This is a genomic window from Nitrosomonas europaea (genome assembly GCF_900167395.1).
In the GTDB taxonomy this organism is placed as follows: Bacteria; Pseudomonadota; Gammaproteobacteria; order Burkholderiales; family Nitrosomonadaceae; genus Nitrosomonas; species Nitrosomonas europaea.
In genome coordinates, this window is record NZ_FUWK01000022.1 from 1 (window position 1) to 46105 (window position 46105).

General features: G+C 51.0%; 46 protein-coding genes, 1 tRNA gene and 1 other RNA gene. 25 read left to right on the forward strand and 23 right to left on the reverse strand.

Translation table 11 applies throughout. The annotated features are described in order from the left end of the window. Both B5D58_RS07800 and B5D58_RS07805 read right to left on the reverse strand, forming a co-directional pair. The coding region (locus B5D58_RS07800) for a helix-turn-helix domain-containing protein (RefSeq protein WP_143779558.1) at nt 1-205 on the reverse strand (205 nt) is incomplete at its 3' end. 244 nt (nt 206-449) lie between these two features. Beyond that, nucleotides 450-1127, reverse strand: a complete 678-nt coding sequence (locus B5D58_RS07805; RefSeq protein WP_041356809.1) for an epoxyqueuosine reductase QueH — start codon at nt 1125-1127, stop codon at nt 450-452. A 158-nt stretch (nt 1128-1285) separates the two neighbouring features. Between B5D58_RS07805 and B5D58_RS07810 the strand changes: the two genes are divergently transcribed. Genes B5D58_RS07810 through B5D58_RS07825 form a run of 4 tightly spaced genes read left to right on the forward strand, consistent with a single transcriptional unit; the run spans nt 1286 to nt 4236 of the window. Then, the gene (locus B5D58_RS07810) at nt 1286-2575 is read left to right on the forward strand and encodes an AAA family ATPase (RefSeq protein ID WP_011112419.1); all 1290 of its coding nucleotides are present in this window, start codon (nt 1286-1288) and stop codon (nt 2573-2575) included. After that, nucleotides 2572-3114 carry a hypothetical protein gene (locus tag B5D58_RS07815; RefSeq protein ID WP_011112420.1) on the forward strand — a complete coding sequence of 181 codons (543 nt, stop codon included), beginning with the start codon at nt 2572-2574 and terminating at the stop codon, nt 3112-3114. The genes B5D58_RS07810 and B5D58_RS07815 overlap by 4 nt, the downstream gene beginning before the upstream one ends. After that, the gene (locus B5D58_RS07820; RefSeq protein ID WP_011112421.1) at nt 3107-3805 is read left to right on the forward strand and encodes an RNA ligase family protein; all 699 of its coding nucleotides are present in this window, start codon (nt 3107-3109) and stop codon (nt 3803-3805) included. Before B5D58_RS07815 ends, B5D58_RS07820 begins: the two co-directional genes overlap by 8 nt. A gap of 56 nt (nt 3806-3861) precedes the next feature. Beyond that, complete coding sequence (locus B5D58_RS07825) at nt 3862-4236, forward strand: YidH family protein (protein WP_011112422.1); 375 nt, start codon at nt 3862-3864, stop codon at nt 4234-4236. Nucleotides 4237-4560: 324 nt separating this feature from the next. Here B5D58_RS07825 and B5D58_RS07830 read toward each other — a convergent pair whose 3' ends face one another. From B5D58_RS07830 to nadB, 8 genes are all read right to left on the reverse strand, one after another. After that, nucleotides 4561-6018 (reverse strand): catalase, encoded by a 1458-nt coding sequence (locus B5D58_RS07830; RefSeq protein WP_011112423.1) that lies wholly within the window; start codon nt 6016-6018, stop codon nt 4561-4563. Between the two features lie 63 nt (nt 6019-6081). Beyond that, nucleotides 6082-7416 carry a DUF3422 domain-containing protein gene (locus B5D58_RS07835; protein ID WP_011112424.1) on the reverse strand — a complete coding sequence of 445 codons (1335 nt, stop codon included), beginning with the start codon at nt 7414-7416 and terminating at the stop codon, nt 6082-6084. Between the two features lie 37 nt (nt 7417-7453). Continuing rightward, on the reverse strand, nt 7454-8254 hold the full coding sequence (locus tag B5D58_RS07840; protein WP_011112425.1) for a sulfite exporter TauE/SafE family protein: 801 nt from the start codon (nt 8252-8254) through the stop codon (nt 7454-7456). A gap of 79 nt (nt 8255-8333) precedes the next feature. Next, nucleotides 8334-8795: an EVE domain-containing protein gene (locus tag B5D58_RS07845; RefSeq protein ID WP_011112426.1), complete on the reverse strand. Its 462-nt coding sequence runs from the start codon at nt 8793-8795 to the stop codon at nt 8334-8336. A gap of 50 nt (nt 8796-8845) precedes the next feature. Then, a non-coding RNA gene (ssrS, locus tag B5D58_RS07850) (6S RNA) lies at nt 8846-9024 on the reverse strand. Between the two features lie 60 nt (nt 9025-9084). Next, nucleotides 9085-9399, reverse strand: coding sequence for a cell division protein ZapA (locus tag B5D58_RS07855; RefSeq protein ID WP_011112427.1), 315 nt, complete (start codon nt 9397-9399; stop codon nt 9085-9087). Nucleotide 9400: 1 nt separating this feature from the next. Beyond that, the gene (locus tag B5D58_RS07860) at nt 9401-9595 is read right to left on the reverse strand and encodes a hypothetical protein (RefSeq protein WP_011112428.1); all 195 of its coding nucleotides are present in this window, start codon (nt 9593-9595) and stop codon (nt 9401-9403) included. 112 nt (nt 9596-9707) lie between these two features. Further along, nucleotides 9708-11291, reverse strand: a complete 1584-nt coding sequence (gene nadB / locus B5D58_RS07865) for an L-aspartate oxidase (protein WP_011112429.1) — start codon at nt 11289-11291, stop codon at nt 9708-9710. Between the two features lie 218 nt (nt 11292-11509). Here nadB and B5D58_RS07870 point away from each other — a divergent pair, with 218 nt between their 5' ends. From B5D58_RS07870 to mnhG, 14 genes are all read left to right on the forward strand, one after another. Further along, nucleotides 11510-12433, forward strand: a complete 924-nt coding sequence (locus B5D58_RS07870; protein ID WP_011112430.1) for a branched-chain amino acid transaminase — start codon at nt 11510-11512, stop codon at nt 12431-12433. Nucleotides 12434-12471: 38 nt separating this feature from the next. Then, nucleotides 12472-12684: a zinc-finger domain-containing protein gene (locus B5D58_RS07875; RefSeq protein ID WP_041356810.1), complete on the forward strand. Its 213-nt coding sequence runs from the start codon at nt 12472-12474 to the stop codon at nt 12682-12684. A 64-nt stretch (nt 12685-12748) separates the two neighbouring features. Beyond that, nucleotides 12749-14125, forward strand: a complete 1377-nt coding sequence (locus B5D58_RS07880; RefSeq protein ID WP_011112432.1) for a phosphomannomutase/phosphoglucomutase — start codon at nt 12749-12751, stop codon at nt 14123-14125. Between the two features lie 48 nt (nt 14126-14173). Continuing rightward, on the forward strand, nt 14174-15781 hold the full coding sequence (locus B5D58_RS07885; protein WP_011112433.1) for an NAD+ synthase: 1608 nt from the start codon (nt 14174-14176) through the stop codon (nt 15779-15781). A gap of 64 nt (nt 15782-15845) precedes the next feature. Then, nucleotides 15846-17399 (forward strand): M48 family metalloprotease, encoded by a 1554-nt coding sequence (locus B5D58_RS07890; protein WP_011112434.1) that lies wholly within the window; start codon nt 15846-15848, stop codon nt 17397-17399. A gap of 74 nt (nt 17400-17473) precedes the next feature. Then, nucleotides 17474-18619, forward strand: coding sequence for an efflux RND transporter periplasmic adaptor subunit (locus B5D58_RS07895; RefSeq protein ID WP_011112435.1), 1146 nt, complete (start codon nt 17474-17476; stop codon nt 18617-18619). Further along, entirely contained in the window at nt 18619-19371 is a 753-nt protein-coding gene (locus tag B5D58_RS07900) for an ABC transporter ATP-binding protein (protein ID WP_011112436.1), read from the forward strand. The genes B5D58_RS07895 and B5D58_RS07900 overlap by 1 nt, the downstream gene beginning before the upstream one ends. Further along, entirely contained in the window at nt 19368-20591 is a 1224-nt protein-coding gene (locus B5D58_RS07905) for an ABC transporter permease (protein ID WP_011112437.1), read from the forward strand. The genes B5D58_RS07900 and B5D58_RS07905 overlap by 4 nt, the downstream gene beginning before the upstream one ends. Before the next feature lie 395 nt (nt 20592-20986). Then, nucleotides 20987-23905, forward strand: a complete 2919-nt coding sequence (locus B5D58_RS07915) for a monovalent cation/H+ antiporter subunit A (protein WP_011112438.1) — start codon at nt 20987-20989, stop codon at nt 23903-23905. Then, entirely contained in the window at nt 23905-24249 is a 345-nt protein-coding gene (locus tag B5D58_RS07920; protein ID WP_011112439.1) for a Na+/H+ antiporter subunit C, read from the forward strand. Before B5D58_RS07915 ends, B5D58_RS07920 begins: the two co-directional genes overlap by 1 nt. Next, nucleotides 24246-25895 carry a monovalent cation/H+ antiporter subunit D gene (locus B5D58_RS07925; RefSeq protein ID WP_011112440.1) on the forward strand — a complete coding sequence of 550 codons (1650 nt, stop codon included), beginning with the start codon at nt 24246-24248 and terminating at the stop codon, nt 25893-25895. The genes B5D58_RS07920 and B5D58_RS07925 overlap by 4 nt, the downstream gene beginning before the upstream one ends. Continuing rightward, nucleotides 25892-26377, forward strand: coding sequence for a Na+/H+ antiporter subunit E (locus B5D58_RS07930; RefSeq protein WP_011112441.1), 486 nt, complete (start codon nt 25892-25894; stop codon nt 26375-26377). The genes B5D58_RS07925 and B5D58_RS07930 overlap by 4 nt, the downstream gene beginning before the upstream one ends. Next, nucleotides 26374-26655, forward strand: a complete 282-nt coding sequence (locus B5D58_RS07935) for a K+/H+ antiporter subunit F (RefSeq protein ID WP_011112442.1) — start codon at nt 26374-26376, stop codon at nt 26653-26655. The genes B5D58_RS07930 and B5D58_RS07935 overlap by 4 nt, the downstream gene beginning before the upstream one ends. Further along, nucleotides 26652-27077, forward strand: a complete 426-nt coding sequence (gene mnhG, locus B5D58_RS07940; RefSeq protein ID WP_011112443.1) for a monovalent cation/H(+) antiporter subunit G — start codon at nt 26652-26654, stop codon at nt 27075-27077. The genes B5D58_RS07935 and mnhG overlap by 4 nt, the downstream gene beginning before the upstream one ends. Nucleotides 27078-27320: 243 nt before the next feature. Here mnhG and B5D58_RS07945 read toward each other — a convergent pair whose 3' ends face one another. The 3 genes from B5D58_RS07945 to B5D58_RS07955 form a co-directional block, all read right to left on the reverse strand. Next, nucleotides 27321-27605: an Lpp/OprI family alanine-zipper lipoprotein gene (locus B5D58_RS07945; protein WP_011112444.1), complete on the reverse strand. Its 285-nt coding sequence runs from the start codon at nt 27603-27605 to the stop codon at nt 27321-27323. A 247-nt stretch (nt 27606-27852) separates the two neighbouring features. After that, entirely contained in the window at nt 27853-28497 is a 645-nt protein-coding gene (locus tag B5D58_RS07950; RefSeq protein WP_011112445.1) for a glutathione S-transferase family protein, read from the reverse strand. Nucleotides 28498-28760: 263 nt separating this feature from the next. Further along, nucleotides 28761-30611 (reverse strand): bifunctional diguanylate cyclase/phosphodiesterase, encoded by a 1851-nt coding sequence (locus tag B5D58_RS07955; RefSeq protein ID WP_011112446.1) that lies wholly within the window; start codon nt 30609-30611, stop codon nt 28761-28763. A gap of 380 nt (nt 30612-30991) precedes the next feature. Between B5D58_RS07955 and B5D58_RS07960 the strand changes: the two genes are divergently transcribed. Beyond that, nucleotides 30992-31411, forward strand: coding sequence for a YqaA family protein (locus B5D58_RS07960; protein ID WP_041356812.1), 420 nt, complete (start codon nt 30992-30994; stop codon nt 31409-31411). A 33-nt stretch (nt 31412-31444) separates the two neighbouring features. Here B5D58_RS07960 and grxD read toward each other — a convergent pair whose 3' ends face one another. From grxD to hemA, 4 genes are all read right to left on the reverse strand, one after another. After that, entirely contained in the window at nt 31445-31753 is a 309-nt protein-coding gene (grxD, locus tag B5D58_RS07965; RefSeq protein WP_011112448.1) for a Grx4 family monothiol glutaredoxin, read from the reverse strand. A gap of 163 nt (nt 31754-31916) precedes the next feature. Further along, a complete protein-coding gene (prmC, locus tag B5D58_RS07970; protein ID WP_011112449.1) occupies nt 31917-32786 on the reverse strand; it encodes a peptide chain release factor N(5)-glutamine methyltransferase in 870 nt (289 codons plus the stop codon). Then, nucleotides 32783-33862, reverse strand: a complete 1080-nt coding sequence (gene prfA, locus B5D58_RS07975; protein ID WP_011112450.1) for a peptide chain release factor 1 — start codon at nt 33860-33862, stop codon at nt 32783-32785. The genes prmC and prfA overlap by 4 nt, the downstream gene beginning before the upstream one ends. Beyond that, nucleotides 33862-35112 (reverse strand): glutamyl-tRNA reductase, encoded by a 1251-nt coding sequence (gene hemA, locus B5D58_RS07980; protein WP_011112451.1) that lies wholly within the window; start codon nt 35110-35112, stop codon nt 33862-33864. The genes prfA and hemA overlap by 1 nt, the downstream gene beginning before the upstream one ends. Nucleotides 35113-35298: 186 nt before the next feature. Here hemA and ispB point away from each other — a divergent pair, with 186 nt between their 5' ends. The 3 genes from ispB (at nt 35299) to B5D58_RS08000 (ending at nt 37436) form a co-directional block, all read left to right on the forward strand. Continuing rightward, a complete protein-coding gene (ispB, locus tag B5D58_RS07985) occupies nt 35299-36267 on the forward strand; it encodes an octaprenyl diphosphate synthase (RefSeq protein ID WP_011112452.1) in 969 nt (322 codons plus the stop codon). Between the two features lie 95 nt (nt 36268-36362). After that, nucleotides 36363-36439, forward strand: a tRNA-Pro gene (locus B5D58_RS07990). Nucleotides 36440-37010: 571 nt separating this feature from the next. Next, nucleotides 37011-37436, forward strand: coding sequence for a hypothetical protein (locus tag B5D58_RS08000; RefSeq protein ID WP_011112453.1), 426 nt, complete (start codon nt 37011-37013; stop codon nt 37434-37436). Between the two features lie 273 nt (nt 37437-37709). Here the strand turns inward: B5D58_RS08000 and B5D58_RS08005 are convergent, their stop codons facing one another. The 5 genes from B5D58_RS08005 to B5D58_RS08025 all read right to left on the reverse strand — a co-directional run bounded on the left by B5D58_RS08005 (nt 37710) and on the right by B5D58_RS08025 (nt 43166). Next, nucleotides 37710-38012 carry a hypothetical protein gene (locus B5D58_RS08005; RefSeq protein WP_011112454.1) on the reverse strand — a complete coding sequence of 101 codons (303 nt, stop codon included), beginning with the start codon at nt 38010-38012 and terminating at the stop codon, nt 37710-37712. Nucleotides 38013-38032: 20 nt separating this feature from the next. Next, nucleotides 38033-40360, reverse strand: a complete 2328-nt coding sequence (locus B5D58_RS08010) for a nitric oxide reductase activation protein NorD (protein ID WP_011112455.1) — start codon at nt 40358-40360, stop codon at nt 38033-38035. Between the two features lie 41 nt (nt 40361-40401). Then, nucleotides 40402-41205: a CbbQ/NirQ/NorQ/GpvN family protein gene (locus tag B5D58_RS08015; protein WP_011112456.1), complete on the reverse strand. Its 804-nt coding sequence runs from the start codon at nt 41203-41205 to the stop codon at nt 40402-40404. A 119-nt stretch (nt 41206-41324) separates the two neighbouring features. Then, nucleotides 41325-41681 carry a ribulose bisphosphate carboxylase small subunit gene (locus B5D58_RS08020; protein ID WP_011112457.1) on the reverse strand — a complete coding sequence of 119 codons (357 nt, stop codon included), beginning with the start codon at nt 41679-41681 and terminating at the stop codon, nt 41325-41327. Nucleotides 41682-41744: 63 nt separating this feature from the next. Continuing rightward, nucleotides 41745-43166 carry a form I ribulose bisphosphate carboxylase large subunit gene (locus B5D58_RS08025; protein ID WP_011112458.1) on the reverse strand — a complete coding sequence of 474 codons (1422 nt, stop codon included), beginning with the start codon at nt 43164-43166 and terminating at the stop codon, nt 41745-41747. 194 nt (nt 43167-43360) lie between these two features. On the opposite strand from B5D58_RS08025, the gene B5D58_RS08030 reads away from it, so the two are divergent. From B5D58_RS08030 to B5D58_RS08040, 3 genes are all read left to right on the forward strand, one after another. Then, nucleotides 43361-44290 (forward strand): LysR family transcriptional regulator, encoded by a 930-nt coding sequence (locus B5D58_RS08030; RefSeq protein WP_011112459.1) that lies wholly within the window; start codon nt 43361-43363, stop codon nt 44288-44290. A 445-nt stretch (nt 44291-44735) separates the two neighbouring features. Further along, a complete protein-coding gene (gene cheY / locus B5D58_RS08035) occupies nt 44736-45131 on the forward strand; it encodes a chemotaxis response regulator CheY (protein ID WP_011112460.1) in 396 nt (131 codons plus the stop codon). A gap of 45 nt (nt 45132-45176) precedes the next feature. After that, nucleotides 45177-45797, forward strand: a complete 621-nt coding sequence (locus B5D58_RS08040) for a protein phosphatase CheZ (protein ID WP_011112461.1) — start codon at nt 45177-45179, stop codon at nt 45795-45797. A 56-nt stretch (nt 45798-45853) separates the two neighbouring features. On the opposite strand, the gene B5D58_RS08045 is transcribed toward B5D58_RS08040, so the two are convergent. After that, a partial coding sequence (locus tag B5D58_RS08045) for an integrase core domain-containing protein (protein WP_143779557.1) occupies nt 45854-46105 on the reverse strand: 252 nt, incomplete at its 5' end.

Here is a 46105-nt window from a genome sequence, read left to right on the forward strand (position 1 = left end):
CTACACGGTTCTTGATATTGGGCTTACGTCGGTTTGCATCTATCAGAGCTTCAACACCTCCTGTTTCCACAGCTGCCTGATAGCGATAGAAAGTATCGCGAGAAAAACCCATCACCTTACAGGCACGGGATACATTGCCAAGCTCAGCTGCCAGATTAAGCAAGCCAATCTTGTGTTTAATGATTTTATGATGAACACTGCTCATGGGATTACTCCTTTACGCTTTCGCGTTTGGTTGATAAAGATTCGCACCTCTATCAAACCGGGTAATCCCACCTCTTGGCAAGACCTGCTGTCAGATCAAATCTGAACTACTACACCTGATGGTGTGAATCCATATCATCAGGAGATTTTCTTTTCAAGGCACCAATAAGCAGATCGTGTAACACACATCAAATCTCTTCAGCACTCCACCGTTGTCAGCATCGTAACTTCAGGAATTTCAGGATTTACTCAGTGACATCACCATAATACTTTTCCCCGATCCGTATTTTTTCTCTGCCATGCTCCACTCGCCATTTGTTGGTATCTCGCAACGAATAAGCGCAGCCACAGTATTCCTGCATATAGAATTTCTCCCGTTTGCTGATTTCCAGCATGCGCGCAGAACCTCCTTTTTTGCGCCAGTTATACGTCCAATAAGTGATCCCCGGATATTGCGCTGCTGCTCTGACACCACTGTCGTTGATCTGATCCATGTTTTTCCAGCGGGAAATACCCAGCGAGCTGGAAATGACATCGAATCCGTTTTCATAGGCATATAAAGCCGTACGCTCAAACCGCATGTCGAAACACATGGTGCAACGGATTCCGCGTTCAGGTTCCATTTCCATTCCCTTTGCCCGTTTGAACCAGTCATCCATGTCATAATCAGCATCGATAAACGGGATACCATGCTTCTCGGCAAAACGGATATTTTCATCCTTGCGTAAATCGTATTCCTTGCGCGGATGGATATTCGGGTTGTAAAAAAAGATGGAAAAATCGATTCCGGAAGCAACGATGGCTTCCATGACTTCACCCGAACAGGGTGCGCAGCAGGAGTGCAGCAGTAACTTTTTACCGTTCTCCGGCAGTTCCAGTTTTTCACGTTCCATTTTCAATTTACCCGCAACACAGTTATTCATTGATTTTCAACCTTCTTCCGACTTATCCGGGACAGGCTTTCACTCCGGCATCCGGTTTTTCCAGACAATCCACAACACTATTATAGACCCGGGAGTCTGTAAAACTCCCTGATGATAGAATCGACAGAAAACCATCATAGAACTTCAATCAGAAGATCATGTTCACTTCATTGAGACTGACCCACTTCAAAGCCTGGCAAGACACCGGCATGATTACGCTGAAACCAGTTACCGTTTTGCTGGGCACCAATTCATCAGGTAAATCCTCACTTATCCAGAGCCTGCTGCTGTTGAAACAAACGGTGCAATCTCCGGATCGTTCGATCCACCTCAACCTGGGTGGAGATGAAATCAGTGATTTGTTCGATTTTGGCCATTTCGATGAGGTAATAAAACACGGTACATCTTCTCCGCGCGAGTTCTCGATCACATTTACCTTCCGGACTGCCGGACAATCACGAATAAACAGCGGCGAGTTTTCCTGCGGCTATCGGCAAACGGCAACTGGCGTCACTGCGATTCAGGAACTGGTATTGTCCGCTGCTGAACATCGTTTCCGCGCGATACGGCGAGAAAAGGGAAGCTACGCAATCTTCACTGATGATGAAACCCGACCGCGCGCCAAAGGCGAGCAGCTTGCACCGGAGCGTTCCGTTGCACTCCCCGCCGCCGCCATCGTCGCGCTGGGCAGCGCTGGCGCTCTCGCTGAAGATATTAGTCTTGCCATCCGGCGCGAACTGGAAAATATCTGCTATCTGGGCCCGCTTCGACGCAAACCGGAACGTGATTACGTATGGAACAAAACGACTCCCGGTCAGATCGAGAGTGACGGTCACCGTGCCATGGATATACTGCTCTCCAGTGTACTGATCAAAAATGACAAACAGAATGAAATTCTGGATGAGGTTTCCTTCTGGCTGAACAGAATGAAAGTGGCAGAGAGGCTGGAAATCCGGCAGGTGGGCCGCTCCGCCCGCTACGAAATCGTGGTGCATCAGGGTGGAACCATCACCAATCTGCGTGATGTCGGCATGGGTGTAGCGCTGGTGCTGCCGGTACTGGTGGCAGGCTATTTTGCTCCGGCAGGCAGTACCGTCATCCTGGAAGAACCCGAAGTGCATCTTCACCCGCTGGCACAAGCGGTACTGGCCGAATTTTTCGTGGCACTGAGCCGTTCACGCCGCATCCAGTTCATCGTGGAAACCCATTCGGAACATCTGTTCCGCCGCATGCAAACACTGATTGCGCGCAAAAACACCTCCGTCGAACAAATTGCCCTGCTATTTGTGGAAAGTGCTGCGGGGAATGCGGCATTGCGCAGGCTGGAAGTCGATGAATTCGGCCGGGTGAGCAACTGGCCGCAATACTTCTTTGGCGATGCACTGGGTGAAACACGCGAACAGGCGCGATTGATGCACACTCGCCATCAGGAGCAGCACAGAAAATGAAACCGCGTTATGTGGTGGACACCAATGTGCTGATCACCGCCAGTGTGGCTGATCCGGTTGCCCCAAAGGACATCGACGCGACACCGCAGGATCCTGCACTCAGATTTCGGGTGTGGCAATGGCTGGTCGAATTTGAAAGCAGTCCGGCACGACTGGTGCTCGATTCCGCCGGTAAAATCAAGGAAGAATACGATCGCAAGCTCGGATTCAACGATTACGGTATTCAGGTCGTAATCCACAAATGGAGCATGGCGGCAGTGGATAATGTGGATGTGCAATACGATACGGACGGCCATGCTGTGCTGCCACCGCCGCTGGATTCAGTGGTCCACGATCTGGCCGACCGGAAAATGGTTGCCGCTGCACTGGAAGCGCAAAAATGCCACGGCGAGAGTGCGATCGCCTTCGCCGGTGATACTGACTGGCATGACTGGGAACAAACGCTGATACAAGCGGGGCTTTCTATCGAACCCATTATTGAAGGCTGGTCACGCGCAAAACATGCAGAGAAAGCACACAGAAAACAAAACCATGACTGATTTTTTCCGTTTCCCCAATACTCCTCACCTGCTCTGGCTGGGACAAGGCCAGCCCAGAGATGACAAGATTCTATCCGATGCCGAAATAGCGGCCTTGCTGCAGGATGAAGTGCTGATCGAGGAAAAACTGGATGGCGCCAACCTGGGCATTTCGCTGGATGAACATGGCGAGCTGCGCGCCCAGAATCGCGGCCAGTATCTGCCACAACCTTTTTCCGGCCAGTTTTCCCGCCTGAACAGCTGGCTGGGCCAGCACGGAGAAATCCTCAAACACACTCTGACACCGGAGATGATTCTATTCGGCGAATGGTGTGCCGCCCGGCATTCGCTCGACTATAACAAGCTGCCTGACTGGTTTCTGTTGTTCGACGTTTACGACCGGGAAGCAGGCAAGTTCTGGAGTGTGGAGCGGCGCAACCAGCTCGCTCAGAAATTGAATATCACCACCGTACCGCTGCTCAAACGCACAAAGATAACGTGCAACCAGCTCGTCCAGCTGCTCGATGATGCACAAAGCCGTTACCGCAGTGGCAAGGTCGAAGGTATCGTCATTCGCTGTGATTCGCCTCTCTGGTGTGAAAGCCGGGCGAAACTGGTCAACCGGGAATTTGTTCAGGCTATCGAGGATCACTGGCGCAGCCGGTCAATCGAGTGGAATCTGGTGCACGCCGGATCAGTAAAACGCTCATGACGGCCATCGGCCTTGTGTGATGATAAAAACCGGGGTCAGCTATCGGGGAGAATGATGTGTCGGATTTGAAAGATCCAAGAGTGCTGTTTGCTGCCGAACGGACCTTACTTGCCTGGAACCGGACCAGTTTGTCTCTCATTGCATTTGGATTCGTGGTGGAACGTGCAGGCAAACTGGTACGTGCCATTTCGCCCGGAATCATCGGCCCGGACCAGCTGGCAGCCATGTTCTGGCTGGGTCTGGCATTCATTGTTCTGGGTGCCATTACCTCAGTCTATTCTGCCCGCCAGTACGCGGTTATTCTTAAAACACTGACACCAGATGAATTCCCGCCCGGTTATGCGGCAAAATGGGGGCTGCTGGTCAATCTGGCAGTAGCAATACTCGGGCTGATACTGGCCCTGGCACTCTGGTGGTGGCGTTTACATTAACCATCCATGTCCAGCATTCGCACCGTGATCATCCTGTTTATCCTTGCCGGGTTCGTCCGGATCACAGGAAAGTGGAGCAACCCGTTTGCGCCCCCGGCCAGAACATAGCTGTTTCTTAACCGGCCGGCGCTGACAAGCGGGCGCATCACGGGTATGCTACTTCCGCGCACTGCAAACCGGCGATGCCTCCAGGATGGTGCCGGCGAGCGAGACAAAACACGATTTTCGGCTCTACACCCCCGGTCACACACTTTGTGCTCTTGCCTGCTGCATCGTCGAGTCAAGCTGCCGGCCTTATTCATTTTGAAGCTCATTGCACCAGATTTAATCCACTTCGCTCAACGCAATTCCCAAAGCCCTGGCAACGCCTTCACCATAAGCACGATCCGCCTTCAGACAGTTGGTGATATGCCGAATCTGAATTTCCCGTGGTGCCTCTCCAATGGAACGAGCGGTATTGTCAAATAGCACTTGTTGCTGCGAGGAATTCATGAGCCGGAATAAATTACCCGGCTGAATATAGTAATCCTCGTCTACTCGGTGATTCCAATGTGCAGCCGCGCCTTCCAGCGTTAACGGAGGTTCTGCATATTCAGGCTGCTGCTGCCATTCCTGGTAACTATTGGGCTCGTATCCCAGGGTACTACCCTGATTGCCATCAACCCGCATGGCGCCGTCACGATGATAATGATGGAAAGGGCAGCGGGGGGCGTTAACCGGGATCTGATAATGATTGACACCCAGGCGGTAACGCTGCGCATCCCCATAGGAAAACAAGCGCCCCTGCAACATTTTGTCTGGTGAAAAACTGATTCCCGGCACGACACTGGCTGGATTGAACGCAGCCTGCTCGACCTCAGCAAAGTAATTCTCCGGATTGCGATTCAATTCCATCACACCAACTTCGATCAGCGGATAGTCTTTGTGCGGCCAGACTTTGGTCAGGTCAAACGGATTATAGGGAAGACTGGCTGCATCGCTTTCCGGCATGATCTGCACAAATAATGTCCAGCGCGGGAATTCACCATTTTCAATGCTTTCGTACAGGTCACGCTGATGACTTTCCCGATCCTTGCCGACCAGTGCTTCCGCCTCGGCATCGGTCAGGTTTTTGATACCCTGCTGTGTTCTGAAATGAAATTTCACCCAGTAACGTTCCTGTCGGGCATTGATGAAACTGAAAGTATGGCTGCCGAAACCGTGCATGTGCCGATAGGTTGCAGGCAGACCGCGGTCACTCATGACGATGGTAATCTGATGCAATGCTTCAGGAAGCAGCGTCCAGAAATCCCAGTTGTTGCGCGCACTGCGCAAATTGGTTCGTGGATCGCGTTTGACGGCATGATTGAGATCCGGAAATTTCAGCGGATCACGCAGAAAAAATACCGGCGTATTGTTGCCAACCAGATCCCAGTTACCTTCTTCAGTATAAAACTTGATGGCAAAACCGCGAATGTCACGCTCTGCATCGGCAGCGCCCCGTTCTCCCGCCACCGTGGAAAAGCGAACGAACAGGTCGGTTTTTTTCCCGATCTGAGAAAAAATATTTGCCCGCGTGTAACGAGTGATATCGTGCGTCACTGTAAAGGTACCGTAGGCACCGGATCCCTTAGCGTGCATCCGCCGCTCCGGGATCACTTCACGATCGAAATGAGCAAGTTTCTCGAGAAACCAGATATCCTGTAGCAACATCGGGCCGCGCGGACCGGCAGTCATGACATTCTGATTATCCGCTACGGGTGCACCGGCACTGGTGGTCAGCTTCTTTTTGGCATCATCCATTTTCACTCTCCTTCAAGTAGTAATGTTCATACCCCTCTTTTCACCTTTCTTTCCAGTGTGTATTTACTCCCCCCCTTTGTTCTCACCGAAAGCTGATTTACTTACTATCCGGCGGAACCGTCTGATTGCGAAAAACACGATGGTCACGATGACCGGTATCGCGATACCGGTCATCAGTTCGATATCGATATTCAGCCCTGCCGCCTTGGCGGCTTTCAGCCCGTAACCGGTAATACCGAGCAGGTAGTAACTCAGTACGACCACTGACAGGCCCTCCACTGTCTCTTGCAGACGCAGTTGCAGATACGCCCGGGTATCCATCGACCTGAGCAGATCCCGGATTTGCGATTCCATCGAGATATCCACCCGGGTGCGCAGCATCGAAGTCGCCCGTTCTACACGTAGTGATAGTGTTTCAAGTTTGGACCAGACCAGATCAAAGGTACTCATGGCTGAGGTAACCCGCTGTTTTCTGAATTCGTACAACATCTGCAGTCCCTCGATACGCTCTTCACGCAATTCTGTGATTCGCTGCTGCATGATCGTGTGATATGTCTGCGATGCACTGAAACGATGACTGGACTGAGCAGAGATTCTTTCGATTTCTGTAGCCAATGCAGTCAGTTTTACCAGTAGCAGCTGTTCATCTTCGATAGAGTTGGGCGCGATATTGGTTGATATCAGCTCTGTCAGTTGATCGCCATATCTTTCCAGCTGGGGAATGATTTCGCGCGTCATGGTCATCGGCAGAATCGCCAGCATACGATAAGTCTCGATCTCGAGCAGACGCTGTACCAGCCTGCCAACCTGGCGGCTGCGCAAGTTATCATCATGAATCAGAAAACGGGTAAATCCATCCGGATGAATCTGGTTATCACTCCAGACACTGGCGCTCCCTGCCGAAACCTTGGAGCCGATCACCGTGTTCGAGGAAAACAGGGAGGACAGCTCACTCATGCTGCGGCTGGGGCGCCTGCGGTCTTCCAGTGCAATATGCGTAGCGACCAGCACTTCTCCTGGCAGTTTCTCCAGCCATTCCGGAGGAACATGGGCGATGGCAGGCTGAGCAAAAGGTACCTCGAACGGGCCTTCACTATAGAAAGTATAAGTGGAATATTCCGTATGCCGTTCCCAACGCAATTGAAAACCACCCAGTTCGACACTCAACTGATCGAAGGCGCCATTGAGCATCCGGATACCGAAATGTTCACAAATCTGGACGATCAGCTCACGCTCCCTGTTCACCCACTGTCGGTCTGAAAGCAAGACCAGATGAGAAAGCTGTAACGGGATATTGACCAGTTCATAAACATCTGCATTCAGCTCGGTATGCAGTAACCGTCGCTCGGAATACTCCGGCAGACCCAGCGGCCCGTATTTCAACAAATTGTCGGTCATAATCTGAAAAATTTTTCTAATAATTGAAAATCCGGTACTAATTCCATAAATCCAGCAACAACTTGGTTCCCAGCAAATAGAGCAAACCTGCAAAAATTTTTCTGAGTAACGCTGCCGGCAGAACATGTGCCGCTCTGGCCCCCAGCGGTGCTGTCACCGTACTCGCCAACCCCACCGTGATCAGAGCAGGCAGATAAATATAGCCCAGTGCATAATCCGGCAGCGGCTGTGTCAGCAGCAGACCATTGATGGCATAGCCCGCCGCACTGGCCAGCGCAACCGGAAACCCGACAGCGGCTGCCGTACCGATGGCATGGTGCAACCGGATCTGGCAAGCAGTGAGAAACGGTACCGTCAGTAATCCCCCGCCAATTGCCACCAGGCTGGATAACGCACCGATCACGCTGCCGGCAGCAAACATACCGGCTTTTCCCGGCAGAACATGACCCGTACCCGGCTTGAGATTGAGCCACATTTGCGTGGCTGCGAAATAGATGAACAAAACGAAAATGATACCCAATATCCGGCTCGACAACTGGCCGGCCAGAGTGGAACCAGCCAGCGCACCCGCAATGATTCCAGGCGTAATATAGCGCACGATCCACCAGTTCACGGCACCATGGGCATGGTGAGCACGCAGGCTGGAAATCGCGGTCAGGGTAATGATCGCTGTCGTCGTTCCCAGTGCGATATGCAGAATATGGTCAGCCGGAAAACCCAGAGACATGAAAACGGAAGCCAGTATCGGCACCATCAGCAGACCGCCGCCAATGCCCAGCAATCCCGCAAAGAAACCGACTGCACTCCCTGTCAGCAGGTAAACCGGCCATGCTTCCATACTTGGGATATCTCACTGGTGATTTCAGCTATCCTGATGCACAAGCATGAAAATATCAGGAACAGGCAAGTGCATGGCATCACGACTGCAGCTTTGCTTCGATGAATTTCCATTCCGATGGATCGACGGGAGTAATGGACAGCCGGTTACCTTTCTGCAGGATACGCATACCGGCCAGTTCAGGATAGCTGCGCAGCTCCCTAAGGGAAAGCAACCGGGTTTTACGAAGAAACCGGACTTCGACATTGAACCAGCGCGGATTCTCGCGCGTCGATTTTGGGTCGAAATATTTGCTGGCCGAGTCGAACTGTGTTTCATCCGGATAAGCAAGCCGTGAAACTTCGACGACGCCGGCAATACCTGGTTCGGGGCAGCTCGAATGATAGAAGAAAACCAGATCTCCAGGCTGCATCTGGTTGCGCATGAAATTACGCGCCTGATAGTTGCGCACACCATCCCAAGGTACGGTCTGCCCTGGCCGAGCAGCAAGGTCATCGATACTCACTTCCGACGGCTCTGATTTCATCAGCCAGTAACGCATATTTTTACGAATATGAATAGGGAGAGAACTGAAACTACTAAAAGAAAAGAGGGGTCCCCGCGAATGCCGTCAGGTTGTTATCTTGAACCACAGGTTCAAGAGTGGCCGCCTGTCGGCCGCATCAGGCATGCTCCACGAGAGAGTACGCACAACAGCGACCATTGACTGGCAGCCAGATACAACGAATTGGTTCAAAGAATACAAACCTTGACAAACACCGCAGGGATTAAATCTGTTGTAATTGCTCTGGCACACAATACACGCCGCGCTAAATTATTCGATTTTATTCTTATGAATTCTTATAAATGCCCTGGTCGGTAAGCGCGTCACTCACCCTGCACTCCAGCAACTCGATTCTACGCTTAAATTCATTCATGTCAAAACCACGCTGTGAACGGATACTGAGCAATTCATGGGTCATGCTGATGGCGGCGGCAATGGCAATCTGTTCCGTTCCGGCAATTTTTCCTGCAGATTTTATCTCCTGCATTTTTCTGTTGAGACAGGAAACGGCGAGCAGCAACTCTTCACGTTCTTCCCCGGGACAATGGATACGAAATTCCCGCCCCATTACGGTTACATTCAAAACAGTATCTTTGTTCACTTCAACCCTCGGGCAGATTATTCAGTAAAACCTTGAGGCGTTCGGCTGCGGTTTGCATCCGCTCGGCAAGCTGACGGTTTACCGCCTCCGCATTTTCAAGCAGACGATACAATTTGGCATTTTCCTCACGAGTTTCCTGATACAACCTGATCAGCAAGCCGATCTTGTCTTCCAGCGACTTCAATTCATCATCCATCAGCGATTCCGTTCCCACCGGCACGGAATGAAGCACTTTATCCGCTGATCATATCCGTTGCATGGCAGCACCACCACAAAGAGCACATACAACCCTTGCTGATTTTTTATCATTATCGTGACAAGATCGTGTCAACGGCCTGCGGCAGTATTTCAGGGTAATCCCGGCTGAAGTGCAGTCCGCGACTCTCGTGCCGCAGCATTGCGCTCCGAACGATCAGATCGGAAGTACACACGAGATTGCGCAGTTCGAGCAAATCACTGGTCACCCGGAAATTGGAATAGTACTCACCGATTTCCTCACTCAGCAGCCTGATGCGGTGTTGCGCCCGCTGCAAACGTTTGCTGGTACGCACGATACCTACATAATTCCACATAAAACGGCGCAACTCGTCCCAGTTATGGGAAATCACGACTTCCTCGTCGGCATCGGTCACACGGCTTTCATCCCAGTCCGGTAACAGCAGATCTGGCGCAGGAGAGCGAACCAGAATATCCTCGACCGCCGAAAGACCAGTGACCAGACATTCCAGCAAAGAATTACTGGCCAGGCGATTGGCGCCGTGCAGACCGGTATGCGCCGTTTCACCGATGGCATACAGATTGTCGAGATCAGTCCGTCCGCATTGATCGGTCATGATCCCGCCACAGGTATAGTGAGCTGCCGGGACGACCGGAATAGGCTCACGAGTGATGTCGATGCCCAGTTCCAGACAACGCTTGTAAATAGTTGGAAAATGCTGCACCAGAAAATCGGCTGGCTGGTGGGAAATGTCCAGAAATACACAATCCAGCCCGCGTTTTTTCATTTCGAAGTCGATTGCACGCGCCACGATGTCACGCGGAGCAAGTTCGGCCCGTTCATCATGCCGAAGCATGAAACGCTCACCATCGGGCAGCTTCAGTATACCCCCCTCCCCCCTCACTGCTTCAGTGATCAGAAAGGACTTGGCATGCGGATGATACAAGCAGGTGGGATGAAACTGGACAAATTCCATATTGGCAACACGGCACCCCGCACGCCACCCCATGGCAATACCATCCCCGGTAGATACATCGGGATTAGTGGTATAGAGATAAACTTTACCCGCACCGCCGGTGGCCAGAATCGTATTACGTGCCGCAATCGTGCGCACTTTTCCGGCGCGGATATCGAGCACATAAGCGCCGTAGCAGCGGTTATTTTCCCCGGCATGAGACAATTTCTCGCTGGTGATCAGATCGATTGCAATGTGGTGCTCCAGCACGGTGATATTCGGATGTTGTGCTGCCTGTCTGGTCAGTGTAAGTTGCACCACTTTACCAGTGGCATCACCAGAATGAATGATGCGACGCACACTATGACCACCCTCACGAGTCAGGTGATAACCAGTTTCATTGTGATCATCCCGCGTAAAATCGACCCCTCTGGCAATCAGCCATCTGACAGCCTGTGGACCGTTTTCCACGATATGACGGGTCATGGCTTCGTTACACAAACCTGCACCGGCGATCAGCGTATCGCGGATATGTGCCTCCGGTGAATCTTCGATCGACAGCACGGCGGCAATCCCCCCCTGCGCCCAGGCACTGGAGCTGTCATGCAATGTCCGCTTGGTCACCAGCGCGACCTTTTGGGTTTCTGCGAGATTCAGGGCAAGTGTCAGCCCGGCCAGACCGCTGCCAATGATCAGTGCATCGAAACGAAGTGGTTGCATGAATAACGTTGACTGCTCAGAAATGATGGAAGAGTGAATCTGCTTTCCGAAATTATCACATTTTTTGCCATGGTTTCGAATCCATCGCGTGCTGCCGGCATTGCCGCCGGCAAAAATACGCTAGAATACAGCAAGGTTTTTGGGGAAGCGCCGGATGATCCGGCTGACGGACACTTCCCGTCATTCAGTTTACAAATTTAACACAGGAGAGTTTCAGCATGTCGATGGCGGACCGTGACGGGGTTATCTGGTATGACGGAGAGATGGTTCCGTGGCGCAATGCCACGACCCACGTACTTACCCATACCCTGCATTATGGAATGGGTGTATTCGAAGGGTTGCGCGCCTATCAGACACCCGGGGGGCCGGCCATTTTCCGTCTGCCCGAGCATACGGAACGTCTGTTCTACTCGGCACATGTCTTCAGAATGAAAATCCCTTTTGATCAGCCCACGCTGATACAGGCACAGCTGGATGTCGTCCGGCAGAACAGGTTAACCTCCGGCTATATTCGTCCAATCGTCTTCTACGGGTCGGAAGCCATGGGATTATCCGCCAAGAACCTGTCCGTCCACGTCGCCATCGCTGCCTGGTCATGGGGAACCTACCTGGGCGCAGATGCGCTGGAAAACGGGATTCGCGTCAAAACCTCCTCGTTCACCCGCCACCACGTCAATATCAACATGTGCCGTGCCAAGTCGGTCGCCACTTATACCAACTCGATCCTGGCGCATCAGGAAGTTGCACAGGACGGCTATGAGGAAGCCTTGCTGCTGGACGTGGATGGTTATGTCGCGGAAGGTTCCGGTGAAAACATTTTCATCATCAAAAAAGGCAAGATTTACACACCTGATCTGACAGCCTGTCTGGAAGGCATCACGCGTGCATCGGTCATTCAACTGGCGCAAGAAGCCGGTATCGAGGTCATTCAGAAACGGATTACCCGTGATGAAGTCTACTGCGCGGATGAAGCCTTTTTTACCGGTACGGCAGCAGAAATCACGCCGATCCGTGAACTGGATTGTCGTATGATTGGTAACGGTAAACGCGGTCCTGTCACCGAACAACTGCAAACCGCATTTTTTGACTGCGTCAACGGCAAATCAGACAAACATGCAGATTGGCTGCATTACGCCGATTAGACGCATTATGTTTAACTGTTGAACAGATGAAATTGCCAATGAATACTTCTTCTACACCCGCTTATCCACAAGAAATCGAAATCAGCCCGGATGATTTGCCGCTGTATTGCCCGAATCCATTGATGGATGCAAGAAGTTGGCACCCGCGCGTTTTTCTCGAGATCGAAGCAACCGGCAGCGCCATGTGTCCCTACTGCAGTACGCAATATATCCTGAAAGGTACGCCAAATCCGGATCATCATCATTCATGACATGGACAGGCATCCGGCCTTCCTGCCATTCATCATTTAATCCGAACCCGGGAGTCGTCATTGCATGAGTAATATCGCACCTGAAATTTTCAAGGCTTATGACATCCGTGGCATCGTAGAAACTGCGCTGACACCAGCAACAGTAGAACTTATCGGCCACGCCATTGGCTCTGAAGCACGCGAGCGTCAGCTTACCACCATCGCGATCGGCCGCGATGGCCGCCTGTCCGGGCCGGAGCTGGCGCAGGCACTGACGAACGGCATCCGCAAAAGTGGAATCGATGTCATCGATGTGGGTATGGTCCCCACCCCGGTGCTGTACTACGCCGCACACGAATTATGCGGCTACTCGGGAGTCATGGTGACCGGCAGCCACAATCCGCCTGAATATAACGGTCTCAAAATCGTACTGGGTGGCGAAACGCTGGCGGCAGAAGCAATCCAGTCACTGCGTCTGCGTATCGAGCAAGCTAACTTCCAGCACGGACAAGGGAGTTATCGTCAGCATGACATCGTACAAAGCTATCTGCAACGAATCATCGCTGACGTCAAACTTGCCCGGCCGGTCAAGATCGTTGTTGACTGCGGCAATGGTGTCACCGGTGTGCTGGCGCCCGAACTTTATCGCCGGTTGGGCTGCGAAGTAATCGAACTGTTTTGTGAAGTCGATGGCACCTTCCCGAATCATCATCCTGATCCTTCAGTACCGGAAAATCTGCAGGATGTCATCCGGACGCTGGCTACCACCGATGCTGAAATCGGTTTTGCCTTCGACGGCGATGGTGATCGTCTGGGCGTTGTCACCAAAGACGGGAGCATCATTTATCCGGATCGCCAGCTCATGCTGTTTGCTGCCGATGTACTGTCCAGGAACCCTGGCGGTCAGATCATCTATGATGTCAAATGCACACGCACACTGGCACCCTGGATCATCCGGCATGGTGGTAAGCCAGTCATGTGGAAAACGGGGCATTCCTTCATCAAGGCCAAGCTAAAGGAAACCGGTGCATTACTGGCCGGTGAAATGAGTGGCCATATTTTTTTCAAGGAACGCTGGTACGGATTCGACGATGGTCTGTATGCCGGTACACGTCTGCTGGAATTGCTCAGCAAACAGGTTGATCCGGCTACGGTACTGCACGCCCTGCCCGATACGATCAATACGCCCGAACTGCAGATCAAGCTCAAGGAAGGAGAAAATCATGCCCTGATCGCCCAGCTTCAGCGCGATGCAGATTTTCCTGAAGCCGACCAGGTCATTACGATCGATGGCTTGCGAGTGGAATACAAAGACGGATTCGGTCTGATCCGGGCATCCAACACCACGCCGGTCGCAGTATTGCGCTTCGAGGCGGATAATCGGGCTGCGCTGGAACGCATTCAGCAGGATTTCCGCCGGGTCATCCTGCAAGCCAGGCCGGATGCAGCCCTACCCTTCTGACCGGGCATCAGCCGCTTACCGGCAGTTCTTCTTACATCTCTTTTTGCCGTGAAGATCGCGCTTGCACAGATCAACTGTACGCCAGGTGATCTGCGCGGAAATCAACTCAAAATACTGCATGCCTGCCGGCAAGCCAGGGAAGCCGGTGCTGATCTGGTCATCACTCCGGAAATGTCGCTATGCGGTTATCTCGCGGAAGACTGGCTGTTGCGCAGGGAGTTTGTACAAGCCTGCCATCAGGCGCTGACAGAGCTTACCGCACAGGTGTACGATGTTACGCTGATCGTCGGGCACCCTCACAATATGAATGGCAATCTGTTCAATGCCGTTTCCGCCGTCCGGGACGGCCGCCTGCTGGCGACACATTGCAAACAGCATTTGTTCTCTGACCGGTTACAGGATGAACGTCGTTATTTCAGCGCCGGCAACTCACTCTGCACGTTTGAATGCAGCGGTATACTTTTTGGATTGATGACCGGTTCCGATTACCGGCATGCGGCTCATCTGCAGTCACTACATGCTGCCGGTGCCCAGGTTCTGCTGGCCGTGGATGCTTCTCCCTACTCCATCGACAGCCAGATCGACCGTTATCAGATACTGCGCGAGGGGATCACACAAACCGGGCTGCCTGCTGTTTATATCAATCCGGTCGGCGGGCAGGATGAGCTGGTGTTCGATGGTGCTTCATTCGCGATGGATCACAGCGGTAAACTCGTTTGTCAGCTGCCCGCTTTTCAGGAAGCACTCGCTCTGATCGCGATTCACGGTAATCAGTCGATCTTCGGAGAATGTTCTACCTTGCCGGATCAGGCCGGGAGTATTTACACCGCGTTGCGTTTGGGTCTGCACGATTTCATCACCAAAAACAGATTGCCTGGCGTACTGATCGGTCTGTCCGGTGGTGTTGATTCTGCACTGGTACTGGCAATCGCAGTGGATGCCCTCGGTGCCGAACGAGTCAGAACCGTGATGATGCCCTCACCTTATACCGCCGATATCAGTATTCAGGATGCACAGACCATGGCAGACAACCTGGGGGTGCGCCATGCCGGGATACCGATTACCGGATTGTTCGATCAGTTCCAGCAGGCGTTACAGGCTGAGTTGCAGGCTTGCTCTGATTCCGGTACTTCGGCCACTGTAGAAAATCTGCAGGCTCGTATCCGCGGAACACTACTGATGGCACTGGCCAACCAGTCCGGCATGCTGGTGCTGCCAACGAGTAACAAATCTGAAACCGCAGTGGGTTACAGCACGTTATACGGAGATATGGCCGGCGGATTTTCGATACTCAAGGATGTCAGCAAAACACTGGTTTACCGGCTTTGCCATTATCGCAACCAGATTTCACCCATCATTCCGCAACGTATTCTGCAACGCCCGCCTTCGGCTGAGTTGCGCCCGGGCCAGATCGATCAGGACAGCCTCCCGCCGTACGATGTACTGGATGCAATCATCGAGGCGTACGTGGAAAACGATCTGTCGGCAGCAGAAATCATCGCTATGAACTATCCTGAGGAAACCGTTCGGCGCGTGCTGCGCATGATCCATTCCAGTGAATACAAACGCCGACAAGCAGCGCCCGGTATCCGGATCACCCGGCGTGATTTCGGCCGATCATGGCGATTCCCGCTGACTTCCGGGTTTCCAGATTGAGCTGCCCGGATGACATTACTGTATTCACCGGGCCAGCTGCAGGATCACAAGTCGGTTCACCGATATGATGGAACTCGATCTGCCAGCAACCATCAAACGCGATATGAAATTCCGCTACCTTCTCATCATTGTGCCCTTGCTGTTCCCTGCCCATATATTTGGACAAGAACTGCCCGATCTGGGTGATGTTTCCCAGGCCAGCGTCACCCCTCACCAGGAGCGACAGATCGGCATACAGATCATGCGCGAGATCCGCGCGGATTCCAGCTATCTGGACGACCCTGAAATTGCCGATTACCTGACCCGGCTGGGCAACCGGCTGATTGCTGCCTCAGGCCAGACCAATCCGGACAATCCGTTCGAATTTTTTGCCATCAATGATTCCTCGATCAATGCTTTTGCCCTCCCGGGCGCATTCGTGGGATTTCACAGCGGCCTGATCACCGCCGCACAGAACGAATCGGAACTGGCCGGCGTCATGGCGCATGAAATTGCGCACGTTACTCAAAAGCATCTTGCCCGAATGATCTCCGGAACCTCGTATTTAGGCCTACTCGGGTCGATCGCAGCACTGGCCATCGCCATTCTTGCTTCCCGCTCCAACCCCAATGCCGGCCAGGCAGTCCTGGCCACCGCTCAAGCCAGCGCCATACAATCCCAGCTGAATTTCACCCGCAAGCATGAAAAAGAAGCCGATCGTGTCGGATTCAACATGCTCATCAAGGCCGGGTTCGATCCGCACGGCATGTCATCCTTCTTTGAGCGCATGCAGCATGCCAGCCGCTATTACGAAAATGGCATGCCTTCTTACCTCATGACTCACCCGGTCACGCATGAACGTATCGCCGATATTCAGAATCGCACTCAGGAGCTGGGTTACCGGCAGGTGCCGGACAGCCTGGAATTTCATCTGGTTCGCGCCAAGATCCGTGCTTCCCGCGGTAATCCGGCTTCAGTCATCAATGAATTCAAGGCACGTCTGCAGGATAAACGCTATATCAACGAAATTGCAGAACAATACGGCCTGATCCAGGCTTTGCTGCGTGCGAGACAGTTCAAACAGGCAGATGAGGAATTGAATACGCTTTACCGAACCATTCAATCCGATTCTTCGGCCCAGTCACTCAAGAATCATCGTCTGGGAAAATCTATTCAGGTGGATGGGGATTATCTGCAATCCGCTGCCATGATTGAAACGCTTGCAGCACGCGTCAAATTTGCCAGTGGGCAGACCGATGACGCTTTCCGGCTGTATCAGTCTGCATTGCAATCCTTCCCGCATTATCGCGCTTTGGTTTACGGTTACGCCGATGCACTGCTGCAACACAAGGATGCACAGGCTGCGCTGGATTTCATCAATGGCCAGTCCCAGTTCATCCATGACGATATCCGGCTTTACCGGCTTACAGCCCAGTGCCATGCCGCACTGGGAAATGCCTTGCTGCAACATCAGGCTGAAGCCGAGGCCCTGATCCGCGAAGGTAATCTGCGGGCAGCAATAGAGCAGCTCCAGATCGCTTTGCGCCATAAACATGATAATTTCTACCAATTATCCAGCGTGGAAGCACGTCTGCGACAGATCAAGGAATTCGTGGCTGCAGAGAAAGAAAAAAAATAGATTCCATTCGGTCATTTCTTCTGCTAAAAATTCAGCGGCCCGATACGCCTCATTCGATATAAGGTATTGTTTTCATGTTCAGCTCACGCAGAAAAATCATTCTTTTCCTGATCATCCTGTTTACGAGTGTCATTTACGGTTATTTCTCACTACAGGGGGAATCCGGAAAAATACGGTATACAACCCGGGCTGCCGACCAGGGAGATATCGTGCGCACGATATCCGCCAATGGCACGCTCACCCCGCTGGAACTGGTCGATATCGGCACACAGATCTCCGGCAGGGTGATCGAGCTGTTCGCCGATTTCAATGATCAGGTAAAAACCGGCCAGATCCTGGCAAAACTCGATCCGGCTCTGCTCAATGCGCAGCTGCAGCAATCCGAGGCCAGTCTGAAAAGTGCGCAGACTGCCTTATCGGTCACCATCAATAAAGCCAACCGCAGCCGTAACCTGATTGAAAAAGGCTTCCTCTCGAAAGAAGCAATGGATGAAGTCAAAGAATTACTCGATTCTGCACGGGCACAGGTCATCGTCAGCCAGGCACAGGTTGCACGTGATCAGGCCAACCTGGATTACAGTATCATCCGCTCACCCATTTCCGGTGTCGTCGTCGCCCGGAACGTCAATATCGGGCAGACCGTTGCCGCCAATTTCCAGACACCCACCCTGTTTCAGGTCGCGCGTGATCTGAAACAGATGCAGATCAATATCAGTGTGGCAGAAGCAGATATCGGTCAGATCCATACCGGCCAGACGATGGTATTCACCGTGGATGCGTTCCAGGATCGCGAATTCTCTGCCATCGTCAAGCAGATACGCCTCAACCCCACGGTTCAGGAAAACGTGGTGACATACAATGTCATCGCAACCGTCATCAATGAAGAGGGCACTCTGCTGCCCGGGATGACGGCCAACGTGCGTTTCATCGTCAACGAAAAAACAGAAGTATTGCGTGTACCCAATGCCGCCCTGCGCTATAAACCCAGTCTGGAAGAACTGATCGCCACAGCGGAAACACAACCTGGCAAACGGTTGCTCTACCGGCTGGAGGGCAATCGGCCGGTAGCGATCAGTGTAACCACCGGCATTACCGACGGTAATTTCACTGAAATTCTCTCCAATGAACTCAATGTGAACGATCCGCTCATCATCGAAGAAATGATCGGTAAAAAACAGGATAAGTCGGCTGCCAGCAATTTTAGATTCAGGATGTTCTGATGATCCATCCCGGCGGTTCCAGTGAACCTTTGATTGAGGTGGAAAAGCTCTGCAAGATCTACCGGCTGGGTAACCACGCCGGTACCTCCCTCAACCTGCAGGTACTGTTCGATGTCAGTTTCACGATACGGCGTGGGGAGTTTGTCGCAATCATGGGGCATTCCGGCTCCGGAAAATCCACTCTGATGAACATACTCGGCTGTCTGGATACGCCTACCAGCGGCCACTACCGGCTAGCAGGACACGATGTGTCAACCCTTTCCGGCAATCAGCTCGCCAGCGTGCGCAACCGGCAAATCGGTTTCGTATTCCAGGGGTTCAATCTACTCAGGCGCATGACTGCGCTGGATAACGTGGCCATTCCATTACTATACGCAGGTTACAGCCGGGCAGAAAGTCGTCGCCGGGCAATGTCGCTGCTGCAGCAAACCGGGCTGGAAAAGTTTGTCATGCATCAACCCGGCCAACTTTCCGGGGGACAGCAACAGCGTGTCGCCATCAGTCGGGCACTGATCAATCAGCCGCAACTCATCCTTGCGGATGAACCTACCGGCAATCTGGATACCCAAACCAGCCACGAAATCATGCAATTGTTCGACCGCCTCAATCGTGAAGAAGGCATGACGATCGTCATCGTTACGCATGAAGAAGACATTGCTGCCTGGACTCGCCGTCTGATCCGGCTCAAGGACGGGCGAATCATTGAAGACAGGCCGATAGCCAAACCAGTCGTTCCTCTTTCCAAATCATGAATTTACTGACTATCATCGGTGAGGCCACGCGGGCACTGCAGACCAACCGCCTGCGAACTGCGCTCACCATGCTCGGCATGATCATCGGCGTGGCTGCAGTGGTACTGATGCTATCCATCGGACAGGGCGCACAAACCAGCATCAACAGTGCCATTGCCTCAATGGGCAGCCATCTGCTGATCGTCATGCCCGGCGCAACTTCATCCGGCGGACTGCGCTGGGGCAGCGGCAGTGTCAAAACGCTGACCGTACAGGATGCGCACGCGATTGCAGAATTGCCCATGGTCGATGCAACCGCACCGGTGATTTCAGGTACCGCACAGCTCAACTACGGTGCCAACAACTGGAGCACCGTGCTGACAGGCGTCACCCCGGACTATTTTTCCGTCAACAACTGGGAAATGGCCGATGGCGAGATCTTTACCGAAGGAGATTTACGCTCCGGCACCCGCGTAGCCGTGCTGGGCCAGATCACAGCAAACAGCTTGTTCGGAAACGAAGATCCAGTAGGAAAGATTGTCCGGATTGCCAACCGGCCGTTCACAGTTGTCGGCGTTCTGGTTGCCAAAGGCCAAAGCCTTTCAGGACGTGACCAGGATGATAACGTATTCATTCCGCTCACCACCGCACAACGGCAGATCATCGGCAACCAGTTCCCCGGATCGATCAATCACATGACAGTTCGGGCAAAAACGGCAGACAGCATGGAAGCCGCCGAAGCAGAAATCACCCGCCTGCTGCGTCAGCGCCACCGTATTAGCGCCCATATGGAAAACGATTTCACCGTTCGCAATCTGACTGCACTCGCTTCCGTGGCAAGCAACACTGCCAGGGTCATGGCATGGATGCTGGGCGCAGTTGCCTCGGTTTCTCTCCTGGTGGGAGGTATTGGCATCATGAATATCATGCTGGTATCCGTCACGGAGCGTACTCGTGAAATTGGCATCCGTATGGCAATCGGTGCAAATCAGCGGATGATTCTCACTCAGTTCCTGCTGGAATCGCTGATGATCTGTATCCTGGGTGGGATCACCGGTATCGCCTTGGGAATCGGGGGAGCCTGGCTGGCCAGCCGAATTGCCGAACTCGAAATTGTGATCACACCGGGAATGATCGCCCTGGCATTCTCTTTTTCCTCGATTATCGGCATTTTCTTTGGCCTGTATCCCGCCCGGAAAGCTGCTGCACTCAAACCGGTGGAAGCCCTGCGCCACGAATGATTGTACTGCATTCCGTACTCGGACCAGATCAGGCAGACTGTTCCGGTTGATCAGAGGTTCCCTGAAGTAATCTTTTTCGCCCGTGCAGCAACATTTGAGATTTGTTACTATTACCGGACTGACCGGACAAAAATAGAATCAGACCGGGAAATCATTTTTAATCCGGCGGGTACCGCCGGATTATCGACAGTATAATTTCCAGCAATTTGCAACTCATCACGGAACCTGTGCCCGGATCGGGATCAACGGGTTTCCGAAGTATGCCTGATACATATTTCCGGCAACTGCGAACTGTTACCCTGTCGGATATCAGCCCGGTGCAATCACTGGTGTCGATCATCTGATTTAATTCTGCCGGCATCTCCGGCAATACCATTTACATTATTTTTCTGAGGATGAACAGCGAGGATCTCCTGTATTTTCTGATAGCGTTACCTTTCGCCGGCAGCGCATTGGCTGCAATACTGCCGGCCAATGCCCGTAATACGGAAGCGTGGCTGGCGGGTAGCGTAATGATCGCGGCGTTTATCATCGCTGCCGGCCTTTATCCATTCATTTCCGAAGGAGAAGCTCTTCGTAATGAAATCGAATGGTTGCCCGGATCTGGCCTGAACTTTACACTCAGGATGGATGGTTTCGCGTGGATGTTCTCGATGCTGATTACCGGCATCGGGTTTCTAGTGGTGCTTTATGCACGTTACTACATGTCCCCCAGAGACCCGGTTCCGCGTTTTTTCTCCTTTCTGCTGGCTTTCGCCGGTGCCATGCAGGGGATGGTCATCGCGGGCAACCTGATTCTGCTGGCCATTTTCTGGGAGCTCACCAGCATCTTTTCATTTCTGCTGATCGGCTACTGGCATCACAATGCGGCAGCACGCGAAGGAGCGCGCATGTCGCTGATCATCACAGGAACCGGTGGGCTTTGCCTGCTTGCCGGGCTGATTCTCGTCGGTCACATCGTCGGCAGCTATGACCTCGACAGCGTTCTGGCAGCAGGCGACAGAATCCGGGAGCATGCGCTGTACGTTCCTGCACTGGTACTCATCCTGTTGGGGGCACTGACCAAAAGTGCGCAGTTTCCTTTCCATTTCTGGCTGCCCAACGCAATGACTGCCCCCACACCGGTATCCGCCTATCTGCATTCAGCCACGATGGTAAAGGCAGGTGTGTTTCTGCTCACCCGGCTGTGGCCGGTATTGTCCGGTACTGATGAATGGTTTTTCATACTCGGGCTGGCTGGCATGAGTACGCTGCTGCTCAGCGCTTACTTCGCCATTTTCCAACAGGATCTCAAGGGATTGCTGGCCTATTCGACCATCAGCCATCTCGGCCTGATTACCACACTACTGAGCCTCGGCAGTCCACTGGCCGCTGTAGCAGCGATTTTTCACATGATGAATCACGCTACTTTCAAGGCATCCCTGTTCATGGCTGCCGGCATTATCGATCATGAAGCCGGAACACGGGATATGCGCAAACTGAGCGGGTTGTTCAGCTACATGCCGATCACGGCCACGCTCGCCATGGTGGCCAGTGCTGCCATGGCAGGTGTACCGCTCCTCAATGGATTCCTTTCGAAAGAAATGTTTTTTGCCGAAACACTCGGGCAACATTCCGGTTCTGTACTGGATGGCATGCTTCCCTATGTCGCAACGATTGCAGGTGCCTTTGCCGTGACCTATTCCGTACGTTTCATCCATACCGTCTTTTTCGGTGAAAAAGCACGGGATCTCCCGCGCGAACCCCATGAACCTCCACACTGGATGCGATTGCCAATCGAGTTTCTGGTGCTGGCCTGTCTCATTGTCGGCATCATTCCGGGCATGACTGTCGGCCCTTATCTGCATACTGCCGTGACCTCGGTACTGGGTGAACACACCCCGCAATACAGTCTGGCCATATGGCATGGCATCAATACTCCGCTGATCATGAGTGTGACTGCGCTCATCGGCGGAGTGTTGCTCTATCTGGCCCTGAAAAATTATCTTGCCCGATGTGAAGATGGCCCGCCTGGTCTGAGTCATCTCAAAGGTCAGCATATTTTTGACAGGATGCTGGTTACGCTCTCGTGGCGATGGGCACGCTGGCTGGAAGAGTCTTTTGGTACACACCGTCTCCAGCCGCAACTGTTTCTGGTCATGCTGACTGCCTTGATTGCCGGCAGTTGGCCGTTCTTTGGAGCAGGTATCGATTTCAGTTCGCCGATACTGACTGGAATCGACCCTGTTTTTGCAATACTCTGGGGAATCGGCGTCGCCTGTGCACTTGGTGCCGCTTATCAGGCCAAATATCATCGTCTGGCTGCACTGATCCTGATGGGAGGAGCAGGCCTCGTCACCTGTATCACCTTTGTCTGGTTTTCCGCACCTGATCTGGCGGTGACGCAGTTACTGGTAGAAATCGTCACTACCGTTCTGATCCTGCTGGGGCTGCGCTGGCTGCCGAAAAGAGTGGCACAAATCGACAATGCTTCGACACCGGTTGCCTGGACACGCAGATTCCGGGATTTGATGCTGGCTGTCGGCTGCGGAGGGGGAATGGCACTGATAGCCTATAAAGCAATGACCAATGCACCATTGTCCGATTCGATCGCCCGATTTTTTCTGGAGCGAGCTCATTCGGAAGGAGGGGGTAACAATGTCGTCAATGTCATCCTGGTCGATTTTCGTGGTTTTGATACCTTTGGTGAAATCACCGTACTGGGCATCGTGGCACTTACCGTTTACGCACTGCTGCGGCGTTTCCGGCCTGCACCGGACAGTATCGATATTCCCGAGCAGCAGCGCAGGCAGAATGCTTTTGATGACAATCATCCTGACCGCAGCATTGGAGAAACCGTGCACGACTATCTGATGGTACCTTCAATCGTCATGCAGTGGATGTTCCCGTTCATCATTCTGCTGGCGGTTTATTTCTTTCTGCGCGGCCATGATCTGCCAGGCGGCGGGTTTGCTGCCGGTATCACACTGGCTATCGGCATCCTGTTGCAGTACCTCGCCAGTGGAACCCGTTGGGTAGAAGACCGTCTCTATATCCGGCCGGTTCGCTGGATTGGCTCTGGTTTACTGCTGGCAGTGCTGACCGGGGTGGGATCATGGCTGTTTGGATTCCCCTTCCTGACCTCTCATTTCGATCATCTGGAAATACCATTGATCGGAGAATTACCTGTCGCCACAGCGCTGTTTTTCGATCTGGGTGTCCTGTTACTGGTTGTCGGTGCAACCGCACTGATGCTGATTGCAATAGCCCATCAATCCCTCCGCAGCTATCGCACGCGCTCCGCAGACACTGAAAAAACCGGGGAGGAAGATTAATGGAGCTGGTTCTGTCTCTCGGTATCGGCATACTGGTTGGATCAGGTGTATGGCTGCTGCTGCGTCCTCGCACCTACCAGGTCATCATCGGGCTGGGACTGGTCTCTTATGCCGTCAACCTGTTCATTTTCAGCATGGGACGGCTGGTGACAGACAAACCGCCGGTCACGCAGGCAGGTGCTCAAATTGATCCGACAACATTTGCCGATCCGATACCTCAGGCACTGGTACTGACAGCCATTGTCATCGGTTTTGCCACGACGGCACTCTTTCTGGTTGTCCTGCTTGCCTCACGCGGTCTGACGGGCACCGATCATGTTGATGGCAAGGAACCCGACCGATGAATTTATCTCCGGAACACCTTGTCATTGCACCGGTTCTGATTCCATTCATCGCCGGAGTGCTGCTGCTTTTTCTCGATGATCGTGCACGGCACGTCAAAGCCTTCGTATCCGTTCTATCCACCATTGTATTGCTGGTGATATCGATCCTGCTTCTGTGCATTGTGCATACGGATAACAGTGCGAATGAAGACAGGATCGCGGTCTACCTGCTGGGTAACTGGCCACCCCCATTTGCCATCAACCTGGTGCTGGATCGCCTGTCATCGATGATGCTGGTTCTGACCGCGATGCTCGCTCTACCTTCTCTGGTATTTTCACTCGGGCGCTGGCACAAGGCCGGTGTCCATTTTCATACCCTGTTTCTGTTGCTGCTGATGGGGTTGAATGGCGCATTCCTGACCGGAGATCTGTTCAATCTCTTCGTATTCTTTGAAGTTATGCTGGCAGCATCCTACGGTCTGGTATTACACGGATCAGGATTATTGCGGGTGAAGGCGGGGTTACACTACATTGCCATCAACCTTGTCGCTTCACTGCTGTTTCTGATCGGAGTAGCTCTGATTTACAGCGTTACCGGCACGCTCAACATGGCCGATCTGGCCATACGTATCCCGCAAATCAATGAGGCAAACCGCACGATGCTGGAATCTGGGGCAGCCATTCTGAGTGTGGCCTTTCTCATCAAGGCAGGTATGTGGCCATTGAATTTCTGGTTGCCCACGACCTACGCCGCAGCACCAGCGCCGTCAGCAGCCATTTTTGCCATCATGAGTAAAGTCGGCATTTATGTGCTGCTGCGTCTGTCACTGCTGTTTTTCGGGAGTGACCCTGGTTTTCCGGAAAGTCTGGGAGCACAGATACTGCTTTATGGCGGTCTGGCGACGATCAGCTTTGGCACTGTCGGGGTACTTGCTTCACAGACACCGGGACGGTTTGCCGGTTTTTCAGTGCTGATCTCATCCGGTACACTGCTGGCAAGCATCGGTCTGGTACAAACCGAAGTAACTGCCGGTGCCCTGTTTTATCTCGCCAGCTCCACACTGGCGATCAGCGCACTGTTCATGCTCATCGAACTGGTTGAAAGAGGGCAGAATATGGCAGCAAGCGTTCTGGCCGTTACCATGGAAGCATTCGGTTATGACGATGAAGAAACGGAAAACGAGGAAATCATCGGAGTGGCCATTCCAAGAACGATTGCCGTGCTGGGCACATGCTTTGCCGCTTGCACCATTCTGCTGGCCGGTTTGCCGCCCCTTTCGGGTTTCATTGCCAAATTTGTCATCCTCAACGCCCTGTTCAGTCCCGGTGAATCAGGGCAGATGCACTTCATTCCCGCCACTCTCTGGTGGTTCCTGGCGCTGCTCATTTTTTCCGGGCTGGCTACCCTGATCGCCATGAGCCGCTCCGGCATACGTACTTTCTGGGCACCCCCGGTAGATACGGCACTGCCACGGGTACTGCTGATCGAAATCGTACCGGTTGCCGCCTTGCTGTGCATGACACTCGTACTGACCATACAGGCGGGACCGGTGATGCGTTTCATGGAAGCAACCGCAAACAGCCTGCACGCACCACGGCCATACATTGAAGGGGTCATGAAGACACAGAGTGCGGTATTACCACAGCCGATGGAAACGACAGAATGAACAGATTGTTCCCATACCCGTTGCTGATCATCTTACTGATCATCACATGGCTGATGCTGGCCGGTTTCTCAGTCGGCCAGTTTCTGCTTGGCACCCTCACTGCAATTATCGCCACCTGGGGACTGGCCGCGCTGCACCCGGCAAAACCACGACTCCGGCGCTGGGATTTACTGCCCAGACTCTTTGCCATCGTGTTTTACGATATCGTGCGTTCCAACATCGCCGTAGCCGGAATCATTCTGCATGGGGGTAGAAAAGTCGGGAAATCCGGTTTCATGACCATTCCGCTCGATCTGCGCGACCCCATGGGACTGGCCATTCTGGCCATCATCATAACGGGTACCCCCGGCACGGCCTGGATCGACTACAACTCTGCACGTAATATCCTGATACTGCATGTTTTTGATCTGGTTGATGAGACCGCCTGGTTGAATCTGATCAAGAATCGCTATGAATACCTGTTACAGGAGATATTTGAATGAGTGCCACTATTCTTTTCTGGGCCGTTACCACGGCACAAATTGCTCTGGGAATTGCCATGGTACTGGCACTGGCCCGCATGATCAGCGGACCGCGTGCTCAGGACAGAGTGCTGGGGCTGGATACACTCTACAATAACTCGATGCTGCTGATGCTCGTTTTTGGCATACGCACCGGTAATTCACTGTATTTTGAAATTTCCCTGATCATTGGTGCGCTGGGTTTTGTGGCAACCGTGGCATTGGCTAAATTTCTGATGCGCGGGGAGGTAATCGAATGAATCATGCTGCTGACCTGCCGATATGGGCCACATTGCTCATTGCCCTTTTTCTGCTGATCGGTGCCGGATTGACACTGGTCGGTTCATTCGGACTTTACCACTTACGCAGTTTCTACGACCGTATTCACGCACCGACTCTCGGAACAAGCTGGGGAACAGCCGGTATCGCCATCGCTTCGGTGATTTACTTCAGTGTCGTGGAATCACAGCTCGTTCTGCATCAACTGCTGATTGGTGTATTCGTAATGGCAACTACACCAGTAACACTGATATTGCTAAGTCGCGCCGCACTTTACCGCGATCGCACGGAAAATAATCGCGATGTCCCTCCACTGCATCCGCTCAGAAACCTGCCCCAGGCATCAGAACTGGAACAGGATTCTATGGCTACTCACAAAAATGCTGGTGAAGAGCAAAAGTAATCCATGGCAGACAAACCAGGAAACGGTCAATGAGACCTTGCAGTGTGTGAGGGAATTCAGCTGCAGGAATGATGCACGGATGAAGAAGAATGTGTTGAATTGCTCAACTTGCGAGCATCAGGAAGATTGATTGGAATAACTGCTTAAACTACCCCGGATCCCACCTTGCTTCATCCGGATCAGAAAACGAACTTCGATCGCAAATGAAACAGGGGAACCCGGAGTAATCACGAAACAACTGGCTTATTTGTGCATTGCACGTTTGAACATGCGATCAATTTTGGTTTCGGTATCAATCGAGCGTGCATTGGCCTCATTGGCCTTATCCATTGCCTGATTAGCGATATTGACCGCATCATTGGCGGCTGCTCTGGCAGCAGCTGCATCTGATTTCGTTGCAGAAACATTGGATTCCAGTGCATCGACACGCGATTTGAGTGCTTCAACCTCCCCGGTCGTTGCACAAGCGGACAAACCAGCACAAGCACCCACCAATACAAACATCGTTACCATTCTTTTCTTGTTCATTTCATCTATCTCCTTAATAAAAAAACATCACTTCACACTTTCACCCACTATTTCAAGAAAAACGTACATAACCTAACCCGATTTATAACACATTGCAATATAAATCAAATGCAATAAAAACCTGAATGTGGCCTATTGATCGGCTGGACAAACGCCATAACCCATAAAAGACTTTCTTATTTTCAATGAAATCAGAAATCACATACAAATATGACATACAGTTACATTTTTCTTGCACTCGGGGCAATTAGTCGTTCCCGTCAACTTTCAGCAGTACCCTGCTCAGTTCGGCACTAGGCCGTGCCGCGATACGTTCAAACCAGGGGCCGATTTTTGGCAAATCGCGGTCGAACGGCTGATTGACCGCTACACCAAAATCCAGCCATACATAAAGCCAGATATCAGCAGCAGTAAAACGTTCACCACACAGATACGGCCCTGTTCCGAACATACCATCCAGCCAGCGCAGTCGATCCTGCGCCACACGCTTCAATCCGTCAGCCGCTTCGGGCAACACCGGGATACGGGGCTCAAACCGAGCCAACCCTTCCGCATAATGGTATGCATTATGAATAAATTCGGTAATATTGAGTTCCACCCGTCGCCACCATTGTCGGGTTTGTGCGCGCTGTTCGGGTGTATTGCCGATCAGCGCCGGTAAGGGATGAAGCTCTTCCAGATATTCTGCAATGGCAACGGCTTCTGTTAGCGTACTACCATCATCCAGACGCAACGCCGGGGTTTGTCCTGCCGGATTGACAGCCAGATACGCCGGCTGCCGATTTTCTCCAGTCATGACGTCCACTGTCACTGCTGACAGTTGTAACTGTTTCTCCAGCAGGAACATTCGTAAACAACGCGGCGCAGGACTGTGCGCATCATAAATCAGCATGAATCAACTCCGTTATTGCACAAATAGAGGATAGCGAGCGTAAAAACCGGCTGACGAAGCCACGTTTGTTTTTATTCGCATGAGCATAATCCGCAAGCACAGTTCCACCCAACCCGAACCTCTCACAACCGTCCTCGCTTACGACAGGCATCATTACTTTCCTGTTCCACAATTATGCAATCAGAATACACGACATGGAAGTACGATCGAGAAACGTGGCCAGTCAGCACATGGATAAATACAACTGCTACCCTGCACGTGCCTCAAGCCACTCTGGAGACTTTCTCAATCAGGGTATTATTCATGGAGCCATTATCTGAAGCATGGTCACTGACCCATTCTATCAGCTCGTGTGCAGGCATGGGACGACCGAACAGATAACCCTGTACCTGATCACACCTCGCTTTTCTGAGGAAAGCATATTGTTCATGCGTCTCGACACCCTCTGCCACCACCCTGTGCCCCAGCGAATGTACCATCTGGACAATGGCAGTAACGATCGCTTCAGATTTTGAATTCTTGCCGATATCGTCTACCAGGGATTTATCAATCTTCAGAACGTTGAACGGCAGATGTGAAAGCTGGTACAAATTGGAGTAACCCGTACCAAAATCATCAATTGAAATTTGTGCACCAGCCTCCCGCAGTTGTTCCAGGCGCGATTTTGCCGTCGCAAAATCAGACATGATCATTGATTCAGTAAGTTCGATCTCGATAAGTAGCGGGTCAACTGCGTGTTGTTCAAGAATAGCGAGAATTTCATTTGCTATGCCGGAACGCTCGAACTGTACTGCAGAAACATTCACCGCAATGGGCATCGGCATCCCTACCTCCTGCCACGCGCGTGCCTGCCTGGCAACCATACGCAGGATATTCGTGCCAAGTGCTGGCATCAATCCGCATTGTTCAGCTATTCCGACAAATCTGGCTGGTGGTATCGCCCCTTTTTGCGGATGTTTCCAGCGCACCAGAGCCTCGACACCCGTAACCTGCAAGGTCTGGGCATTCAGCTTGGGCTGATAATGCATGTCCAGCATATCCTCTTCAATCGCCTTGCGCAGATCGGCCTCAATCTGGCTGCGTTCAACTGCAATATTCTTGAGTGATTCATCAAAAAACCGATATTGGTTTTTACCGGATTCTTTTGCCGAGTACATAGCTATATCGGCGTTGATCAGAAGCTGCCTCGGATCATCCGAGTCCGAGGTCACCCGGGCAATACCGATACTGGCACCAATCCTCAGTTCATTGTCGCTGACCAGGAAAGGTTCGTTCACTGCTTTGAGAATATCCGCAGCGTATTTCTCGAGTACGCGTCGATGAAATTCTCCCGGCATGATTGCCACGAACTCATCTCCGGCAAAGCGAGCGAAAACAAGTTTTTCAGGACAAGTTTGGCGTAACTCACCAAATGCTGTCGTACAATTTTCAATCTGGCCACGTGTCAGATTAAATCCCTTTTCGATGACCCTCCGACTTACCTGACGCAGCAGTTCATCCCCTCCCTCATGGCCCAATGTGTCATTGATGCGCTTAAACCCATCGAGATCGATAAACATCAGCGCACCCTTGCAATCCGCACTCCCCCGCATTCTCGCGGCAAGATCCAGAACATGGCTGACCACGGCCCGATTGGGCAATCCTGTCACAGCATCCGTATACGCCAGTGTATTGATCCGCACGATATTGGAATTGAGGCGATTCACCATTGCACGAAAACTGTCAGCGAGGCTACCGACTTCACAGGCACAATCCACATCGACCGGTCTATCGAAATCTCCCGCTGCTATGGCATCGGTACTCTTGTTGAGCTCACGTATGGTATTTGTCAGCTTATTTGCGGCAAAATACGTAATTGCCGCAGGCAGGGAGATACTCAGCAGAATTGCCACAACGACTATACTGTCAGATGTTCCGGATTCTATTAACGGGAGTACATAGTGGTATTGCAGAAATGTACACAACGCCGTAAACACCAGAGCCATCAGCGTAAATCGGATCGGGATACTGTTTAGCCCTCTCCCCTTGATTTTTCCGCCTTCTGGAATAAAGTTCCCGCCACGGGCAGTAAAACGCGCAACCCGGATTGCATATCTAGCAATAATCAGTTTCACCAGTTTTCCTTTTTGCTTGAATACCCCGGGGCTCTAAATGTTGCCGGCTGGTTTAGGATAATTTCATTTTTGTATTATTTCGATCACTGAAGGTAAAACGGACAAATATATGAAACCTTTATAAACTTGTGTAATTCATGAGCCATGGGATGATGATTTCTGCGTAACGTGGAATTTCCCATATCTGTCGTATCTACATGACAGCATGACAGGAGATGCAGTCACAGGAGCGTCAATTCCCTTCCGGCATGACATCACCGGAATAAAGTAGTAGCGTCCACAGTGCTACACTACCGCAGTGTATAAATACAATGATTTGCGGACATCTTCGAACTACCCTCCGATTCACCTACTGTTACCAGAAAATTGACACTATTCCTATGAATGAGAATGCCAGTCTGCTGGCACTTTTTACCAGCAGTTTTCTTGCGGCAACGTTACTACCGGGAGGATCTGAAGCTGTGCTGGCTGGGGTGCTGGTTGCTTATCCCGATCTGTTCTGGCCAGCATTGAACATCGCCACGCTCGGTAATACGCTGGGGGGAATGAGTTCTTATGTGATTGGTCGTTTGCTGCCCGACGAACAGGCGCTGTCAGAGAAGATTGGTCGCCATGTTCACGGGCTGGAGTGGATACGCCGCCATGGGGCACCCGTGTTATTTCTGTCCTGGCTGCCACTGATCGGCGACATATTGTGCGTAGCCGCCGGATGGTTGCGGATCCACTGGGCCTCAGCAGCACTTTTCATTGCTGCAGGTAAATTTGCAAGATACTGGGTAATTGCTTTAGCAATCAGTTAGTACAATTGGTACACGGATCGGCTCATTGCCCGATCATTTCTCAAACAGCTTCTGCAATTCTCCATTCTGATACATTTCGGACATGATGTCCGACCCACCGATAAATTCCCCGTTGACATACAACTGGGGAATCGTAGGCCAGCTGGAATAATCCTTGATGCCCTGACGTATTTCCGGGTCAGCCAGCACATTTACTGCAAAAAAATCCTCAACCCCGCAAGCATTCAATATCCGTATCGCGTTGGCGGAAAAACCACACTGTGGTTGCTGCGGCGTACCTTTCATATATAAAACCACCGGGTGTGACGATACTTGTTTCTCAATAGAATCAACGACATCCATATTTTATCTTCTCCTTGAATTTTACAAAGCAGTCATATATTTCATAACCAACCGATATTCCAACTGACTCATCTCATACAAAAACTTCTTTCCTTTCATTTATTCATTTGAGTTTATGTATTCATAACAATTCACAAATCATGTCACAAATTCTTATCGAGACTCATTCATACTGCCCACCAGTTACCCTGTCTGTACCGGCAATATCCGGTCGGGTAAACAAGTGGGTAAAACCAGCTTTAGCCAGTAATTCGCGACAGACATCAGCCTGGTCATAGCCATGTTCCAGCATCAACCATCCGGATGGTTCAAGATAGCCCGGAGCTTGCGCAATGATTGTACGAATACAATCCAGACCGTTATCCTGAGCCACCAGTGCAGTCAACGGTTCGAAACGCAGATCCCCTTCCTCTAAATGCGGATCTCCTGCAGCGACATAGGGGGGATTGGCTACGATCACATCAAATTTTTCGCTGGTAAAACTGGAAAACCAGTCAGCCTCGATGAATACCACATTTTTTACAGCGTGCATTCTGGCATTCCTGCGGGCGACTGCCATTGCTCCGGGAGAAAAATCGACCGCCGTCACACAGGTACTGGCGCGATGCCTGGCGAGGGTAATCGCGATAGCTCCACTCCCGGTTCCCAGGTCGAGAACATTACATTTCCTGTCAGATGGTATTTTCGATAATGCCATCTCCACCAGCAGCTCCGTTTCAGGGCGTGGAATCAATACATCGGGCGTCACTTCAAATACCAGATCGTAAAATCCCCTTTCTCCTGTCAGGTATGCAACCGGCTCCCCGGCTATGCGCCTTGCAAGCATTTGCCGGAAATGGGCAACCTGATCCGTACTGAGTAACTGTTCAGCATGCGCGATCAGGAAAGCCGCATCTGTGTTCAATACACTTTGTAATATCCAACGTGCATCGACGCGATCAACGACATTTGCAGCTCTCTGCAAAAGCTCACCGATTGTAACGGATGCATCCGGGCTCTCCCGTGCCGGAACAAGCAAATCGTTTCCCCTCATTTCTCTGTCATGGCAGCCAGTTGGGCGGCTTGGTGCTCGGCAGCCAGGGCGGAACATAGTTCATCCAGCTCGCCATCGATAATCTGCTCGATTTTATAGAGTGTGAGATTGATCCTGTGATCAGTAATTCTGCCCTGCGGGAAATTATAGGTACGAATGCGCTCTGAACGTTCACCACTTCCCACGAGCGATTTTCGAGTAGCTGCCTGTTCAGCCTGCTGCGCACGTACCTGTTTGTCAAGGATACGGGCAATCAGAACACTCATCGCCTGCGCCTTGTTTTTATGCTGGGAGCGCCCCTCCTGGCATTCAGCCACGATTCCCGTCGGCAAATGGGTAATCCGCACAGCCGAATCCGTTTTGTTGATGTGCTGTCCTCCAGCCCCGGAAGCACGAAAGGTATCGATCCTCAAATCAGCCGGATTCAGAGTGATATCGGCAATTTCATCTGCTTCCGGCAGAACCGCAACGGTACAGGTCGAAGTATGTACACGTCCCTGTGTTTCAGTCGCCGGAACACGCTGTACACGATGTCCGCCCGACTCGAACTTGAGTCTGGAATAAGCACCGTGGCCAATGATTCGGACAATGATTTCCTTGTACCCGCCTACCTCGGAAGGATTCTGTGAAACGACTTCCACCTGCCATCCTTCCCGCTCCGCATAGCGACTGTACATGCGAAACAGATCGCCCGCAAACAGGGCGGACTCATCTCCTCCCGTACCTGCCCGTATTTCCAGAAAAATATTGCGCTCGTCATTCGGGTCCTTAGGCAACAACTGCCTGAGTATTTCGGTTTCGATATTTGTGAGTTTCCGCCTGTCTGCCTCGATTTCGGCTTCGGCAAAGTCACGAAACTGTGGATCTGAACTCATTTCCCTGGCTGTTGCCAAATCCTGTTCGACCTGTTGGTAGGTGCGATACAGCTCGGTTACTGGTTCGATTTCTGCCCGTTCACGCGAAAGCTTCCGGTAATTATCCAGATCCGCTGTGATTTTTTCGGTACTCAATAGCTTGTCCAGTTCCCCCAGCCGCATACTCAGCCGGGTGAGCTGATCGATAATTCCCTTGTTCATTAAGAGTGATGCAACTGGTACAGCCGGTTGACGAGTTCGATAAGCTGTTCACGTTCATCATCAGTCGCATGATTCAGAACAGAAGAAGGAAGATGGAGGAATTTATTGGTCAATCCACTGCTGAGTGATTCCAATACCTTTTCAGGATCTTCTCCTTTTGCCAGCAGTTTGTGTGCACGGGCCAGCTCATGTCGGCGATATCGCTCTGCCTGATTACGCAGTGCCCGAATGGTTGGGACACTTTGCCGCGTGGCAACCCAGTGCATGAAATCGACGACATTGGATTCAATAATCGTCTCAGCCTGAGTCACCGCACCCTGACGATTATCCAACCCCTCTTTGACAATATCGGCCAGATCATCCACGTAATACAGAAACACATCATCCAATTCGGCCACTTCCGCTTCAACATCCCGCGGCACGGCCAGATCAACGATGAAAACCGGTCGATGTTTACGCTGCTTGATCGCCCGTTCCAGCATCCCTTTTCCAAGTATCGGCAACGGACTTGCCGTAGAAGTAACGACAATATCATGCAACGCCAACTGATCCGGCAGCTCACCCAGGGAGATAGGATGAGCATTGAAGCGCCGGGCCAGCGCCTCTGCCCGCTCTACCGTGCGATTGGCAACAGTTACATGCACAGGATGTCTGGCAACGAAATGGGCGGCACACAATTCGATCATTTCACCTGCACCGATGAACAACACTTTCTGCTCACTGATATTGCCGAAAATTCTCTCAGCCAGGCGTGCCGACGCGGCTGCCATCGAAACAGAACAAGCACCTATTTCTGTAGAAGTACGTACTTCCTTGGCGACAAAAAATGTGCGCTGAAACATTTTGTGCAACAACAGTCCCAAGGTTCCCGCCTGTTCAGCAGATTTTACGGCATTCTTCATCTGTCCCAGTATCTGCGGCTCACCCAAAACCATGGAATCCAGCCCACTGGCGACACGGAAGGCGTGCTTGACCGCCTGTTCCCGCAACAATCTGTAGAGATAAGGCTCCAGATCCCCGAACCGAAGGTGGTGAAAATCAGCCAGCCAGCCGACTGCCTTATCCGGCGTATCGGTATTACAATATATCTCAGTACGATTACACGTTGAGACAATAGCCGCCTCCTTGACGAGCTGGTGACCTACCAGATCATGCAGCGCATGCTGCATCGACTCTTCCGAAAAAGCTACATGCTCGCGTATGTCTAAAGGTGCAGTATGATGGTTGACACCAAAAGCAAAAAGTTGCATGAAAAGTATCCCGATGACGCCAATTCAAAATGGGTCAATTATAGCGGAAGTTGTACCGCCTCAATCAATGGAAGTTCCATGACCACACGCTGTACGACATACATCTCGGCTGCTCCATCTGCGGGAATCCAGCTTGACACCCAGGCAGCGACATTTCTACCATAGCAGTTTCTTCAAGGAGTCATTGTGTCAATCGAGTCAATCAGAAATGTTATCGCCAAAGATATGGGAGAGGTTGATAATGTTATCCAGCAAAAGCTTCATTCTCAGGTTGCACTGGTCCGACAGGTAAGTGAATATATCATTCACAGCGGCGGTAAAAGACTGCGGCCGGCATTGGTCATCCTGGCTGCAGGATTGTTCGATTACAAAGGCTTGCACCATCACAACCTGGCTGCGGTCGTCGAATTCATTCACACCGCGACACTCCTGCACGATGACGTGGTGGATGAATCCGAATTACGCCGCAACCAGGCCACCGCCAATGCTTTATTTGGCAATGCCGCTAGTGTATTAGTAGGGGATTTTCTCTACTCGCGCGCTTTTCAGATGATGGTGGAAGTAGGCAACATGCGGGTCATGGAGGTGCTGGCCGATGCGACCAATACCATCGCCGAGGGTGAAGTGCTCCAGTTACTCAACTGTCGTGATCCGGATGTGGAAGAAGAAAACTACCTACAGGTCATCCGTTTCAAAACTGCCAAACTTTTTGAAGCTGCTGCTCGATTGGGAGCGATACTGGGAGGAGCCACTCCGGCCGAAGAGGAAGCATTGGCAGCCTATGGCATGCACCTCGGTACTGCATTCCAGCTGGTGGATGATTTGCTGGATTACTCAGGGAACGATCAGGATACGGGCAAGAATCTGGGAGATGATCTGGCGGAAGGAAAACCGACCCTGCCGCTGATATTTGCCATGCGCTCAGGCATACCTGAACAGGTAGATACCGTGCGCCATGCCATTGAAACCGGTGGGAAGGATGGGTTTGAACCAATACTCAAAATCATTCAGGAAAGTGGTGCACTCGATTACGCAAAGCAATGTGCCCAGAACGAAGCCAATATGGCCATTTCGGCAATCACTGCAATCCGTGATTCTATCTACAAGCAATGTTTGCTAGAATTGGCAGAATTTGCAATTACAAGAAATTATTAGCAGCATTTACTGAAATTATCGGCTTTGGCTGCCACCAATTTTAACAATACCGGATACTTTCTTGTAAACACCAATTCTCATTAAATCATTTCATTCGGGGTGTAGCTCAGCCTGGTAGAGTACTGCGTTCGGGACGCAGGAGCCGGAGGTTCAAATCCTCTCACCCCGACCAGATCATCCGGATAACCTCATATTTTCTGCTCAAGGTTTTCATATCGGCTAAAAGCCATCTGAAACAAGCAGATTCTTCCCTGAATCGCTCTTCCCCCGGTACCAGGCATCTCACAACTCCGATACGCCATCCTATGGGACACGATTATCATTCGGACCGGGAGCAACGTGATCGCAACAGTACAGATCACGCAGGAATCAAACCAGAAGCATCTGCCGCACAAAACCTATTTTCCTGTTGCGTAAATAATGCTCTCGATCCCGGATCTGGCGCCAATATCCGGTTTATTTCGTGCAGCAAGTTTCTACCGGTCTACCCGGAATAGCGTTACAATCTTTTTGAGAGTTTGACAAATATCAAATTATAAGGTGCTGAAGTTGTATTTGGAAACTTCTCACCCTGGCCACCTTCCGTAGACAGACGGATATGGGATCAGAGCCCGGTAAAACGACACAGAAGCTGCCGGTGGTTTATCGACGCATCCAGAATTCCCGCAATATCCGCTGAAGAAATGTCACTTTCCCGAAACAAGGTGACTGTTATCAAACCATTTGACTGGAGGATATTGGAAATGGAAATTACCTGCTATCGCGATCCTGAAATCAGACGGGAAAAACGAACCCTGCCGGCGACCACTTACAACCTGGCTATCAAGCTACTTGCTCGCTGTGAAACAAAGCAATTATTCATACCCATCCGCAGCATGCAATATATGGCCATCGTCGATGCTGAAGAGTTCGTGTTTGTCGACAGTCAACGTAAATGCTGGATCGATATTGCCTGGCAGAATTTTCACTCGCACGAACGTGAAGCACTTAATCAGCCAATAGAATATGACGCTGTCTTTTACCGGGAAGATCAGACAGACATCATGCAGCGCCTGCAAATCGAATTTCCACTTGCTTTGAGTGCCATGATGGCGAAGCAAGCTCCCCACAAACTGGCGAAGGTAATCTCATTCCGGCAGAAGCCTCCGGCAGAGAATCCCAAGCAGTAACGAGAGTGAATGCAGGACAACCTCATAGAGAGGACCTGCAATTCACAAAAAGCACTCTGAGCCGATCTTATTCAGTATAGCCGCCGGATACAGTGAGCACTCGAGCCTGTTTTTATGACAGAAATACCCGCAATGAATATATTCAGGAAAAGAATAAACCACCCGAAGGTGGTTTATTACGAGGTGTCGTGCCAGTTTTTACTGGCGGAGGATAGGGTAAAGACGGGTACTACTGCCTGAATCAACCCTGATAGAACCAGAAAAATATCCTGATCAGGATTCGTCGCTGAGATCAGTATCCCAGCCATTATTTTTTGCAACGGTTATTCTCTGTGAATAGAAAAAAGAATGACGTTGCTGCAATTCCGGTGGCAAGCGGCTGGGAAGATGTGCATAAGGTCCCCATGCAGCATAGACCTCCTCATAGAGATTTTGCATTTGAGACATACTCCAGCCCGTACACATCTCACTCTCGGGTAGGATACCAAAAACCCATGCATCGATCACGATACGTCCCAACGGAGTCAACCCTCCATCCTCATCCTGATCGACTCCCGAATAAACTTGTTCGCTCATAAACCTACCTGTAAGCAGCCTTAACGTGTCAACCCAGCATACAGCATTGGCAGCTTCTCTGGCAATCGCTCAACATGATCCACTACCATATAGTTTCGCATTCCAAATATCCTGGATACATATTGATCTGCACGAGGATCGAGACTCATACAATACGTCAGTATGCCTGAACGACCGGCTTCTTCTACAGCCTTCTTGGTATCGAACCGCAGATATTGCGGGTCACGCACGTCAACATCTGCCGGCTCCCCATCTGTAATCACGAGCAACAGCTTCTTGGCAGCACGCTGCAGTTTCAGGAAGTGGCTTGCATGACGTATGGCCGCCCCCATGCGCGTAGAAAGCTGACCGGTCATCCCCGCCAGCCTCATTTTGGGAACTTCATTGTAAGGCTGGTCAAAATCCTTGAACCGGTAGTATTCGACGTCATGCCGGCCATCTGAACAGAAACCATGTATCGCGAAAGGATCACCAATCCGGTTAATGGCATCTGCCAGTAACACGGTAGCCTGCCTGGTCAGATCCAGTACCGTAAACTCCTGGCCATTTACCTGATTATTGGTGGATTCTGACAAATCCAGCAGTACCATTACCGATATATCTCTTACCTTGCGTACCGCACGCATCATGACACGCGGATCCGGATGCTGTCCCATACGGATATCAACGAGCGAAGAAATCGCCGCATTGATATCGATTTCATCACCATCTTCCAGTTTACGAATCCTTTGCACCCCTTGCGGCTGCATTGCATCCAGCAGGAATTTCATGCGATGAATTTCCCGTTTATATTGGGCAGCAATCTCATCGATGATCTGAATATCTCCCGGCTTGGCACGCTTTTCCTGAACAGTTGACCATGCTGGTCGCTCCAGCTGAATCTGGTAGTCCCACTCCGCATAGTGGAAAGGTGAAGCAACCGGCTCTTTTCCTTCCAGCGTGTTGTAGGAAACGCCATAATCTTCGTAAGGAAACAATTCTGTTCCCAGCACCCATATTTCCTGGGCATCATCCCCGGCGGTCTCGACATCGAGCTCGTTAATGAATTCCATGACACTCACATGCTTGCGCACTTGTTTGAGTGGTTCATAACCGGCGGCAATGGATCGCTCGAAATCAAATTCCTCGAACTCCCAGAAATAGCGGTTATCATCCCGGTAAAGTGCTGTCAGCACATCCGTTCTTGGGTTGAACGGTATCTTCTTTGCCATGATTTCATGAGCAAGCTGCACCCCGATATCCCAGCATATCTGATTATCAGTCAAACGATCCTGCACTTGGGAAAACAGCAACCGTCCCTGAATCACCCATTCATCCGGATCGCTGTAATCGGGATCAATCAAGGCACGCGCAAGTCGATTGAGATAATCGCCTATCGTCGTATTCATGTCAGCTGTTGCGATATGCAATGCCGACCAGGTATGTTGCAACCCCGGAAAACGACGAATGGACAAGGCTTCCACCCGCGCATCCTCAATCACTGAAATGACTGCCATCTGTAACGGATTCAGCGACTCGGCAGAGATCGGTTTTTTTGTTTCCACCAGATGTGCTGCTGCATGCGCAGCCGCTGCACGATAAACTTCACTGGCAGCAATATCACCGTAATTATCATAGGCATCAGGCAGATGGATGATGTAATCCTCGATGAACGGACGATAGCCTTCACGATTCTCAAAGTCACCTGATGTTGGCCGCATATAAAAATCACGCGCCCATAACGCACGCAGATAAATATTGATACGCCGCTGAATATCAACGAACAGTGTTCCCTTACGCTCCTTTCTGAGTACTGCATGGGATTCTTTGGAACTCAAACTGAAATACTGAAGTTGTGCTTCGTAATCCGTCCGGTGAGCATGCGCGCCCCATAACGCCCAGCGCCGCAACCCCCCCAGAGTAAGCTGGCTGAACAGCACCTCGAGGTTATCCAGCATAGGACGGACCCCCCTGGGAGCCTGCGCTGTAAATGTATTCAGAAATTGCAGGTAATTGCGGAACAACTCCGGATCGCCCAGTCTGCTGGCGGCTGTAACAGAGGTAGCAATGATTATTTCTATCACAGCACCCGAAGTTTTGGATGACAACATCAGACAGGTCGTTGCCAGATCACTGACAACATCGTCACCGACTTCTTTTACTACCAGAGGAATCTCATTGATCCAGACATCCACCAAAGTACGACCGCGCCCAAGCCCCTGCAGAGCAGAAGCACCCTTCAAATAATTATCTATCCCGCGCGGAGAAAGCGTCCTGATCGCATCAGACCAGGTATTCTCAAGCAATGACCTGGACTCGGCCTGCAGTGATTCCAGCAATTCACTATAATCTGTCAGATTCAAACTCATGGTGCACCCTGAAGAAAGTTAATACCGGATAAGTTAAATTCTCAGAAAAAAGTCGTTACCGCAGCATCGAGTGCATCACGCATATCCGGATCGTCAGTAATCGGACGAACCAGCGCCATACGACAAGCTGCATGAACATCTACACCTTTGGCGATCAGGTTACCGGCATAGATCAGCATACGTGTTGAAATTCCTTCATCCAGCCCATGACCTTTAAGATTACGCGCCCGCTCTGCAATGGAAACCAGTTTGTCAGCGATTGCCGAGTCTATCCCCGTCTCATGCGAAACGATCTCGGTTTCAATATCATGCTGAGGATAGTTGAAGTCCAGTGCACCAAAACGCTGCTTGGTGGACTGCTTCAGATCTTTCATCAGGCTCTGATAACCCGGATTGTATGAAATCACCAGTTGAAAATCGGGGTGCGCGCCAACCAGTTCCCCTTTCTTTTCCAGCGGCAGAACTCTGCGATTATCCGTCAGCGGGTGAATCACCACGGTTGTATCCTGCCGCGCTTCGACCACCTCATCCAGATAACAGATTGCGCCATAACGCGCAGCGGTGGTCAATGGGCCATCCTGCCAGCGGGTGCCTTGTGCATCAAGCAGAAACCGACCGACTAGATCAGAAGCCGTCATATCTTCGTTGCATGCTACGGTAATCAATGGTTTGCCCAGTTTCCATGCCATGTACTCGACAAAGCGAGTTTTTCCGCATCCGGTAGGGCCTTTCAGCATCATGGGCATACGAACAGAATAGGCTGCTTCGTACAGTTTCACCTCATCCGCAACCGGACGGTAATATGGCTCATTCTTAACGAAATACTGCTCGATAACATCGCTCATTTTTTCTCCCGCTAAAGTACGATTTATTTAGTTATTAGGCAAAGTAAACCCCCCGCCACCTTGCAGCAACGGGGGGTTTGTTATCCAAAAAATCCCTTACTGCGTACTCAGATTGATTATCAGACTGTTTTTCCGCGGTAAATCACCATTGCGGTTCCCTGACTCTGGTTAAAATTGTTATAACCTATCAAGCGCACATGATTGTTGGGATTGGCCTTATGGCAAGCCTCAGCTTCGGCAAGGATACGATCTACATCAGTTTCCCCGAACATTGGCAACTTCCACATATACCAGTAATTACTCATCAGAAACTCCGGTTCAGTGTGCTCAACAGCCGGATTCCAACCTTTTTTCACTATATATTCAACCTGTTTTCTGATCTGATCCTGATCCAGGGATGGCAGATAGGAAAACGTTTCAAACTTACGGCTGCCCGGATCGCTCAAACGACTTTTGTAATCAATTACTTCTGACATGCATTAACTCCATATAGGTAATTATCCCCCCCGATGTATTTACACACGAGGAGGTCGTTGGTTTTACTTGTGAGCTACATCCAGTTTATCTACAGTATCAAACTCAAATTTGATTTCTTTCCATGTTTCCATGGCAATCTTGAGTTCGGGGCTGTGTTTTGCAGCCTCTGTCAGGATGGCTTTTCCTTCTTTCTCGATTGGTACACCACGGTTGCGTGCTTCCACACAAGCTTCCAGTGCCACACGATTAGCAGCAGCACCAGCAGCGTTACCCCATGGGTGACCTAAAGTACCGCCACCAAATTGCAGACAGGCATCATCACCAAAAATGGTTACCAGTGCAGGCATGTGCCAGACATGAATACCACCAGAAGCGACAGGTACGACGCCCGGCATGGAGCCCCAATCCTGGTCAAACATGATGCCACGTGAGCGATCTTCCTTGATGAAGCTGTCACGCATGATATCAATCCAGCCCAGTGTTGCTTCACGATCCCCTTCCAACTTACCGACCACGGTACCTGAGTGGAGGTGGTCACCACCAGACAGACGCAACATTTTTGCGAGAACACGGAAATGGATACCATGATGAGGATTACGGTCGATTACCGCGTGCATTGCACGGTGAATGTGCAACAGAATGCCGTTATCTCGACACCAGTTAGCCAAGCCAGTATTGGCACAAAATCCACCCGCAATATAGTCATGCATGATGATAGGCGCTTTGAGCTCTTTGGCATATTCAGCACGTTTAAACATTTCTTCCGGAGTCGGTGCAGTTACGTTCAGATAATGACCTTTACGCTCACCGGTTTCACGTTCTGCCTTATGGATTGCTTCCATGACAAAGTCAAAACGCTGACGCCATCTCATGAATGGTTGGCTGTTGACGTTTTCATCATCTTTTGTGAAGTCAAGACCACCACGCAGACATTCATATACGGCACGGCCATAGTTCTTGGCGGATAAACCCAGTTTCGGTTTGATGGTGCATCCCAGATAAGCGCGACCATACTTATTGAGAATATCGCGTTCAACCTGAATACCATTAGGTGGACCACCACAGGTTTTCACATAAGCTATCGGGAAGCGAACGTCTTCCAGACGTAACGATCTGACAGCCTTGAATCCAAACACATTACCAGTCAGGGAAGTCAGTACGTTAACCACTGATCCTTCTTCAAACAGATCGATTGGATAAGCAATGAATGCATAAAAACTACTGTCATCACCAGGAACATCCTCAATGCGATACGAACGGCCTTTGTAATAATCCAGATCTGTCAGCAGATCGGTCCAAACCGTAGTCCAGGTTCCGGTTGAGGATTCTGCCGCTACAGCAGCTGCTGCTTCCTCACGATCCACACCAGGTTGCGGTACGATTTTGAAGCAAGCCAGAATATCCGTATCTTGAACGTTGTAATGGGGTTCCCAGTAGGTGTGCCGGTATTCTTTAACACCAGCGTTATAAGTCTTTGCTGACATTTACGTAATCTCCTTGTTAAATTCCCGCCTCATCACCAGAAACCAAGGCAGGCATACAGCGTTAAAAAATCAATCTAAACTGCGGAAACAACTATATCACGACAAAAATCATAAGTTAAAATTAATAATTATAATAGTTACTATATAATAGAGTTTATACACATCCATATATCTGATTACGTATCGACTTCATTATGCTGCATATCACCTTACATCAGCTGAAGATCTTCGAATCAGTAGCACGTCTCCTCAATTTCACACATGCTGCAGAAGAACTTCATTTGACTCAGCCGGCAGTTTCCATCCAGATCAAGCGGCTCGAAGAAATGGTTGCACTGCCCCTGTTTGAACAAATAGGCAAACGCGTCCATCTGACCGAAGCCGGCAAGGAACTTTTTCATTACAGCCGGGGTATTACGCGACAACTGGCCGATATGGAACTGGCACTCGATGAGCTGAAGGGGCTGGAACGAGGAAAATTGAGCATTTCGGTGGTTAGTACCGCCAACTATTTCGTGCCAAACCTACTGGCCAAATTTTGCCAGCGCTACCCTGGTATTACCATTAGCCTGCATGTTTCCAATCGCGAGAATGTACTCAAGCAGCTGTCGGACAATATCATGGATCTGGCAATTATGGGTCAGCCACCCGAGGGGCTGGATATTACTTCCGAGTCATTCATGGAAAATCCACTGGTCATCATCGCCCCCCCTGAACACCCTCTCTGTGGCCAGAAACAAATTCCGGTCAAACGACTGGAGCAGGAAATTTTTCTAGTCAGGGAACCCGGTTCCGGCACGAGAAACGCGATGGAGCGATTCTTTGCTCACGAAAAAATCAGTATCCAGAAAGGAATGGAAGCAGATACTGCAGAAGCCATCAAACAAGCCATACAAGCCGGAATGGGGCTGGGAATCATGTCACTCCATACCATCAGATTGGAGCTTGAAGCTGGGCGTTTAAAGATTCTTGATATTCAGGGGCTTCCAATCATGAGGTACTGGAATGTCGTCCACCAGAAGAACAAACGCCTCTCCAATATTTCCAGTGTGTTCAAACAATTTTTGCTGAATGAAGCGGCTGATCTCGTAGCACTCGAATACCCGCACCGCAATACCACATGACCCAGACAAGCCGATTAACCCCCGAACCGCAGTATTTCTCATCAAATGAACAAGCCAAGACTTCCAGCTGCTTAACCTTGCAACATATCCAGCCCCCCGGATGCATCCCTGCACGCAACACTCTGAATACGGTCATCCTGCCTCGCAGATCACACAACTGACAGATATTAGATATCGACGGTTGGAATCAGTCTGTGCGGAAAACAACTGTCCAATCAAAAATGCCGTGACAACATAATCAAAAATTCGCTCAAGTTTCTATCTGGCAAACCGTTTACTGCAAAGCCGGATTCTGGATTCAGCAAGTAGCGCGGGTAAAGGCAAGTTTGATATTTGATTTGTGAAGGGAGTGTTCTTGCCTTGGCAGGGAACGTGATCTCCTCACAGAAAAAGCAGCCATGAACACTTGAGCACAAGGTAAAACTATATTTAAGGAGATGAAGCAATGACAGATAAAAATCTCAGATTTCTGGTAGTAGACGATTTTTCAACCATGCGCAGAATTATTCGCAACCTGCTCAAAGAGCTTGGTTTCAACAATGTCGAAGAAGCAGAAGATGGCGCCATGGCATTGAAAAAATTGCGTGATGGTGGTTTTGATTTCGTGGTTTCCGACTGGAATATGCCGAATATGGACGGGCTGACCATGCTACAAAACGTCCGGGCAGATGATGCATTGAAAGATATACCCGTATTGATGGTTACCGCTGAGGCAAAAAAGGAAAACATCATTGCTGCTGCCCAGGCCGGAGCAAGCGGATATATCGTAAAGCCTTTTACAGCGGCTACCCTGGATGAGAAACTGAACAAAATTCTCCAGAATATGGCAGTGCACGCGTAAGCTGCGCTCTCTTTTCAACCAACTAACAAGTATCGGCCACTAAAAATGAATAACAGCTTTGATACTGACAAAAAAACCATCGACCACCCGGGACAACTTGCCCGGGTGTTGCACAATTGCCTGTCTGAGCTTGGCTATGACTGGCGCTTGCGACAGGCAAGCCATGGAATATCCAACAGTAAGGATGGGTTGAACTATATCGCCAGCAAAACGACACAAGCTGCCGAATGTTCTCTGCTAGCAGTAGAAAACGCCAGGCCCATCCTGAATAACCTGTCAGCAGATGCTGCTAATTTACATAAATTATGGTGCCAGATACCAGAGACGACAGCAGCCATTATTGCCAATCAGCCGACCCTGAATAATGCGCTCAAGCAAACACTCGATTTCCTGAACAATGTCTCCAGTCAGGCAGCCTCTACTCAAGCCTGCCTCACGGAAATCATGATTGCACAGAACTTTCATGATCTGACCGGCCAAGTCATTCAGAACATTTCCCGAACGATTGAAACAGTTGAACAAGAAATGCTGCAACTACTGGCAAACGATTCAGCTAACGAAGAAAAGGAGATTAAATTGGATAATGGTTTACTGAACGGGCCAGTCGTCAATCCACAAAAGCAGGATGACGTATATGTCAACCAAGCTCAGGCTGATAATCTGTAGTAGTTGAGATCTGATCTGACAGTTACCCGATTTGACGAGTGCCTGTTAGATCAGATTCAGTTATTCAATTCGGTAATTTTATCGTCCCATATCTCCTTAGCGTCAATTAAAGTTTGCATCGGGGTGCGTCCACAGCACATTTTTCCCTGGTGAGTCCGCACACTGTTGTAGTACGCCATCCAATCATCCAGATCGTGTTGTAACTCTTCAATGGACTGGTAAATCTTGCGCCGGAATGTCACCTGGTAGAACTCCTGCAAGATGGTTTTGTGAAAGCGTTCGCAAATACCGTTGGTCTGCGGATGATT

What these genes read in the sequence shown, in the direction of transcription:
- grxD (WP_011112448.1), bottom strand. Translation starts at nt 31,753, where the DNA reads ATGGATGTCGTTGATTCTATTGAGAAACAAGTATCGTCACACCCGGTG.
- nadB (WP_011112429.1), bottom strand. Translation starts at nt 11,291, where the DNA reads ATGCAACCACTTCGTTTCGATGCACTGATCATTGGCAGCGGTCTGGCC.
- B5D58_RS07895 (WP_011112435.1), top strand. Translation starts at nt 17,474, where the DNA reads ATGTTCAGCTCACGCAGAAAAATCATTCTTTTCCTGATCATCCTGTTT.
- B5D58_RS07905 (WP_011112437.1), top strand. Translation starts at nt 19,368, where the DNA reads ATGAATTTACTGACTATCATCGGTGAGGCCACGCGGGCACTGCAGACC.
- mnhG (WP_011112443.1), top strand. Translation starts at nt 26,652, where the DNA reads ATGAATCATGCTGCTGACCTGCCGATATGGGCCACATTGCTCATTGCC.
- B5D58_RS08000 (WP_011112453.1), top strand. Translation starts at nt 37,011, where the DNA reads ATGGAAATTACCTGCTATCGCGATCCTGAAATCAGACGGGAAAAACGA.
- B5D58_RS08010 (WP_011112455.1), bottom strand. Translation starts at nt 40,360, where the DNA reads ATGAGTTTGAATCTGACAGATTATAGTGAATTGCTGGAATCACTGCAG.
- B5D58_RS08005 (WP_011112454.1), bottom strand. Translation starts at nt 38,012, where the DNA reads ATGAGCGAACAAGTTTATTCGGGAGTCGATCAGGATGAGGATGGAGGG.
- B5D58_RS08020 (WP_011112457.1), bottom strand. Translation starts at nt 41,681, where the DNA reads ATGTCAGAAGTAATTGATTACAAAAGTCGTTTGAGCGATCCGGGCAGC.
- B5D58_RS07900 (WP_011112436.1), top strand. Translation starts at nt 18,619, where the DNA reads ATGATCCATCCCGGCGGTTCCAGTGAACCTTTGATTGAGGTGGAAAAG.
- B5D58_RS08015 (WP_011112456.1), bottom strand. Translation starts at nt 41,205, where the DNA reads ATGAGCGATGTTATCGAGCAGTATTTCGTTAAGAATGAGCCATATTAC.
- B5D58_RS07920 (WP_011112439.1), top strand. Translation starts at nt 23,905, where the DNA reads ATGGAGCTGGTTCTGTCTCTCGGTATCGGCATACTGGTTGGATCAGGT.
- B5D58_RS07820 (WP_011112421.1), top strand. Translation starts at nt 3,107, where the DNA reads ATGACTGATTTTTTCCGTTTCCCCAATACTCCTCACCTGCTCTGGCTG.
- B5D58_RS07945 (WP_011112444.1), bottom strand. Translation starts at nt 27,605, where the DNA reads ATGAACAAGAAAAGAATGGTAACGATGTTTGTATTGGTGGGTGCTTGT.
- B5D58_RS07845 (WP_011112426.1), bottom strand. Translation starts at nt 8,795, where the DNA reads ATGCGTTACTGGCTGATGAAATCAGAGCCGTCGGAAGTGAGTATCGAT.
- hemA (WP_011112451.1), bottom strand. Translation starts at nt 35,112, where the DNA reads ATGCAACTTTTTGCTTTTGGTGTCAACCATCATACTGCACCTTTAGAC.
- B5D58_RS07810 (WP_011112419.1), top strand. Translation starts at nt 1,286, where the DNA reads ATGTTCACTTCATTGAGACTGACCCACTTCAAAGCCTGGCAAGACACC.
- B5D58_RS07835 (WP_011112424.1), bottom strand. Translation starts at nt 7,416, where the DNA reads ATGACCGACAATTTGTTGAAATACGGGCCGCTGGGTCTGCCGGAGTAT.
- B5D58_RS07915 (WP_011112438.1), top strand. Translation starts at nt 20,987, where the DNA reads ATGAACAGCGAGGATCTCCTGTATTTTCTGATAGCGTTACCTTTCGCC.
- B5D58_RS07935 (WP_011112442.1), top strand. Translation starts at nt 26,374, where the DNA reads ATGAGTGCCACTATTCTTTTCTGGGCCGTTACCACGGCACAAATTGCT.
- B5D58_RS07875 (WP_041356810.1), top strand. Translation starts at nt 12,472, where the DNA reads ATGAATACTTCTTCTACACCCGCTTATCCACAAGAAATCGAAATCAGC.
- B5D58_RS07805 (WP_041356809.1), bottom strand. Translation starts at nt 1,127, where the DNA reads ATGAATAACTGTGTTGCGGGTAAATTGAAAATGGAACGTGAAAAACTG.
- B5D58_RS07890 (WP_011112434.1), top strand. Translation starts at nt 15,846, where the DNA reads ATGATGGAACTCGATCTGCCAGCAACCATCAAACGCGATATGAAATTC.
- B5D58_RS07860 (WP_011112428.1), bottom strand. Translation starts at nt 9,595, where the DNA reads ATGGATGATGAATTGAAGTCGCTGGAAGACAAGATCGGCTTGCTGATC.
- B5D58_RS07960 (WP_041356812.1), top strand. Translation starts at nt 30,992, where the DNA reads ATGAATGAGAATGCCAGTCTGCTGGCACTTTTTACCAGCAGTTTTCTT.
- B5D58_RS08030 (WP_011112459.1), top strand. Translation starts at nt 43,361, where the DNA reads ATGCTGCATATCACCTTACATCAGCTGAAGATCTTCGAATCAGTAGCA.
- B5D58_RS07815 (WP_011112420.1), top strand. Translation starts at nt 2,572, where the DNA reads ATGAAACCGCGTTATGTGGTGGACACCAATGTGCTGATCACCGCCAGT.
- B5D58_RS07870 (WP_011112430.1), top strand. Translation starts at nt 11,510, where the DNA reads ATGTCGATGGCGGACCGTGACGGGGTTATCTGGTATGACGGAGAGATG.
- B5D58_RS07840 (WP_011112425.1), bottom strand. Translation starts at nt 8,254, where the DNA reads ATGGAAGCATGGCCGGTTTACCTGCTGACAGGGAGTGCAGTCGGTTTC.
- B5D58_RS07830 (WP_011112423.1), bottom strand. Translation starts at nt 6,018, where the DNA reads ATGGATGATGCCAAAAAGAAGCTGACCACCAGTGCCGGTGCACCCGTA.
- prfA (WP_011112450.1), bottom strand. Translation starts at nt 33,862, where the DNA reads ATGAACAAGGGAATTATCGATCAGCTCACCCGGCTGAGTATGCGGCTG.
- cheY (WP_011112460.1), top strand. Translation starts at nt 44,736, where the DNA reads ATGACAGATAAAAATCTCAGATTTCTGGTAGTAGACGATTTTTCAACC.
- B5D58_RS07930 (WP_011112441.1), top strand. Translation starts at nt 25,892, where the DNA reads ATGAACAGATTGTTCCCATACCCGTTGCTGATCATCTTACTGATCATC.
- B5D58_RS08025 (WP_011112458.1), bottom strand. Translation starts at nt 43,166, where the DNA reads ATGTCAGCAAAGACTTATAACGCTGGTGTTAAAGAATACCGGCACACC.
- B5D58_RS08040 (WP_011112461.1), top strand. Translation starts at nt 45,177, where the DNA reads ATGAATAACAGCTTTGATACTGACAAAAAAACCATCGACCACCCGGGA.
- prmC (WP_011112449.1), bottom strand. Translation starts at nt 32,786, where the DNA reads ATGAGGGGAAACGATTTGCTTGTTCCGGCACGGGAGAGCCCGGATGCA.
- B5D58_RS07880 (WP_011112432.1), top strand. Translation starts at nt 12,749, where the DNA reads ATGAGTAATATCGCACCTGAAATTTTCAAGGCTTATGACATCCGTGGC.
- B5D58_RS07950 (WP_011112445.1), bottom strand. Translation starts at nt 28,497, where the DNA reads ATGCTGATTTATGATGCGCACAGTCCTGCGCCGCGTTGTTTACGAATG.
- B5D58_RS07925 (WP_011112440.1), top strand. Translation starts at nt 24,246, where the DNA reads ATGAATTTATCTCCGGAACACCTTGTCATTGCACCGGTTCTGATTCCA.